The organism is Microcystis wesenbergii FACHB-1317 (genome assembly GCF_014696875.1).
Taxonomy (GTDB): Bacteria; Cyanobacteriota; Cyanobacteriia; order Cyanobacteriales; family Microcystaceae; genus Microcystis; species Microcystis wesenbergii_A.
The window spans coordinates 1-57,436 of the sequence record NZ_JACJQV010000242.1; the positions used below are offsets into that span (position 1 = coordinate 1).

Below are 57,436 nucleotides of genomic sequence, written 5' to 3' on the forward strand. Positions count from 1 at the left end.
GAAAACCACAAAAAAGAGGGAAAAATATTTCAATAATTAGTGCTATAAGCTTAGAAAAAGTTGTCGCATCAGTCAACATATACGGTGCAGTGGATGCGGTAACATTTGAAGGATTTATTCTAAAGGAAGTGCTGCCAAAAATTAAAGAAGGAGACTGTCTGCTCATGGATAACGCCAAGATTCATCTCGGAGAAATGGTCAGAGAAATAATCGAACAAGAAAAAGCTAGACTCATCTATTTACCTCCTTATTCTCCCGAATTCTCTCCTATTGAAAACTTTTGGTCAAAAGTGAAAGCGACGTTAAGAAAACTGAAGGCGAGAACTTACAAAGACTTAATAGAAGGGATTGAATTGGCTATGTTAGAAGTTACTCAAAAAGATATTCGCAATTGGTTTACTCACTGTTGCTACTGTACCTCATAAGTCAGAGAATTGCTATAAACTCTCTGCTACTCTAAAAGATGTTATTCAAACTAATTACAAAGCTTTTAGTAATATGTCAGAATATCGCAATACTATTCTCACCGATGAACAAATATTAAATGCCAACGCAAACCAGTTGAACAGTCAATTAGCAGGATTAAAAAGTCGCCTAAATAGCAAGGAGGCAGAACGAAGAACTATCATAGAAAGGCATAGCATACTGGTTGGAATTCTAGGATCTTTGGGCTGGGCATCAGAGGAGTTAGCAAATTTAATCGTGAGGCATAAAACAGTTGAACAAGACATCAGTGATCTAACTCAACAGTCTAACAGCCTTTCTAATCAGACGTTTCAGACAAATTATGCTCTCCAGACAATACAGCAACTTTCATCGACAATGAACACCCTTGAAAACTCTCTCCAAAATATAGTTAACTCACTGACTTTCACTGATAAATACATGGGACAAGCTATTCAGAGTTTGCAGTCAGCAAGTGGAGCAAATATGGAAGTTGTAGTAGAAGCATACCTGAACGCATTAGCAGAACAGATAACCCTTTTCAGCCAAAGCTAATGCGATCGCTTCTTCTTCTCGATTGGGTTGAAACAACGAAACCCAACAATAATAAAGGTGTGTTACTGCGGTGACATACCTTTTACTATCAGCAGCGATCACTTATATATCTCTCTATTGGTCAAACTTTGGCAAGACGCGATCGCACAGGAAAAATTGTTATTCCGCCATCAGGATATGCTACAATGCGGGATATTTCAGTTGGCAAAGTGGCAATGATTTGGAACTAGCATTTGAATAGGATAAACAGAAAGCAAAAATAAATCAAAGAAAACATAACATTTCTTTTGAAGAAGCATCCACCGTATTTGATGATCCCTTAGCTGTAAATTTCGATGATCCTGACCATTCTACAGGAGAGAATCGCTATCTTATAATAGGTTTATCAGATCAAAGTAAATTTCTATTTGTTTCTTATACGGATCGTGATCATAAAATTCGTTTAATTAGTGCAAGATTAGTTACACCCAAAGAAAGGAGATATTATGAACGAGAAAATCCAAGATGAATTAGAAGATGACTTGCGAGAAGAATATGATTTAAGTCAACTTAAAAATCCTGTTTGCGGAAAATATTACCAACAGTATCGGGAAGGTCATAGCGTTACTATTCATCATGAAGATGGAACAAAAACGGTTGAACATTTTCCAGCGCAAAATGATGTAATTATTCTTGATCCTGATGTTAAAAAGTATTTTCCTAATTCGGAATCCGTTAATGCGACCTTAAGAAGTTTAATTAAATTAATTCCTCAATAATAGTGCGATACCTACGGCACTGCATAGCAGCACGCCGCTCTTGTAGGTTGGGTTGAGGCAACGAAACCCAACAATATTTGATTTAAGGTGTTAGGACTTACCCAATAGCACTATAAATCTTGTCTAACCGTAGGGACAATTCATGAATTGCCCCTACGGGTAGCGTACCTGCGTCAGTCCTCTTTACTTAGATTCAGTGGGATGCCTACGGCACTGCATAGCAGCACGCCACTCGCTGAAAGCGCACCGAAGCTGATCTTGTAAATTGGGTTATCTTTAATTAAGTTTCTCCCTTACTTAAATTATGACAAAACAATTGAATGTCATTGATTATGGTTTGATAAGAATTAACAATTTGATGGGCGATGATTAAAACCTTTTCCTCATCTAATTGGCAAGAATAAGCACTTCTCACCGGGAGCAAGTCAGTTTTGTCAGAACATAAATACTATTCAATAGCTAAAGACTGTTATTTAGGTAAGCACAGCGGTGTTTAAGCACTTGAGGGATATTTTCTTCATTCCACTGGGCTCCAGAAATTTTCAGTGCGATCGCTGATCTTGTAGGTTGGGTTGAGGCAACGAAACCCAACAATATTTTATTTAAGGTGTGTTACTTTAGTGACAAGCCTTACAGCGTTGATGATTATTGTCATTTCAACTCAGTAGGGCAATGAGCGGCGATCGCAACTCTTTCGCTAACAACTTAGAAGCAGAAGTCAGAAAAATGGGACAACCAACTGCCGATCCCAAGACATTAGATGGAATCGTATCGTACATAATAGACCTCGACCTAATATAATCTCAAGACTAAAAGTCTTTCTAGTTAAGGAATCTACCCGAATAAAAATTATTTTAATTGCCTCATATTTTTTCAGCTAAATTGAATTAGCAACGATAAGTAGGTGGGTGGAATTAAATATAAAATGAACGTAGGTTGGGCTTCGGCCGTGAGCTCAGCGTTCGACCGAGCTCACGCCGAGGTCCGAACGGTTGAAGCATGAAACCCAACGCCCGCATGGGTTACGCTACCGCTAACCCATCCTACAAATAATTGTGCCTACCTACTTAGATATACATTACAGCTATCGAACTGTTTAGTTAGTACATAGAGCAAAAGCAAGCTGTGACTGGGTTATAATTTTTGGAGATGTCTAATGTAATGTCGTTGTCACTACATTATGTTAAAATAATTAAGTTTGGAATTACACACCCATCTTATGAGTAGTAAAACAAAAAGTAGGACTCCGCGTAATACCCTAAATTTGCGAATTAAGCCAGAAGAACGCAATTTGATCGATATGGCAGCCAAAGTGCAAGGTAAGAATAGAACTGATTTTATTTTGGAAGCCGCGCGGAATGCTGCGGAGGAAACTTTGCTCGAACGTACTATTTTTTTGGCTAGTCCAGAGGCTTATGCAGAATTTATCGCACTTCTAGATGCACCACCTCAACCTAATGAACGTTTACGCAAAACCATGCAGACGCTCGCACCTTGGGAGAAGGAATGAATTTGACACCACCTGAACCTCTGGCTAGTTATCACTCAATCACTGATTTTTCCTGCGGAATTACTTCTCTTGATGATTGGTTGAAGCGTCGAGCTTATGCTAATCAAGCCAGTGGTGCAACTAGAACTTTTGTTACCTGCGTTGACAATAGGGTAGTTGGGTATTACGCCCTTGCTTCCGGGGCGATTAGTATACAATCAGCTAATGGTAAATTTCGGCGGAATATGCCTAACCCAATTCCAGTGGTAATTTTGGCACGATTGGCAGTAGATACTTCTTCCCAAGGTCAAGGTTTAGGATGCGGTTTATTTCGTGATGGTGCGCTACGGGTTGTTAAAGCGGCTGATACCATTGGTATTCGGGGAATTATTGTTCATGCTATTTCAGAAGAAGCTAAGAATTTTTATTTGGCTTTAGGTTTTGATGTGTCTCCTCTTGAACCGATGACGTTGATGATTACTCTTAATGATTTACGCGCTTGTATTGCTTAGTGCGCTACAGGGGCAACACGGGGTCAACCACAGGGGGTTTGCCCCTACAGGTACGTTTAAGTCCAGAATAACTTTGCTTATGGCCTCATGAACAAGATGTTTGCCCTGATACACTTTACTTAGATTCAGTGCGATTACCAGTTATCTTTAATTAAGTTTTTCCCTTACTTAAATTATGACAAAACAATTGAATTTCATTGATTATGGTTTGATAAGAATTAACAATTTGATGGGGGATGATTAAAACCTTTTCCTCATCTAATTGGCAAGAATAAGCACTTCTCACCAGATGACGAAACCGCCTTAATTCATCCAAAATGAGCCTTGTTTCTTCTGTAATAACTGCTTTTCTCACCCTAGGTATATCAACAGACATTTGCTCTAATAAATCTCGATGCCATTTATCCCCCGTTGGGAATCTTTGATCAATTTTTTTAGCAATCACTTCAAATATACGCTCAATTCCAGTATAAACTCCATGCAAATTAAGCGCAATAGAATTAATTAATGCGTTTTGATACATGAAATCCGATTGATTAGATAATTCTCTTAAAAATATCTCTAACTGTTGTAGGGCTTGAAGAATTTTATTGAGTTCTTGATTAATTCTATCTTGAATTGATAAATTAGTCATAATTCGACCCCCTGAGCAATTGCCTCTAAAATATAAGGATGAGCCTTTTGAACTTCTACTAAATCCACCTCAAAATCCTGTCCATTATCTAACTCTGCTATCGCCTTAAAATAATCTTTCTCTGGTAAATCCCAAACCGCTAAATCAAGATCAGAATGGGGAGTTATTTCTTCATAATTTAACAATGAACCAAATAAAACAACTTTCGTGACTCCATACTTCTCTTTAAGGAGACTAGCACATTTTTGAGCAATTTTTAACCCTGCTTGTTGCCGTTGTTTCATCTCTAATAGAAATTGTTCACGGTTTGCTCTCGCTGCTAAAACTTCAGCAATAATCTCTTGTTTTCGTTCTTCAGTTAACTGTGTCATTATGATTACCCCTAAATCATTGAATATCAATAGTTTCTATGATAGCAATTTTTGTCATAAGCGATCGCCCCTTCTTCTAGATTAGGTTGAAACAACGAAAATCAACACTAATAAAGGTGTGTTACTGCGGTGACACACCTTTTACTATCAGCAGCGATCGCTTATATATCTCTCTATTAATCAAACTTTGGGAAGACGCGATCGCACAGGAAAAATTGTTATTCCGCCCTCAGGATATGCTACAATGCGGGATATTTCAGTTGGCAAAGTGGCAATGATTTGGAACTAGCATTTGAAGGGGATCACACGAAAACAAGAAGAGCCGAAGCGGTGGCGAAAAAGGCCCAAGATGGAATTATTAGGGTTTAGTTGTCAGTTGTTTGTGATCAGTCATTTGATCGCTCATCGTAGGATTAGTGCGATCGATTTTGTTTGGGGTATCTAGAATGATAAAATGGGTGACGTTCAAAGCATCATTCATTAGCTATGACCACAACCTACAAAGTAGAAATTTCTCATTTAGGAACAACACAAACGATCGAAGTTAGGGAAGATCAAACTATACTACAAGCGGCCTACGATGCGGGGATTGACTTACCCAGTTCTTGCAATGCGGGCGTATGTACTACCTGTGCCGCTCAACTTTCCCAGGGTAGCGTCGAACAAGGTGAGGGCATGGGATTATCCCCCGACCTGCAAAAAGAAGGCTATGCTTTGTTATGTGTGGCCTATCCTCGCTCCGATATTAAACTGGAATCTGGCAAGGAAGAAGTAGTTTATCAACGTCAATTCGGAAAACCCTAGGCCAAACTGGGGTTAAGATGACAAATTTTCGGGGGTTTACCCCCAAAAAAACCAGATTTAGAGCCAATCAGACCAGCAAACCCTAACTAATAGCCGAATGCTGACTACTCAGGGAGAACTTTTGCTCTGCACTCTTGAGGGCCGCTTTCATGAAACCAGAAAAGAGAGGATGAGCTTTATTGGGACGAGAGCGAAATTCGGGGTGAAATTGGGTAGCAATAAAGAAAGGATGTTTTGGTAGTTCGATAATTTCCACCAAACGACCATCGGGAGAAGTGCCACTCACCAGATAACCAGTCTCAAAAAAGAGACTACGATAGGCATTATTGAACTCGTAACGGTGACGATGGCGCTCATAGATAACCTCTTGACCGTAGAGGGAGAAAGCCAGACTATCGGGATTTAAACGGCAGGGATAGAGACCTAAGCGCATTGTTCCCCCTAAATCTACCACATCTGCCTGTTCTGGCAGTAAATTAATCACCGGATTCGGTGTATCCTCTTCAAATTCGGAACTATTGGCCCTTTCCAATCGGGCCACATTGCGACCCCATTCGATAATCGAACACTGCATCCCTAAACAGAGACCCAAGAAAGGAATATTATTGACCCTAGCATACTCGATCGCCTTAATTTTGCCATCCACACCCCTAATCCCAAAACCACCGGGTACCACAATACCGTCAACACCGCTTAAATGAGCTTCGGCCGAATCATTATCCACATCTTCGGCACTTACCCAACGCAATTCTATCTCGCTATTAAGGGCAATAGCAGCGTGTTTGAGGGCCTCCACCACCGAGAGATAAGCATCCCCCAACTGCACATATTTCCCGACGATAGCTATCTCTAATTTTTGACCGGGGGATTGCATCTGTCGGATGAGATTTTCCCACTCCTCCAGATGGGGGTATCGGGGACTGAGGTTGAATAATTCTAGGGTTTGTTGCGCTAATCCCTCTTTTTCCAGATTAAGAGGAACTTCGTAGATACTGCTGGCATCCTGAGCAGTAATCACCGATTCCACCGGCACATCACAGAAAGCTGAGAGTTTTTCTTTTAACCCCGGTTGTAGGGGTAGATGACAACGACAGACCAACACATCCGGTTGAATACCGATCGATCTTAATTCCTTGACCGAGTGTTGCGTCGGTTTAGTTTTCATCTCCTTAGCGGCCGGAATCCAAGGAATTAGGGTAACGTGCATATAAACCACGTTATTTCGACCTACATCCTTCCTAAATTGCCTAATTGCTTCTAAAAAAGGCAGAGATTCGATATCTCCCACCGTACCACCAATTTCTGTGATGACAATATCGGGGTTGGTATCCTTGGCTACCCGGAGAATCCTTTCCTTGATTTCGTTGGTAATATGGGGGATTACCTGCACAGTTCCCCCCATATAAGCACCACGGCGCTCTTTATTCAATACCGCTTGATAAATCGAGCCGGTAGTCACGCTATTGAGACGGGAGAGTTCCGTATCGGTAAAACGTTCGTAGTGGCCAAGGTCGAGGTCGGTTTCAGCCCCATCATCGGTGACAAATACCTCTCCGTGTTGAAAAGGACTCATCGTACCCGGATCCACGTTGATATAGGGGTCTAATTTCAGAATTGAGACGGAATAATCCCGACTTTTCAACAATCTTCCCAAACTAGCGGCGACAATTCCTTTCCCAATACTGGAGACGACTCCCCCGGTGACAAAGACAAATTTACTCATAAAATTTTTCCTGCGATCAATTATACCTAGCAAGGGGTGAGAGTTTTCGGGATGGGGCGGTGTCATTTTCCCAGATTTCATTATAACCGGAGGATCTATACCCCGATCCTCGTTTTAGCTCCCTCTCCAAAATCTATTGCACCACAGCTTTATCCCTCTTTAGTCACCTTCACCCCGATCATCTAAATTTTTCGCTACAATCGAGAGTACTAAGACTCAGGCAATTGTAAAGTAATATTAATGATAGATTTTAATACTCTCGCTGAATTTTCCCGCAACTATTGCGTCTCGATTTGTGCCTTTTTAGTACCCGCTAACTTAGTAACCACCCTTTTAACGGTTCTTTTTCTCTATTTCGGTCGTCCTACCAGTCAAATCTTCCCCATTGCTTCCCTAGCTTTGTTGTTCGCCATCACCATGTTTCTCCATGTCGCCACCTGGTTGATGATTGGTGTGGTTATGGCCCCCACTTTTATCCTCTTTGGACTAGGTTTAACCTGTTTTGTGATCAATTTTCAAGCTATCAGCGATCGCCAAAGTTTGGAACAGTTATTACACACTGGTGTTAGTCGTCTAGCCCGCTCTTTCAATCAAGGAAAAGCGCCAAGACTTCCCACTTCCCACTTCCCACATAGTTGAACCAAGAGGCTAATCTTGATGCGTCCAAGAGCGATGAGCCAGACGCAAACCCCAATCGAGCAGATAACCGATCGCGCCAATAACGAGAATCACCGCCATCAACTCTGAATAGGCGAGTCGATCGCGTGTATCGAGAATATAATAACCCAAACCCGCACTAACCCCCAGCATTTCCGCCGGGACAAGAACGATCCAGATAATACCGATAGCCAAACGGAAACCAGTTAAGAGATGGGAGAGGATCGCAGGCAGAATAATCTGGAAAACCGTTTCCCCTCGGGTAGCACAGAGACTGCGGGCTAAAGTCAACCAAGAGCGATCAACCGCATTAACCCCAGCAGCCGTATTGAGAAGGATCGGCCAGATGGCCGCCACTGTCAGCAAAAAATACACGGGTAGATCACCAATTCCCAAAACCATCACCGCTAAAGGCATCCAAGAAAGGGGCGAGATCATGCGTAGAAATTGAAATAGGGCCGACAAAGCCGATTCAAGGGAGCGATACAACCCGATTAATATCCCCAAAGGCACACCGATGGCACTAGCGAGAACTAAGCCCACAAGAACCCGGCGGCAACTGGTGAGGATATGGGGCATAATCTCCCCCCCAACAAAAAGCTGTAATAAAGCGACAAAAGAGCGCTCAGGGGAAAAATCATTTAAAATCGGGTTTGAGTGCCATAGAGGACTGGTAAATAGCCACCAGAGCAATAATCCAAAACCGATACCCCATAAGGGTAGTAAAGATATTGGCGGGGAGGTCAAAGATTGTGACTTCATGGGTTCGGATCTTTAAAATTTGATCGTCTCGATGCGGGAGAGATTATTCGGTAAGCCGAAAGCTTTCGGTCCGCCCACCTGTTGCAAGGCATTACGGACAAAAGAGTCATCCACGAGATCCCGCGCCACCTGTCGGGGTTGCAGTTTTTGGAGAAAATCCGTATTTCCTTCCACCTGAGTGGTTTTGAGTAAGCGTACCAGTTCCTCGGTATAGGAAGGGAAAGGATAGGGCTGGAAATCGATCCGGTTGACCTGCCAAGCTGGATTCTGGATTGCTCCGTCTTTTTTATAGAAATTGCGATCATAGTAAGTAAGCGCCCGTTGCAATACCGGCAGCGGGTGAGGCGTATATTTTCCGCCATCTTTAGAGAGAATCCGGGCCACTTCGGAGCGATTGCTCCGTGACCAGAGTTGAGCTTTAACGAGGGCGTTTACCACCCGCTGCGTCCATTGTTTCCGTTGCCTAATATCCTCCTCGTGAACAAAGACGACGCAACAGGCGTGATTCTTCCAGACATCGCCAGTGAAACGGAGAACCCTACCGGTTTTGAGATTTTCCGCCGCCGCGTTGAAAGGTTCAGCAACGATATAACCACCGATGCTCTTATTGGCGAGGGCTGATACCATATCCGGGGGCGGGAGAACCACTAGATTAACCTCGTTAGACGCGATCGGCGCGTCCTTGGCTTTGCGAACTATTTTCAGCCCGTTACGTTGTAAGAGTTGTTGCAAGACCAAATTATGAATCGAATACCAGAAAGGAACCGCGATCGTTTTGCCTCCCAATTCCCTGGGATTTTCAATATCGGGAAGGACGGTGAGGGCTGAACCGTTGGTATGGTTCCAAGCGACGATTTTAGCGGGGAAATTGCGCCCGTAACGAATCCAGATCGAGGTGGGAAAAAGAACGTGAATAACGTTCACCTGCCGAGCGAGAAAGGCTTCAACAATCTGCGCCCAAGAACGGAATAGGCGCGGTTGTTCGGCAGTTAAACCTTCCGCTTGATAAAGTTTTCGCGAGTGGGCTACCAATAGGGGGGCGGCATCCGTAATCGGTAGATAACCGATTTTCACAGGCTGATCTTTGGCATTGGCGTTAACGGGGAGATTCCAATTATCGGCGGCGATCGCTGCTCCGAAGGAACTGGTAAACAGTGCCGAAAGTTTCAGAAAATCTCGACGGCTCATGCCGCAACAAGCACAATTATCGTGTAGATTCATAGATTTACAGTGTCATGACAAGGGCTAATTCTTGAAAAATTGACTGGCGTAGATCACTCAACAGCTTCGCTGACTCGAAACGGGGTTTCGGCATCGAGATGGTCCATTCTCGGCGGATGCCCACCGGATGACGGCCCATGAGAAGAACTCGATCGGCCACTAATAGGGCTTCATCGATGTCGTGGGTAACGAGGAGAACCGTGCTGTGATAGAGAGCTATGACTTCTAGGAGGAGTTTTTGCATCTCGAAACGGGTAATCGCGTCGAGGGCGCTAAACGGCTCATCCAGGAGGAGGAGAGAGGGGCGGCGGGCAAGGACGCGGGCTAGAGAAACTCTCTGAGCCATACCGCCCGATAGTTGATGAGGATAGGCACGCTCGAAGCCCTCTAGTTTGACGCTTTTAACGGCGGTGTGAACCCTTTCCTGTAATTGCTGATGATCGAGGCGGGGCATCCGCTTTAATTTCAAACCAAAAGCCACGTTTTGCCAAACGGTTAACCAAGGTAAAAGGGCGGGGGATTGAAAGACGATCGAGCTGCGGATGTCTGGGGCTTGTAGGGGTCGTGAGTGCAATTGTATTTCTCCGCCATCGGCACTTTGCAAACCAGCGGCGGTAGCAAGGAGGGTAGATTTACCGCAACCACTGGCCCCAAGCAAACAAACCACCTCACCGGAGCGCACCTGTAGGTTAATATCCTCAAAAACGGTACGGTAGCCATGGCGGGTTTTATAGCGTTTGTGGAGATTTTTGAGGGTGAGGACGGGGTAATCAGTGGCGACGCTCATTCCCTCACCCCCGCTCGATCGAGTTCGCCCGTGAGAATTTTATCGGTAGCGGACTGACGTTGTAATTCTCTTTCTAGTTGAATCAGGCTCGGAGTTAACACAGGTAAAAAGGCGACCTCCCGCAGTCGTCGCGCCGTGTCGCTATTACGGAAATAGCCTTTTCCTCCCTTAATTTCCGCTTCTAACCCTACGGATTCCACCGCTAACCGGGTAATGTCCACTCTGAGGGTGAATAGTTGGCGTGTTCGTCCGAGATCGAAGCTTTCTATGGTGCTGAATTGCTCGATTGTCTTTTCTAGACGAGTCAGACGCTCCCGGGCGAAGAAATAACGATCGCTTGTTACCGCTGCCTTTCCCCCTAAATTTTTCTCCGTCTCCCCAAGGGATTTACGCGTAATGCCAAGGGCCAGTCCGCATTGTAACAGCAAGAAACAGGGGCGGACTGAGGGTAAAAATTTTGCTGCTTCCAAGCTGATCATCCAGTCGTGAGATAACTGAACTCGATCGAATTCAAGGGTACTGGTGCGGGAAGCCTGTAAACCCAATAATTGTAGGTCTTCACCCCGTTTTAACCCTTTTGCGAAGGAGGGAAGGGCGAGGATAAGAGTTTCTCCCGATGTAGTTTGAGCGGCAACGGCCACTATAAATTCTCCCTTAGAGTCGAGGTTAGAGGCCCAGGGCAGGAAGCCATTAACAGTGACGTTTTCCCCCTCGATCTTTGCTTGTAAACGCAGCTCCTCGATACCGCCGAGGTACTTCATGGCGTTGGAGAGTCCTGTGGCTCCGGCTATCTCTCCCTTGAGAACAGCAGGTAGAATTTTGTTTTGTAGGTAAGTGTTATTACTGGCGGCCAGATATTGAATAAAGACGCGCTGACACCAGAAAACAAAACCAGTGGTTAGGCAGCATTGGGACACAGCGGAGATCGCCTCTACTGCCTGTAGTAAGGAGCCACCCTGGCCTCCTAAGCTTTCAGGTATAGCATAGCCGAACCAGCCCGATTCTCCTAGCTTGGTTAGGGCCGAACCGACGTTGAGATTAGCTGTACCGTTGTTGAGGTCAGTGGCTCTTTCTTCCAGAAAAGAAAGGATTTCGGAGCCTCGATCGAGCATAATTGTTCTCTCCTAGGGGTGAATATTTTCAATCGAGGTCAAACTATCTATAGGTGCGCCGACCACTTCTCTGGCTCTTTTTACCGCCGCTTCATCGGGACTATCGTAGAAACAGAGACATTTACTCAAGTCTTCGCAAACATAGGTCCGCTCGAAACTGACTTCCGGCACTTGAGCATAAAGGGGGGTTTTCTCCGCTTTTCGTTGCAGGTAAGTTTCCATCGTTAGCCCCGGAGGTAAATTCCACTGTACTAGATAGTTGGCTTTGTCTTTGCGCTCTCGCACAGTGGCTAAGTCCTGCCCAATCAAGCGCATTTCTTTGATTAGTTGCCAACCTAGCCCAGCGTTTTCTAGTACTTGTTCGAGGGAGGCGCGATCGATCGCTTTGATAATCAGGAATAACCGCCCCTCTGTTCCACCGATTAGGGCTTCGATTAACTCTGCCTGGGATTTTGATGCGACTGTGGCAATGCGCGACCATATCTCGCTCACCTCTTCTTTTGTCCTTTCTTGTCGATCATCCTCTACTAGATATAGAGTCATAATTCATCTGAAATACATTTACAATACATTTGAGTTTAATGTCTTTGGGAAAAAAAAGCAATATTTTCAAGCACCTCAAAACGCCGCGGCCAGAACCCTTGCCTTGGCTGATATGCGTGACCCGATTGATAACCGCCCTTATCTGGCTGAATTTTTTTCGGCCAAAGACTTGACAAACTCCAAAATTTCTGCTAACCTTGTAGTAGAATGGGAATCCGTGTCAGCATACGAACCCTCTTTTTAAATCTTTCTTAAGAATAAAAATTTTAACCCGAATTGCAGGTAGTAGCTAAACTAAGAGCAGTACCACGGGAAACAGTAACTATGGAAGTTATTTGCACGCGTCCCCATTGTCCGAAACCGCGTAATCAGTGCCTAGACCTAGACGATAGCAATCGCTTAACCTCGATCGAGCAGAAATATTGTATTACTTGCGGGATGCCATTAATTTTGGGGGGACGTTATTTACCGGAACGTCTATTAGGACAAGGGGGATTTGGGGCAGCATTTTTAGCAGTAGATCGTTATAGTCCCAAAAAAGCTAAATGTGTACTCAAACAATTTCAACCTTCCGGTAATTTAAGTCCGCAAGCTTTAGAAAAAGCGAAAAACTTATTTTTTCAAGAAGCGCACGTTTTAGAAGATTTAGGACGAGAACATCCCCAAATCCCCGATCTCTATGCTTTTTTCCCTTTAACAGTCAAGAATCAATTAACGGGAGAAGAAGAGCAATTTTTCTATCTGGCCCAGGAATATATCGACGGTAAAAACTTAGAAGAAATTCTCCAACAGCAACAAAAACCCTTTCAAGAAAGTGAAGTTAAAAACATTCTCAAAGAATTACTTCTTATCCTCAAATTTATTCATGAAAATGGTTCCATTCACCGGGATATAAAACCATCTAACATCATGATATCCAAAAATGGCCGCCTCTATTTACTCGATTTTGGGGCAGTAAAACAGGCGACTAATAACCCTAGTAATACACAAGAGAAATCCACAACAATTTATTCAGCCGGATTTGCTCCTCCCGAACAACAATTAGGCAATCAGGTATCGGCATCCACAGATTTATATGCCCTAGCAGCTACCTGTGTTATACTCTTAACTAATCGCGATCCTGATGATCTATACGATCCGCAAAAACAGGTCTGGAATTGGCAAAATTATGCCCCCAACATCAGTGCAGATTTAGCCCAAGTATTCAATAAAATGTTACTAGCAAATACCCGGGATAGATTTCAATCCTGTGGAGAAGTTTTAACCGCTTTAAATCCTCCTCCCCCATCTCCTCCACCTTCTCCAATTCCCCCATCTTCCCCATCTCCTCCACCTTCTCCAATTCCCCCATCTCCTCCACCCTCTCCAATTCCCCCATCTTCTCCGGTGATTAGAAAAACTTCCCGCTTTTCTCTTGGGGAAACCTTCGCTAATGCTGCCTTTACAGGATTTGAAGGGACATTATTAGTAATTGCCTTAAATAGTTTAGTTCCCTCGGTAGGAATTGTCATCGCCTTTATGATCTTAGGTGGCTTAGTTTTGGCATTATTTAAAAAAGTGATTGAAGGGAAAGATTTACCGATTCTAGCAGCAATTACCCTCGTTTTCCTGTTAATTCCGCAACTGCAAGGAACTCTAAGTTTTCCTGAAATTGCTATCATTGCCGTGATGGCAGCCATCGGGGCAATTGCTATTACTGCCTTTTTCCGGTTAATATATCAGATAATTTTGCGATTATTTTAAAACCCTGAAAGTTGCCAAATTATCATCACTACCGCCGGTAATCGTGCCACCGAGGTCTAAAATAGTTTGCAGATAGTCGAGGACTTCCTGAGAAATTAACTCTCCCGGCATCAAAACGGGAATACCGGGGGGATAGGGACAGATAACATCAGCACTAAGACGATCGAGGGCATTTTTCCGGGATACTATCTCTGTAGGGGCAAAAAAAGCCTTTCTAGGAGAAATAGCCAAATTTCCCGTGACTGGGGGAGGAGTGGGGGGTAAACTGGTAGAGGAAGGGGATTTAAGGCATTGAAAAGCAGTAATTAGGCGATTAATGTGTTCGCGATGGTTGCCGATGGAGATAATAAAAGTAAGTTGGCTGAAAGTCGGTAATTCTGCGGTGACGGCGTATTTTTCTCGCAAAATATCGTCTATTTCGTAACCAGTTAAGCCAAAATCTTTGACAATTACCGTTAAACGAGTGCGATCGAACCAGTGACAACCCGGGATAGAATGGGGAAAGTCCAAAACAGAGATATTAGGAATTTTATCGAGTTCTTTTCGGGCAGTAGCGGCTAAATCGAGGGTTTTGGTCAGTAAATCTAGTCCCTGCGTCGCCATTTGCTTTCTAGCACTATCAAGGGAGGCGAGAAGCAAATAACTAGGGCTAGTGGTTTGAACTAATTGTAAGGCTCGATCGACTTTTTCGGAACTAATGCGATCGCTTTTTAAGTGTAACATCGATGCTTGAGTTAAGGCCCCCAAAACCTTATGGGTGGACTGAATAGCCATATCAGCGCCGAGAGACAGGGCAGCCGGAGGTAAATCGGGATGAAAGGCAAAATGCGCCCCGTGAGCCTCATCAACGAGCAGCGGGATGGAATAATGATTGGTAATCTGGGCGATAGTTTTTAAGTCACAGCAAACCCCTTGATAGGTGGGAGAGACTACCATCACCGCTTTGGCGTCGGGATGAAGTTTCAGGGCATTTGCGAGGGATTGGGGGGTTATATTTAAATTTAGATCGATAGTGGGATTATATTCGGGATTGATAAAGATAGGCTGCGCCCCAGAGAGAATTAAGCCCGAAATTGCCGATTTATGAATATTTCTCGCCAAAATAATTTTATCTCCCTCGCCGCAAGTGGCTAAAATCGCCGCAATAATGCCACAACTGGAACCATTGACTAAAAACCAGCTTTTATCTGCCCCAAATGTCTCGGCTGCTAAAATTTGCGCTTCTTTAATCACTCCCGTCGGGGCAAACAAATTATCAAGGTCGGGTAATTCGGGTAAATCGGCTTTAAAGACGCTTTTTCCCAGTAAATTACTTAAATCTTCCCCGATTCCTTCCCCCTGCTTATGCCCTGGTGCATAAAATGGTACATCTAAACTATTGACTTTTTTTTGCAGTTGTGATAACAATGGAGCGGATTCTGGTGAAGGCATTTTTGGAAGGGAGTGGGGGATTTGTCAGTTATCAGTAATCAGTAAACAGTTATCAGTAAACAGTAATTAGTGAAGATTGATCGGTGAATATAGCGTTTTTCAGTCTGCTGAGGTACAAAAGTTATGGGTTTTAGGCACTCATGCAAGAGGCAAAAGGCAAAAGGGAAGAAAAATAGGTGTACCTCACTAGCTTAGGAAACGCTATAATATCATTTAAAACTTAAAACTTATCACTTTAAACTGATCACTGATAACTGATAACTGTTAACTGATCACTGATCACTGTTAACTATCTGTGCCTAACATTTGCAGTTTATATAAACTAGCGTAGAGACCGTCTTTAGTTAATAAATCTTCATGGGTTCCCGATTCGACTAATTCCCCGCGTTTAAGGACAAGAATTCGATCGACATCGCGAATAGTAGAGAGACGATGGGCGATAATAATAGCAGTACGATCAACTAAAATCTGTTCTAAAGCTTCTTGAATTAATACTTCTGTCCCCACGTCTAAACTAGCGGTAGCTTCATCTAAAACTAGAATTTCGGGGTTACGAATAGCGACTCTTGCAAAAGCGAGTAATTGTTTTTGTCCTCCCGATAAATTTGCGCCCCGTTCGCGTAAAAGGGTATGATAACCATCGGGTAACTCCTCGATCAAGTGATCGATATTAGTTAATTTAGCCGCTGCCTTAACTTGGTCAAAATCATAAGTTTCTCCTAAAGTAATATTGCGAGTAACATCTCCAGCAAAGAGAAAAGTTTCTTGGAGAATGACACCGATATAACGTCTTAATTCCGCTTGGGGAAGATAACGGATATCGATACCATCCACTAGAATTCTGCCCTTACTCGGTTCGTAAAGACGACAGAGAAGACGAATAATCGAACTTTTTCCCGCACCAGTGGGACCGACTAAAGCGACTTTTTCCCCGGGATGAATGGTAAAATTGAGACCTTTGATAATATATTCATCGGGTTTATAACCAAACCAAACATTTTTAAAAATAATCTCGCCAGTTTGACGTTTTTCTGGAAAATAAAGCTCTTTAGAACTGTTAGTATCGGCGATTTCAATGGGAATACTAATTAATTCCCCAATGCGTTCGATAGCAGTAAAACCCGATTGAAACATGGTAAATTTTTCGGCAAACTGACGCAGGGGATTAAAGAGACGTTGGGAGAATAAAATAAAAGCCGATAAAACCCCAAAATCAATGGTTTTCTGGAGAATCAAAATCCCGCCTAACCATAATACTCCTCCCACGGCAATTAATCCGATCCATTCCAAAGTGGCCGACACAGCCGAATCGTAAAAAATTGTTTTATCTAGGGATTGACGATAGTGAGTATTGATAGAGCGAAACATTTCAGCGTTAAAGCGTTCGCGGCGAAATAATTGAACAATATTAACTCCGACTACATTTTCCTGTAATTGGGCATTAAGTTTTGATAATTCCTCGCGTACTTGATAGTTAGCGGTGCGGTATTGTTTTTGAAAAAAGATAATTAAAGCAGTGACGGGAAATAACATCAACACCAACAATAGAGCTAATTGCCATTGCAGGGTAAACATGGTGAGGATAATAACTAAAATATTGACCAGATCACTGACAACTCCGATCGCCCCACTAGCAAAAACTTCTCCTAATGCTTCCACATCGCTGGTTAAACGAGTGACTAAACGTCCCACGGGAGAGCGATCAAAAAAACTGGAGGAAAGGGAAGTAACATGGGTAAATAAATCTTCCCGGACATTAGCAGTAATTGACTGACCGACTTTCTGCACTAGATAACCTTGTGTTGTCCCTAAAATCAGTCGTAAAATAATCGAAACCGACAGGATAATAATTAGGGTATTGATGGCTGCCGTTAAGGGCATTCGAGCCAAAAAACCCCAAGTTTGTTCCTTTTGCAAAAGGGAGACCGCTTGACCGATAATTAAGGGTTGGATCGCCCCCGTGAGAGATAGGGGAAAAAGAAGTATTAATGACCAAAATAGTAGGGCTTTTTGCTTTTTCGCGTAGGGAAGTAGTCTTAATAATAATCTCCAGTCATTTTCTTTGACCGGAGGGGACACAGGGGGGGATGATGGAGCCATATTCTCGGCAGCTGGGGAGAAATTACGCCCCTATTGTTAACTTTTCTAACAGGCGATCGATCTGAAAATGTTCCTCCATTAATTCTCGAATACAAGCAACTTTTACCTGTTCCTGTAAGCGAATCTTCCCGAAGGCCTGATCGACGATTTCCACGGTGGTGAGAGTATCTAAATTTACCGAGAGAATTGGTACTTCTAAATCCTCGGCCCGGCCGAGAATCAGGGGATCTGGAGAGATGGAACCGGTTAAGATTAAACAGGTAGTGGAAGTTTCTAGGGCAGCCAACTGTAGATCAGTGCGATCGCCACCCGTAATCACGGCCATATTTTCCCCCTTGCGAAAATATTCTAAAGCGGCGTTGACATTCATCGCCCCGATCGCTAAACTTTCTACCATCCAATCCAAACGATCGGGCCGACATAATACTTTGGCCTCTAAAAGATGGACAATTTCCCGAACACTAATACTGCGCAGCAGTTTACTAGCGGGTAACAGTCCTAAAACTTCCACACCTTGGCCAGCGAGATAGGGTTTAAGGAGAGATTGTACTTCATCCCAATCATCGGCGGGGATATCGCTAATTACTACCCCCAGCAGCTGATTATTTAATTCCTGTTGCGCTTTCAGCAGACTATCGGCAATCAGGGGAGAACTATAGCGGGCCACCAATAGGATCGGAGTCTGGAGAATTTTGGCCATCTCCCCCATGGATAGCTGAAAAATGCTCCCTTCCCAGAGGGTCCCCGGTCCTTCGAGAAGGGTAATATCACTGTTAACTCGATCGAGATAGCCGGCAAGAACATTGCCGTAGTCCTGTTTATCTGTACCTTGTAAACGTTTAGCAACGGAATCCACATCTGTATAGATCAGGGGTAAGCGCAGCTGTTCGGGGGATAATTCTAATAATTGCCGAATAAATTCTACATCCTCATCGACCAATTGCCCATCGACGTAGCCCGGACAATTGCCCACTGGTTTGCCGTAACTTATCTCTAGTCCTTTTTGCCGCAAGAGATGCGCTAAACCGACGATAGTTCCCGATTTACCACTAAGGGGTTCTAGGGAAGAGATAAGTATAGATTTGGCTGATTTGGCCACGATTTGCTCCTTTTAACCCGTAAAATCCCGACTTTTATCCTTCAAATCGCAGCAGTTTCCGATAAAATCCCTGCGAAAAGTCGGCCGAACCTAGCTGCTTAAAGGTTTTAATCGCATCGATGAGATATTCGATCAACTCGGAGTTAATAATCGTCATCTCATAGCTTAGGTCGGCCTGTCCTTCAAATTGTAAACGACAACGGGTCAATTCCGAGGGCAATTTTGATACATACCAAGAGGCCACAAAGGGAATCCCTTCACTGTTTTCTATGCGACGATGACCTTCTAAAGATCCTCCTTGATACAAAGTGATCGCATAGGGCAGCATACTATGTTTGTCCCTGGCATAGTAGGGCATATATACTAGGACATCGGCCTTATTAGCGGGTTCCAATTGTTCGATAGTCGCCATAATTAGTTAATTCTTTGCTTCACAGCCAATTTACCAGTGACACTGATATTTTCGATATATTTTAACCGATCGATCGGGGAATCTCACTATCGGGAAAATAGGCAGAATTTACGACCAGATCATTTTCCTATACTGAGGTGATCATCGGCTATAACCGGCATACTAACCCGAAAAACCGTGCCGGGGTAGAGGGAACTTGTTGGCTCGGGATTGGGACTGATAAATTCAATCTTCCCCCCCATGCTGGTAATTAATTCTTTGGCGATCGCTAAACCTAATCCTGTACCCGGTATATCTCCCCCTGCTTGCACTCCCCGGTAGTGACGTTGAAAAATTCTTTCTTGATCGCTCGTCGGAATACCATAACCCGTGTCTTTAAAAACAATTTCTACACTATTCTTAACATTTTTTACCTCGACGGTGACTTTTCCGCCAGCAGGAGTATATTTGAGGGCATTATCAATTAAATTACTGAATACTTCCCGCAAACCAGGGATATTGGCCCGAATAAGTGGTATATCTTCCCCGTGAATCGTTTCTAGACTGAGATTTCTCTCTTTGGCTACCGCTTGGGCCGAAAGGAGCAGCGGATCGAGAAGATCATGGAGATCGATCGGCGTTAGTTGGCCGCTGCCAGCAGGTAAGAGAAAGGCGGTGGGGGAAGATTGCGCTTGCAGGAGAGGAATATCGACGGTGGGGTAATTTTCGCTTTCTTGCTGAATTTGTCCCTCAAATTCGGCAATTAAGTCGCGAACTCGATCGCTTTCTCTCAGGATACCAGTAATGGCGGGATCGTTACCCTCTTCGGCTAAAAGCCTTTTGAGCAGAAGTTTACCAAAGGTTTTTAAAGCGGTGAGGGGATTGCGGATTTGATGGAGAAAGGTATCGAGGCGCTGACTTTGCCATTGTCGATAATAACGTTCTTCTGCCAATTGGCGATCGAGTACACAGGCTAAAGCGAGGGTTTGGGTGATTTTTTCCATCTGGGTTAATTCCCAACTTTGCCAAGGTCGTTTTTCTCTGGTTGTCACCAATAATCCGATCATGCCCTCTTCATACATTAAGGGTAAAAACAAGCGATGACCGCTGACGGTCTCCTGATTACTCCAGAGGTGGGATAAATCTTCTAACTTAACCGCAGTTAACAAGTCTGCCGCCGGTTGCTCTGGTTGTAAGGAAAGCCGCTTTTTTTGGGGAGAAGGGGGATTAAAAGGGGGATAAACAACGACTGGGATTAAATTACTCGATAAAGGTTCAGTTAAATAAACCGCACTTCTGTCAGCTTCCATTTGCTCCCGCAAAAGTTCCATCTGTGCCTGACAGAGGGCAATAAAATCATCACTAAGGGGAGTCCGGGAGGGGGAGGAGAAGGCCATACCAAGAAAGTAAAAAGTAAAAAGTCAGAAAACCCAGATAAAGCTAGGGTTGCGAGTTTTGTTTCCCAGTTTACACAGGAGAGAAAGGCGATTCTCTTGGGTCGAGGGCAGCCAGTAAAAAGCAATTAGGACAAGGGTTTGGTCACTATTTTCGGGGTGGATCACGGTATATATTAAAAAAAGTTTAATAATAATAAGTTTTGTATCGGGATTTGGGGCTGTGTTTTTGTCAGAAAAACTTAAACATAGTCCCAGTCTAGCTTCTAGTCAAACTTGTCTGTAATTGGCTTTGGTGAGAGACACTTGATTTCTTGGTCTAGAAGGGATATAATCGCTACGGCTTTTGTAACTATCATTACAACGATTAGCCAAAACAGGAGGTAATTGGGTTGGCCAGAAAACGGAAACGTAAGAGTCGCCGTCGTCAAGAAGGACGTAAGATACTTGAACTTGTACCCCAGTATAGTATTGAAAGTGGCGAAGATAAACCCGTAACTGCGGCGCGTAAGTATATTCAAGCTATAGGCATTAGCCCACCAGCTTTATTGATTGTTAAGCGTAACGAGCATACAACCGATCGCTATTTCTGGGCTGAAAAAGGACTGTTTGGAGCGCAATATGTGGAGGAAAACCACTTCCTCTTCCCAAGTTTGCGCGACCTGCAGCCCCAGCCCGTCAAAGCACCGGTAGCAGTTGCCAAATAACTCAAAGGACTATTAATCGTATCATGGAAAGTGAATTCGTTTACGCAAAAGTAAACGAGTTTTTTTTGTCTGAGGCCTAGGAATCAGCCATCAGCTTTTCGCTGATGGCTGAAGGTAAGCAATCTGAGGCCGAAAAACAGCTAAGTTTTAGGCAACATTACCTGCTGTGGTCGTAATAATTTGACGTACTTGAGCATCGGTCAGATTCGGATTGGCACTCAACATTAAGGCCACCACTCCAGCTACATGAGGTGTTGCCATAGAGGTTCCACTCAAGAAACCATAGCCACCATTAGGGAGAGTAGAATACACTTGCACGCCTGGGGCGGTGACATAGCTCATCGAAGAATTGGAACCAGCACGATTGGAGAAGGAAGCCATCTGGTTAGAACTATCAACGGCACCTACGGCAAGACCCCAAGAGGTGGCACTGGAAGCGGGATAACCGGGTTGAGCTGCCCCCTCATTACCAGCGGCCATAACCACGATAACACCGCGACTGCTGGCATACTGGAGGGCTGATTGAACCGCGCTGTCAGTGCTACCACCCCCCAAACTCATATTAATCACATCAGCACCGTTGTCCACAGCGTAGCGAATTCCTTGGGCAACGCCACTATAGGTGCCACTACCGGAATCGCTCAAAACTTTCACTGGCATAATTCTGGAATTGTAGGCCACACCAGTGGCCCCGAAACCATTATTAGCAGCAGCAATGGTTCCCGCCACATGAGTACCATGGCTGTTGCCATCTAAAGTGTTATTATTGCCATTGGCAAAGTTCCAGCCATAAACGTCATCAACATAACCGTTGCTATCGTTATCAAGACCATCATTGGCAATTTCGCCCGCATTCGTCCAAATATTGCCCGCTAAGTCGGCATGATTGCGGTCAACTCCTGTATCTAGTACAGCAACGACGATTCCTTGTCCTGTATAACCGCTTGCCCAAGCTTCCGGAGCATTAACTAAGTTAACCCCCCAGTCATTAGCACCACCAAAAGTGGGAACATCGGCAAAAGGAGTTTGATTCAAGGCTCCAGCGACGGCTTTCGCGGCATTAACTAAACCGTATCCTGAAATGGCACTATATCCGGGTGTGACTGTGGCTGTGGTAGCCGACAGGCTTAAGTTATAGTTAGTGCTGCCACTGTAGGGATAAACCCGGACATAGTAAGTACCCGCACTGAGTTGACGAGTAATACTCTCACTGCTGGTACTGCCATTAGTGGAGCTAGTAATCACACTGCCATTACTATCTAATAAGGACACATCGGCATCGGCACTTAATCCCGTTAAATTCAGGCTAAAGTCGCTAGTAGTTCCTAAACTAAAACGATAGTAATCATTAGTGTCTGTGGTACCAACAAAATCACTGTAGCTGGTGGGAGTTGCTCCAATGGTGATATCACGGGCCGTTGCTAAGGTATTACCGGCATCAGGAGCGGCAGCTAAACTTAAGTTATAGTTAGTGCTGCCACTGTAGGGATAAACCCGGACAAAGTAAGTACCCGCATTCAGTTGACGAGTAATACTATCATTGCTGGTACTGCCATTAGTGGAGCTAGTAATCACACTGCCATTACTATCTAATAAGGACACATCAGCATCGGCACTTAATCCCGTTAAATTGAGGCTAAAGTTGCTACTGGTTCCTAAACTAAAACGATAGTAATCATTAGTGTCTGTGGTACCAACAAAATCGCTGTAGGTGGTGGGAGTCGCTCCAATGGTGATATCACGCGCCGTGGCTAAGGTATTGCCAGCTAGGTCAACAGAACTGGAAACACCCACAAAACTACTTGGACCCGTTAAAAAATCACCGCCGTTACGCCAAGAGGAAAGGGATTGGGATGATTGCCCGGGATTTTCCAGTCCTAGCTGGTATTCTTCCACAGAATTGCTTAAAAAGCCAGAATCCATGCCCTGGAGACTTTTGCGGAAAACAGGGGTAATCAAGTCGGAGCGTCCTAAACCTGATTCCTCGACAAGGGTTGGTAAATGGAAGATATCATCTAAAACATTACTGTCTGATAGGTTGAAACGTTCGTCAAGCATATTTTTTCTCCTTAAGTGCTTCAGATGTGAGGTCAGGGGTTGGTTCCTAACTGTCGATACTTATTTCTGGGGAGTTGGGGATTATTTCGATCTCCGCCCTCCCTTTACCGTCGTATAGTATATAAGTCAGGTGAAAACTTTGACTGAATATATACTGGGGGTGCGATCTAATCCTATGCAGTTAGTGGCTATGGGGAGAAAAATTGATGAGTTATTCTCCGCTAAAAATTTCTCAAAACCTGGGGAATCTAGACCATCTATATAGTTATAGATGTCGTTGGCGGCAAAGTTATCTATCATGGTGTTCTGGTCTTTTTTTAGTGGTTAGATGGCTGAGATAACAATCAAGAATATCTGATCAGACAGACAATACCTGTCAGCTTTTGGGTAAGTCCCACAAAGAGTAGGCCAATTCAAATCTGAATTGCATTACTGGGCGAGTTTATACGCCAATTCAAACCTGGATTTCACCACAATCTGATCCTATTTCATACAATAACTTGAATGGGATTCGATAGTCAAGACGTTTTTGGGGACGTATGAATTACAAATTATGAATTATGAAGTCGGGAGTGGGGTCATGGAATTATGAATTATGAATTATGAATTATGAATGATAAATTATGAATTATGAATGATAAATTATGAATTATGAATGATAAATTATGAATTATGAAGTGGGGAGACCACTTCGTGCGCGTTGCGGGGGGTGATGGGGTGATGGGGTGATGGCAGCAGGGAGAAAAAAGCTGACAGCTAACGAATGTTACGATTGTTACAACATCTTGACATTAATTCTGATACCCTGACAATGTGTCAATCTGTGCAGTAATGGGGCAGAAACTCAAGTGGTATCGATCCATATTTCTATTGTTGAGGGCAACCCGCACTTGCGATCGCTATTAGCTTGGCATCTGCAACAGGCCGGTTATTTGGTCAATCAATCGGCAAACCTGCAAAGTGCGCGTCAAGCTTTCCTTCATCGTCAACCAACCTTAGCAATTATCGATTCCGACTTGCCAGATGGGGATGGAATCGAACTCTGCCGTTGGCTTTATCAACAAAAACAGTCTTTAATACTGATTCTCTCGGCCCGCAATGGCGAAAAAGATGTGGTCAATGGTTTAAAAGCCGGGGCCGACGACTACCTGAAAAAGCCCTTTGGAATGCAAGAATTTATGGCTAGGGTAGAAGTGTTAACCCGTCGTTTAGGCAGTAGGGCTGCTCCCCTACACTTGGATTATGGGCAATTAAAAATAGATTTAGCCCAACGACGGGTACAATTTCGCGGGGAGTATATCGAATTAACCCCCCAAGAATTTAGCCTACTCTACGTTTTAGCCCAAGCGGAGGGAACACCCCTATCAAGAGCCGATTTACTGCGTCGCGCTTGGCCCGAGGAAATCGATAATCCCCGGACAATTGATACTCATGTTCTCTCTCTGCGGAAAAAAATCGAAACCGATCCCAGGCAACCTAATTTAATTCAAACCGTCCGCAACGTCGGCTATCGTTTCAATCTAGAAATGTTGGCCGAGATCAATTCAGCTTTAGAAGCTAATATTATTGCTTCCACCAAAGGCAATCATAACGGTCATTCCATGAGTAAAATTCCTGCTCACAATGTTAGTCGTTAATTCTGGCTTTGTCCGACTGATTAGCCGATTTTTTGCCGAAATCGTCTCCTAACCGCTGAATGAAGCAAGGAGACGAAGAGCAAATTAAACCATCGTCACCATTGACCGATCCGCTTGTTGCTGAAATTCCGTCAATAAACGCCGGAATTCGTCGCCGTCGATGGTTTCCTGTTCAATCAGTATATCCACCAAGCGATCAATCGCCACACGATTGTCAAGGATAATTTTTGTTGCTAAATCGTGGCATTGCTTGACAAGTTCCCGCACTTGTGCATCAATTTTCGCCATCATCGCAAAAGAATGGTCGGCATGATAACCAGCACCAGCACCACCGAGATAGGAATTACCATCCTCCTCTAGGGCAATCAATCCCAATTCCGACATTCCCAGACGCGTTACCATCTGTCGGGCCAGATAGGTGATTTTTTCAATATCATTACCGGCCCCGGTAGTCACTTCATCCTCACCGAAGACACATTCCTCCGCCACCCGTCCCCCTAATAATCCCGCAATTCGGGCTAATAACTGGGAACGACTGGTTAAACCCTGTTCTTCATCAGGAGTGAACCAAGTTAACCCCTGGGCTTGCCCCCGGGGAATCAGGGTGACTTTTTCCACTTGATCGTGACCGGGACAGAGAGTACCGACAATCGCATGGCCGACCTCATGATAGGCGATCAAACGCTTGGCTTTACTATCCACTAAAGCGCGCCCTTCCATACCGGCCACAATCCGATCGATCGCATCGTTGACTTCCGCCATGGTAATCGCCTCTTTCCGTCTTCTAGCGGTAAAAATCGCCGCTTCGTTGAGCATATTCGCCAAATCTGCCCCAGTAAAACCGGGGGTGCGCCTGGCGATCGCCTCCAGAGTAACATCGGCAGCAACCTTTTTATCGCGAGAATGGACCTCCAAAATGGCCAAACGTCCCTTAAAATCTGGATAATCCACCACTACCTGTCGATCAAAACGACCCGGACGCAGCAGGGCCGAATCCAAAACATCGGGGCGGTTGGTGGCGGCAATGACGATAATGCCAGTATTTCCCTCAAAACCGTCCATTTCCGTCAATAATTGGTTCAGGGTTTGTTCCCGTTCATCATTACCTCCCCCATAACCGATCCCTCGTTGACGACCAACGGCATCAATTTCATCGATAAAAACCAAACAAGGGGCATTTTCCTGGGCTTTTCGGAACAAATCTCGCACTCGCGACGCACCAACCCCGACGAACATCTCCACGAATTCCGACCCGGAGATGCTGAAAAAAGGTACTCCTGCCTCTCCTGCGATCGCTTTAGCCAGCAAAGTTTTCCCCGTCCCCGGTGGCCCGATTAACAGGACTCCTTTGGGGATTTTTGCACCAATAGCCGTAAATTTTTCCGGTTGTTTGAGGAATGTCACCACTTCCTCTAGATCTTCCTTGGCCTCATCCACACCGGCCACATCATTAAATTCTATGCCAGTTTTCGCCTCCATCTGAAACCGCGCCCTTGATTTACCGAAGTTCATCGCTTGACCGGAAGCATTAGCGGAACGACGGATAATAAACACCAATAATCCCAAGACGATTATAATGACTAACAGGTTAGTGAGAACATTGATCAGGGCCGAATTGTCAGTGCGAGGGAGAATACCGTACTCAATTTTTTTAGCATCGAGTCTCTTGATTAATTCGGGATTTTGGTCAAATAAATTGACTTCTACTTCTACTTCTTTCGGGGGATCCTTGTCCGTTTGATCGACGAGGGTAACTGCTGCCTGCTGCAAAGAAGGATTGATTTCGACCTTTTTTACCTCTCCTTGCTCGATTTTCTTTAACAATTCACCGTAGGTGAGGGTATTTGGGGTTTTTTGACTCCAAGCAGCAGTGACATGGCCAAAGGTTTGCAGAATCATCCAAGTGGTGACAATCCCTTTCCATACTGGCCGATGACCACGATTCTTAGCTGACTTGGCTCTAACTACGGTGAGCGGAGATTTTTGATCCATAATTGACTCTATATCTAGTTACCCTGTATTCATTGTGACAGATCGACTCGATCGTGACCACTGTTCTGTTTTTCCCCAGCCACGACCCTGAGGGCAAATAGTGATGACGGTTTTTTGCTATATTGTATTTAGCTAGGTGGTCTAACCACTGCCTATCCCAATCACTAACAGTTTAGGGAAGTGGGTTTCGCCCGCTTTTTTTATTGTCTAAATCATGACCCATCCGCTCATCCCCGACCTGCTGCACCTAGCCACCCCTATCGCTGAAAACTTGGGGCTAGAAGTGGTCGATATCGTTTTCCAAACCAATAAAAGGCCTCCCGTCCTGCGCGTCGATATTCGCAATCTTGCGGGAGATACTGGTTTAGAGGACTGTGAGCAGATGAGTCGGTCTTTAGAAACCGCCCTCGACAGTCAAGAAATCTTACCCGGGGCCTACGTTTTGGAAATATCTAGCCCCGGCATTTCTCGACAACTGAGCAGCGAACGCGAATTTCAGTCTTTTAAAGGTTTTCCCGTCATCGTTACCGGCCAGGATAGCCAGGGAAAACCAAAAGAATGGCGCGGAAAACTGCAAGGTAGAGATGAGCAATCTATTTATCTTAACCAAAAGGGTCGCTCCCTGACCATCGATCGCACTACTGTCATCAGCGTCCGTTTAGATGAGCAGCGCAGTAATCAGTAATCAGTAATCAGTAAACAGTAAACAGTAAACAGTAAACAGTAAACAGGGATAAGGATGAAGATAAATAACTAACTAACTGATTAACTTAAAACTTACATCTGATAACTGATAACTGATAACTGATAACTGATAACTGATAACTGATAACTGATAACTGATACAAGGCTAATAGCTAAAAAACTAATCACTCAAAAGTAAGGAGAAAAAAATAATTATGGCTACTGTTAATTTGCCCGGTTTAAAAATAATGCTCGAAGAAATTAGCCAACGACATAATTTGCCCAAAAATGCCGTACAGGAGGCTTTGCGTGAGGCACTTATCAAGGGTTACGAACGTTATCGCCGCGCCCAAAGTTTAGAAAAAGCCGCTCAATTTCATGAAGATTATTTCAATAACTTTGATGTGGAATTAGACGTAGAAGAAGAAGGGTTTCGCATCCTTTCGACTAAAACTATTGTCGAAGAAGTGACCAATCCCGACCATCACATCGGTCTCAAAGAAGTGCAAGAAGTGGCCGATGAGGCCCAATTAGGGGATGAAGTAGTTCTTGATGTCACCCCCGACCAAAGAGAATTTGGTCGCATGGCGGCGATTCAAACTAAACAGGTTTTACTGCAAAAACTGCGGGATAACCAACGCAAAATGATTCAAGAGGAGTTCCAAGATCTGGAAGGAACCGTTTTACAGGCCCGGGTCGTCCGTTTTGAAAGACAGGCCGCTATTGTCATGGTACAAAGTACCTACGGTCAACCGGAAGTGGAAGCAGAACTACCCAAACGGGAACAGCTGCCCAACGATAACTATCGCGCCAACGCCACCTTTAAAGTTCTGCTCAAAAAAGTCTTGGAAGGTTCTCAACGCGGCCCGCAATTAATTGTTTCCAGAGCAGCGGCAGGTTTGGTAGTATATCTGTTCGCCAACGAAGTTCCCGAAATCGAGGAGGAAATCGTGCGTATTGTCGCCGTCGCTCGGGAAGCTAATCCCCCCTCCCGTCACGTTGGTTCGCGGACAAAAATCGCCGTCGATACCTTAGAGAGAGACGTGGATCCGGTTGGGGCCTGTATTGGGGCCAGAGGTTCGCGGATTCAAGCCGTGGTGAACGAATTGCGGGGCGAAAAAATCGACGTGATTCGCTGGTCTCCAGATCCGGCCACCTACATCGCCAATGCCCTTAGTCCCGCTCGTATTGACCAAGTTTTGTTCACTAATGCCGAAGAAAGACAAGCATTGGTACTGGTGGCCCAGGATCAATTAAGTTTAGCGATTGGCAAAGAAGGGCAGAACGTGCGTCTAGCCGCTCGTCTGACGGGCTGGAAAATCGATATTAAGGATATAGTCCTCTATAAAGGCGAACAAGAGGTAAAAACCGATGAAACCGACCCAGAAGCGCAGGATTTAGACCAAGAATGAACCCCTTCGTCAATTATCGACGCTGTATTAGCTGCCGTCTCTTCGCCCCGAAAGAATCCTTTTGGCGAATTGTCCGACTACACCCATCCGGACAGATAGAATTGGATCAAGGAATGGGAAGAGCTGCCTATATCTGTCCGCAACCTAACTGCCTGCAATTAGCTCGGCAAAAAAATCGTCTCGGACGCGCCCTAAAGGCCAATATTCCCGAAACGCTCTATGAATCCTTGCAAGAGCGCCTCGGTACTGCCAAACAAGGGGGTCCAAATCAGGATTAAAATTGACGATCATAGCCACAAAATCGTTACCATGGAAAGGGGGCAGTCCTGACAGGATCAAAAAATCAGCCAAATCATAGGATCACTAACACTTTAGCCGGGGGATAATGGATGAGTAACGCGAAAGTCAGAATTTACGATTTATCAAAAGAATTGAATCTAGACAACAAAGACATTTTGGATATCTGTGACCAGTTGAACATCGAGTACAAGAGCCACAGTAGCACGATCAGCGAAGAGGATGCCCAACGCATCAAAGCAATCGCTGCGAAGGGATTTGTTTCGAGTGCCAGTAAAAATAGCACGGGTCAGCGAGAATCGGCTAGTCCTGCCGAGGAAAAAAAACAAAAGATTTTAGCCCTGCATAAACACAACCGCCCCGAAACTGGCGAAGAAGGGGAAATCTATCCCGGACCTGCCGGTTCCTCAGCTAAACCGACTTTAATCAGTCCTCCTCGTCCCCCAGTTAAACCCCTCGTTGCTCCCCCAGGGCGCGACGGTGCGGCCGAAAAAACTCCCCCCACTGCTGCAGAGATGCCATCTCAGTCCACCAGTGTTAAAGAAACCCCCACCGAAACCCCGCTAGTGCCAGAAATATCCCCCACCTTAATCGCCCCACCTAATCGACCTTCCCTCACCCCGAAACCACGCCCGGGCAGCGCCTCGGGCCGGCCAGAACCCCGACCTAAAAATGCCCCCGGCAGTAACGACAGGCCGCGGGGAGAAAAACACGAGCGCGGTGAGAGCGAAAACGCCCCTAGTCCTGAGCGCAGGACTGGCTTGGCTAAACCAGAAAAACCGACCCTCCACCGCAAACCCGACGGAAAAAGCCCGAAACTGGCGGAACCAGCTAGAGAAGTGCGGGAGACGGTGGAATTGAAGCGCCCGGTTCGCCCTGGTATGCCCGCTAAAATCTCGGCTACCGGCGAGGAAGAAACCGACACCACCAAGAAATCCGGTGTTGATGGCACAGAAATCGATACAGATACCGGATTGCTCGGAGCAGACGGGCCCAAAAAACTCAAACGACCGACCATGCCCCTTCGCATGGCCAAAAAATCTAGCTGGGAAGAAGAGGAAGAAGAAGAGAAAAAAGCGGCCAAAACCGCCAAAACTGCTGGCAAAAACAAACGCCGCACCCAAGCCCTCTTTGAAGATGACGATGATCTAGAATCGGAACTATCCGGGTTAATCAATAGCCCCAGTTTTACCCTTTCCACCGCTCGTCCCCCCAAACCGCCCAGCGCTAAAGCAACCACCCCTAGCACTCCCACAGCAGTCAAAGTTAAGCGGCCCAGTAAACCAACCGCCCACACCGGCAGCCCGAAAAGCGAGCGCCAAGAACCCCAAGAGGAAAAACGCCCGGAAAGCATCGTCATCACCGGCAGTCTCACCGTGCGCGACCTCTCGGAATTGATGAAAGTCCCGGAAACCGAGATCATCAGAACCCTATTTTTTAAAGGGATGGCGGTTAATATCACCCAAACTCTCGACGTGGACACGATCGAAATGATCGCCAGGGACTTCGAGATGACCGTGGAAACCCCCAGCACCCAGTCGGCGGCAATCAAAACCACGGAGATGATCGATGTCTCCGACTGGGAAAGTCTCCAGCGTCGTCCCCCCGTCGTCACCATTATGGGTCACGTTGACCACGGTAAAACCACCCTCCTCGACTCGATCCGCAAAACCAAAGTCGCCCAGGGGGAAGCCGGCGGCATCACCCAGCACATCGGTGCTTACCACGTCGATGTGGAACATAACGGCAAACCGGAACAGATTGTCTTTTTGGATACCCCCGGCCACGAAGCTTTTACCGCCATGCGGGCCCGTGGGGCGAGAGTCACCGATATAGCGGTGCTGGTGGTGGCCGCCGATGATGGCGTGCAACCCCAAACGAAAGAGGCAATTAGTCACGCCAGGGCAGCCGTTGTCCCCATCGTGGTGGCGATTAACAAAGTCGATAAACCTTCGGCTAACCCCGACCGAATTAAACAGGAATTGACCGAACAGGGACTGGTGGCCGAAGATTGGGGCGGTGAGACGATTATGGTTCCCGTTAGCGCCCTGCGGGGTGAAAATCTCGATAATCTGCTGGAAATGATCCTCTTGGTGGCAGAAGTAGAGGAACTGGTTGCTAACCCCGATCGCTTGGCTAAGGGAACCGTCATCGAAGCTAACCTCGATCGCACCAAAGGTCCCGTGGCCACCCTGCTCGTCCAGAATGGCACTCTCCGCGTCGGTGATAGCATCGTCGCTGGTTCCGTTTTCGGCAAAATTCGGGCGATGATCGATGATCGCGGTCAAAAAGTCGAAGCGGCCACCCCCTCCTTCGCCGTGGAAATCCTCGGTCTTAGTGATGTTCCAGCCGCCGGCGATGAGTTCGATGTCTATGAAAGTGAGAAAGAGGCCCGCTCGATCGCTGATCAACGGGCGATCGAACGACGCAACACCCGTTTACAACAGGCCCTCTCCTCCCGTCGCGTTAGCCTTAGCACCCTCTCTATCCAAGCTCAAGAAGGACAACTCAAGGAACTTAATCTCATCCTCAAGGCAGATGTGCAAGGTTCCGTCGAGGCCATCCTCGGAGCGCTCAAACAGTTACCCCAAAACGAAGTGCAGATTCGGGTTCTCCTCGCCTCTCCGGGGGAAATCACCGAAACCGATGTGGATCTGGCCGCCGCTAGTGGTGCGGTAGTGGTGGGTTTTAATACCACCCTGGCCAGTGGTGCGCGCGCATCCGCCGATCGGGAAGGGGTCGATATCCGCGATTACAATATCATCTACAAGCTTCTCGATGATATTCAAGGGGCGATGGAAGGTCTTCTCGACCCCGAAGAAGTGGAAGAACACCTCGGTTTTGCCGAAGTGCGTGCCGTCTTCACCGTCGGTCGTGGGGCCGTGGCGGGCTGTTATGTCCAATCTGGTAAACTGGTGCGGAACCGCTTCCTGCGCGTGCGTCGCGGCAAGGAAATTGTTTATCAGGGAGTTCTCGATTCCCTCAAACGGATGAAGGAAGATGCCCGGGAAGTGGCCACCGGTTTCGAGTGCGGTGTCGGTGTTTCTAAATTCAATGACTGGAAAGAAGGCGACATTATCGAAGCCTACGAAATGGTCATGAAACGCCGCACTTTATCCAGTTAATTAGACGGTCACCGTCGGGAGTCGGGAGTCAGTTATCAGTTATCAGTTATCAGTTATCAGTTATCAGTTATCAGTTATCAGTTATCAGTTATCAGTTATCAGTTATCAGTTATCAGTTATCAGTTATCAGTCATAATTCATAATTCATAATTCCCCCATCTCCCCACTTCCCTCTATGAAATCAGAACCTTTTTTGTGGATTCATCTGGCAGGGTTAGCGGCTGTGCCAATCTTTTTACAAATCGCTTGGATTGGTTTAGCTGTGGGCGATCCCTTGCCTTTTCTTTGGCTAGAATGGCTATTTCTGGGAGCGATCGCTATCTTACCCGTCTTTTGGATGCAGTGGACAAAACCTTTTGATATCTTTAGTCTTTTGTTGGTTGCCCTGAAACCGAGTCAACTCACCCCCGAACAGTTAAAAATTCTCTCTCTTTTTAAACGTCCTCGCCATCGTCTTCTTACTCTTTTGGGAGTCGTCCTCCTAATTCTCATCGCTTGGCCCATCTATAATTTTGCCCCTCTAGCGGCTGCCGTGGCCGCCTATCTCCCCCAATGGCGGCTTTTAGGTTTAGTCATTGCTGCGATCGCTCTCCTCTTAAGTCACCTGTTTTTACAGGTTCCTCTGAGTGTTATTGGGGTTTTAGCCACGAAGGAAAGTGACTGGACAGCGACCGAAGCTTTAGTTATTGAGCGCATTCCTGAGTTATTTACTATTGTTGGCCTAAAAGTTAATAAAATTATCTAAATTAGCCAAAATGCCGACAATTTCGGCTAGGAATGCAGGATCGAGCGCCCGTTTAAGGGTTGAATATTCCTGGCATTACGGGGAAAAATCGCAGCCAATTGTTGCAGTTGTTGGAGAGAAATTTTGATCGCATTTTGCCAGACTAACCAGAGAACATCCTCGCTACAGGGAGGAGTGGACAAAGACCCCCGATATTCATAGAAACCGCTATTTTCAGGCAGTAAAAGCCCGGCATTGACCCAAGTATCGGGGATAATCATTTCAGGAGAAGGTTCTTGGGGCAAATAATCCCAAATGGTTTGTAAATAGGGATTAAAAGTGCCAATTTCGGCTAAGATGCCCACAACTGCTAAATTTCCCTTCCCATTTCGATGCACTAAATGAATTTCTAGAGGGAAAGACTGGCCTTTAATCTGATGTTCGCTGGGGTGATGAAAATGGAACTGCAATAAATCCCAGTTTTCCTCGTGAAAACTCATGGTTCCACCTTTTTCGGTCTGAACCAAGATTGTACGACCGTTATGGCGAATTTTTAGGGGTACAGGACGATAATTAAAGGTGGGGTGGTATAGCTCTTTTTCAGTCACTATACTCAGATCGATCGGTGTTTGTTGCTTTCCCGTGGTGCAGAGACGATAATTCCTTGATAATTCGCCCCAATGGTCAATATTTTGATAATTCCAAGTAAATTCTGGATTAATAGCCCCAAAAAGAGCATGAGAGCCAATAAATTGCAGTAATTCTCGTCTATACATGGGATTAAATTCAGCAATCATCGGATAATTAGCAATTTTCTTGGGGATTTATGCCCAATTCCCGCAGTTTAGCCGCTAATTTTGCGGATTTCTGCCTTTCCTGTTGGACTTGATTTTCTGCTTCTACAGCCCGATTTTCTGCCTGTTGTGCCGCTTCTGCGGGAGTGGGTACTAATTCCCCTTCGGGGGTAAAATAGCGCAATTTATTGGCGGATAAACCCAAATATAAGCCTAATTGTTGACTCCAGAGCCATCCCTGAGCATTGGGGGTAATCGGTTGATATTGACCGCTAATTAGGGTAAATCCTTGAAATTCTAGGCTTTCTGGGTCAAACCAAAAATAATCGGGAGTGCGAAATATATCTTGATAAATTTGTTTTTTCTCCTCTCGGTCAACTTTGGCGGTACTATCGGAGAGAATTTCGATAATTAAATTGGGATATTTGCCCTCTTCTTGCCAAATTACCCAACTTCTGCGGTTGGGATTGGGATTTGTCCCCAAAACCACGAAAAAATCAGGACCACGGCAGAATTCTGACTTTTTCTGGTTGGGACTGTAATAAATGGTTAAATTGCCAGCGGCAAAATAATCTTCTCGCTCGCGCCACCACCATTCTAAACACTGAATTAATAGAATAATTTGTTGTAGATGTAAGTTACTTTCCAAGGGTGGTTCATCACTCCAAAATTCGCCTTCTGGGAAGATTATCTCAGGGTTTACATGAGACTCGACTAGGGGTAAGCTTGGAGCGATAGTCATGGTTTGTCCAACAGAGATAGGTTGATAATTAATTATAAACTATCGATAACTTTTTGTCGGCAATGATTAAGTTATTAAACAAAATCCGAGGATAAAATTCCCTGTTTAAGAATAGTTAATTTATTATCTAATTTTTCTGAATGATCCGCTAATCTCTCAATTAATTCGTCTAAAATAACGTTTAACTGCTTCAGTGTTTTTGCTTGAAATGTTTTATCAATATCTCGTCCTAACAAATAAATACTCGCATCAGTCAAAGCAATATCTTCCTTAGCAAGCTCGTCACTCAGTTCAGCAAAAACTCGTTCATAATCTTCATATTTTGAGAGAATAAAGTCTATATCATCTAAATCTTTTTTATCTCGCCGATCTGACCAAGCAAAAAGCTTAAGAACAATAAAGGCTGCGATATTAATTGCCCTGATCTCAAAATTTCCAATATTAATTGTTTCAGCAGACGATAAAGCTTCTGCCAATCCTAAAACGTTCATGGACTTTTCACTATCAGGCCAAGTAATTTTTTCCTCTGGTTTAGCAATTTTGCCAAAAGGTATAATATCAATCTCAATTTGAGTCTCGATATGTATAAATTTGTGTGAAGTCTTAGTTGCTTGAAAAAGAGGTGTATTTCCCTCAATCAGAGCTGCTTGCAACTGTCGATAAATTTCCCAACTATCGACTGATATAGCCACATCCCAATCCTTGGTTCCTCGTCCTTCTCCAAATTTTTGATCAAAGATTAATATCCTCGCACCACCACCAACTAAAACTATCGGTAAATCGAAGGTGCTAATAATAGTAAAGAGATCAGATAAAGCTTGTTTTTCTTGAGAACCAATCATTTTTTTCTGCTACTTCTTTAATATATTGATTATAGAGCAATTGAGCGGTTTCTTTTAAGCGACTATTGCCTGTCCATAATAATTCAGCATGGATGAGTAATGGATGGGCAAAATTATCGAGTTTTTCCCGATCATTATCAAAGCATTTGAGAAAAAAGATAGTTCCTTCCTGATCAGGTTTTAACTTCATTTTGATGGCTATTTTAATCAGATTACTATCATCCTTAAGATGCAGAGTTGCCCCGAGAGGACGCAGATAATTTATCATAATTGACGCAGCTAGTTCACCACCAATTAAATAATTGAACTCTTGAGCGTTTTTTTGTAATTCTATGGCTAGATCTGAGAAATTTTTTTTATCCACTGAGCTAAAGTTTCCCAGCAGAAGTTTTGCTCTTAATGTTTCATTATATCCTAACTCCCAACGCTCCATTAACCTGAGATAGTCTATAATTTCGTATCTTTTCTTTTGTTGTCTAATATATCCTAATTTTTCGAGTTTCCTGAGACTATTTTTTACAGTTTTAGTAGTGATATTGGCAAGATTAGCAATGGTATCCTCAAAATTATCTGTGACTAACATAAGTTGAGGATATTTGAGCAAAATATACATAACTTGTAACGTGGCTACAGTAATATCTAAGGATGTATAGTCCTTGTTTTTAGTAACTGGCCGACGCACCACTACATAAAGCTCTGGACTATTTAGATAAATGCTACCATCCACATCAATAAATTCAAGATTACTTGCTATAAATTGCTCAACAATTAAGCTAGATAAACCCTGGGTAATTAGTAAAGGTCTTTGATTTTCTGGTAATCGTTGACCCAAGTTGACAAAATATTCTATCACCGATTCAACTAGATCATGATTTAATCCTGTTTTAATTTCGCAAACATAATTAATGGTAGCATGATCGGTCTGAATAATTAACTTTCCGTCAGCCAAGAATTTACCAGATATATAGGGTTCATCTTGAATAGTTGCCTGAAAATTAGGCAGGGATTCCAGACAGGTCAAACATTTATTAAATAGGGGATGTTTGGGATACATAAGCAATAGAAAGTTACTTTTTCTCTAAAATTAGTAAATATTCGGATTTCATGCCATCAGGATTTTTATTCTTGCGAGATTTGAATAATTGTCTGGTTTTAATTCTATCCTCAAAGACGGTATCAAAAATAAAGCCATTTTCCTGAAAATATTCCTGTAATATTCGCCAAGTTTCTACTTCCACTCCATCCACTTTCGGATTACCGACAAAAATACAAGCTTTCCCAGCTTGTTTTAATTTTCTGGTGGCATTTTCTAAAGCGTTGATGGTGTGACAAAAATAGGAATCGAGTATTTTATGTAAATTCTCTTTCTCTAAACTCAATCTCACTTGATTTAAGGTTTCGGTTTCGATTAATCTGGTAGCCTGTCGGTAGGGAATTTCTAGCTTAGAGATTTTTTGTACTTCTTTTTCTGTATATCCTAACCAATATAAATCTAGTTTTGCTGTTCTGATATATTCCTGTGCTTGCAGATAGGGGGGGGAACTAATTAAACAATCTAACTCTAGATTTTGCTCGATCTCAAAAGTGGCACTATCTACTCCCCCATAAAAAAGCACCTGATTATAATTACGCCAAGTTACGGTAATATATTGATTAACACTGGTTAAAGTTTCAAAACTCATCTCTTTAATCGTTCGTTTTAATTCCTCTTGCCAATTTCTTTGTAATAGTTCCTGTATATCTGATTTTTTGTATTTCGATTGAAATAATTTAGGTTTGGTATGTTCTGCATAGGAAAACTGTTTACTAACTTTCACTAAAACCGCTTGAATGATCTGGGAATACAAATCAGGTTCTAGACTTTTTTGACCGGCCCAAAGTTTCTGTAAAACTGCTAAAATATCCTCTGGATACCAATAGTTTAAATTTGACCACTGAGGGATAAATTTATCCTTGCTGGCAAAAACTTCTAAGATTTTTTTATCTAACTCTGAGTAACTCAATCGTTCTTGGTGTTCTGTGATCTTAATCGGTATAATATGGTTTAAAAGATAATTCAGGTCAGTTAAAACCGCATTTCTTTGACAAAGTTTAGCCTCTAAACCCACCGTACCCGAACCAGCAAAAGGATCAATAATCCAATCATACTTTTTGGTGTAATTATCAAGACAAAATCTAACTACTTGGGGAATAAATTTGGCAGGATAATAATAGATGCTGTGGGTTAGATAACTGGTGCTGGTGATTTCTGGTACTAAATCTCGAAAGGAAACTAATCGCGGGGTTCCCCGATTAAATTCTTCGAGATGATTAAAAGTAAAAAGTTCTAGCTGCATGATTCGGCTATCAATTCTGCCTAGGGTGGATCGGCCAATTAAAATAAAGGTTCAAACCGTAGTTGATCAATATTCTAACTTATCGTCCCCCCAACCTAACCGACAACTCAGGTTTTTTACTTTTTACTTTTTACTTAACGTGATATACTGCCAAAGGAAAAAATGACGTTTTAATTAGTCTGCGTGAATAGCCAATCCTCGACGATCATAGAACAGGTTAGAGTCCTTGACCCCCTGACACAAACCGATCGCATTGCCGATGTCTGGATTGAGGAGGGGGTGATTAAAGCGATCGAATCTCAGCTTCCCCCACGAGAAAATAGTAACTATATTTCTGGTCAAAACTGTATTTTTGCTCCCGGATTAGTCGATCTCTACAGTCATTCCGGGGAACCCGGCCACGAGGACCGAGAAACCCTCGCATCTTTGCTCAAAGCGGCCACGGCCGGAGGCTGCACCAGGGTGGCAATTCTCCCCAATACTCTCCCCCCCCTCGATCACCCCGCACTTATTAGCACATTACAGCAAAAAAGTCAAGGGTTTTTTGACTCAAAATCGACTCGTCTGCATTTTTGGGCAAGTCTCACCCTAGGAAGACAAGGGCAAAAAATGACGGAATTAGCCGATTTAATGCCTGTAGCGGTGGGTTTTACCGATAATCGCAGTCTGGAAGATTTGGGACTGTTGCGGCACTTATTGGAATACCTAAAACCCTTCGGTAAAAATATCGCCCTTTCCCCGGTAAATCAGCAATTAAAGGGTAATGGAGTCATGCGCGAGGGAGAAACCTCGATTCGCTTCGGTTTACCCGGGGATCCTGCTATTTCCGAAACCACTGCTTTAGCCACAATTTTAGAAATCGTCGGCGAAATTAATACACCTGTTCACCTAATGCGAATTTCTACCCGTCGAGGAGTGGAATTAATTCGCGAGGCAAAAATGCGGGGATTGCCGATAACCGCTAGTGTGACGTGGTTGCATCTCCTCTTAAATACAGGATCGATCGCCAGCTACCATCCCAGTTTACACCTCGCTCCACCCTTGGGCAACGAAAGCGATCGCAAGGCGTTAATTGCGGCAATTAAAGAGGGAATTATCGATGCAATCGCGATCGATCATCGTCCTTATACCTACGAAGAAAAAACCGTCTCTTTTGCAGAAGCACCCCCCGGCGCGATCGGGTTAGAATTAGCTTTACCGCTACTCTGGGAAAAATTAGTAATAACCGGGCAATTATCAGCTTTACAATTATGGCAAGCACTTAGTCTTAATCCCTGTCATTGTTTACAACAAAAACCGGCATCTCTCAAACCCGGAAATCCCGCGGAAGCAATTCTTTTTCATCCCCAAGCAAGCTGGAAAGTAACGGCAAGTAACCTTAACTCCCTCAGTCATAATACTTTCTGGTTAAATCAAACAATTACGGGAAAAGTGTTAGAAATGTGGAATTTTTAAAGGTGTAGGATAGTGGGAAGTGGGTTTTTAAAGTTGGCATAATTTCTTTTGATTCGATCAATCAATGAGCGAGGTAAACACCATGACAGCTAGTAAAAGTCACGCTTATTTTACTCCCAAAGACTATCTAGAAATAGAGAAAATTAGTTCCATTAAACATGAATATATACAAGGGCAAATCTTGGCGATGGCCGGGGCTAGTAAAGCCCATGTTATCATCACAGGTAATCTTTCAGCCCAGTTAATTAATCACTTACGAGGTAGTGGTTGTCTTGCCTACGCTACCGATATGAAAGTGCGTCTCCCTAGCTTAAATATCTTCTATTATCCCGATTTTGCCATTACTTGTGACCAACGGGATCGAGTTTCCGAGGAAGATTTTATTCTGCATCCGCGAGTGATTATCGAAGTTTTATCCGACTCCACGGCAGCCTTTGATAGAGGCGATAAATTTGCCGATTATCAAACTATCCCCGAATTAGAGGAATATCTATTGATCGAGCAAAAACAAGTCCTAATCGAACAATATCAACGTCAATCTAATAACCTCTGGATTCCCCATATTTATCAAGCGGGAGATTTAATCACTATTAACTGTATTAACTTTTCTTGTCCGATAGAAATTCTTTATCAAAACCTAGAAATTCTTAGCTAGAATCTTGACCGTAAAAATAGTAAAATGGGGCTAGGTAATAGGATAAATTTACCCTATTTCCTAACCCCCTAACAACTTAAGATAATTAACCCCTTTGTCGAGTATTAATCACCTCACCGGCTGCATTAACTAACTCTAGCTGTAGCGGCATTTGTCCCATAGCGTGAGTGGAACAACTTAAACAGGGATCATAGCAACGAATACCCGCTTCCACTCGGTTTAACATCGCTTCAGGAATTTCGTTACCATGAATATAATGTTGGGCGATTTGTTTCACCGTTTGATTCATGGCCAAATTATTATTACCCGTGGCAATAATTAAATTCACCGTTTCAATCAAACCATTTTCATCCACTTTATAATCATGGAATAAAGTACCCCGGGGCGCTTCACTAACCCCCACCCCTTGCAGATTATTAATTCCTGCTTCGGCGCGGCAGCGTGGAGAAACTATATCGGGATCGTCGATTAAAAGTTCGATACGCTCTAAACAAGCCAAAATCTCCACTAAACGAGCATAATGATAGTAAAAAGAAGAGGTGGCTACACCACCGACTCGATGGCGATATTCGCGTAACTCGATATCCGCCCCCTCCGTGCCAAAATGGGAACAAACATTTAACCGTGCCAACGGACCCACTCGATAGATACCATTGGGATAACCGAGGGGTTTATAGTAGGGAAACTTTAAATAAGACCATTTTTCTACTGATTCGCCGATATAATCGCGATAATTGTCTTCGCTGAGGTTATCGGCCACGATATTGCCTTGACTATCGGTAAAACGAATATGACCACCGTAGTGTTCCCACTCGTCCCGTTTACCGACCAATCCCATAAACAGGGAAGGGAAATTACCAAAAGCGGCGATTTCTGTGGTTAAATTGTCCAGAAGTCTTTTAAACAGGTTTAAAGCCGTGTAAAGAGTCGCTTTAGACTCCGGCAGTCGTTCTTTAATCCATTGTCGCCCTTCTTCGCTCAAAGGGGAACGCACACCTCCCGGTACGGACCAAGCGGGGTGAATTTTTTTTGCTCCCAAAAGTTCAATAACTTTCTGTCCAAATTGACGTAAACGGATGCCTGCTCGCGCTAGGTCGGGATCGGCGGCGATTAAACCGAAAATATTCCGTTTAGCGGGGTCACTTTCCCAACCAAGCAGAAAATCGGGACTGCTAAGATGGAAAAAGCTTAAAGCATGGGATTGGGTTAATTGTCCCAAATTCATCAAGCGCCGCAGTTTTTCCCCCGCGGGAGGGATTTGCACCGCTAGAATTTTATCGCCGGTTTTGGCGGCACAAAGTAGGTGACTAACGGGGCAAATGCCGCAAATCCGGGCAGTAATTCCCGCCATTTCCCACATCGGCCGTCCCTCGCAGAATTTCTCAAAACCGCGATACTCGACCACATGAAAACGCACGTCATCCACCTCCCCCCCATCGTCAAGGAAAATCGAGATCTTGGCATGGCCTTCGATCCGGGTGACGGGATCGATAACGACGGTTTTAGTCATAGATAAGTCCTCATTGTTCAGGAGTTCCACAGAACGGCATTGTGGAGAGTGCGATCGAGCTTGGTTTCAACGATAATTTATCCCGATCTCCGCCCTGCTGTTTCTATGATAGTTATTACTCCCCTAGCAATCCTAATTTCCATAACAATTTTTCCCGATTCTCAATCGCAGCTAATTTGGCATTTTGTAGCAAATACTACAGAAAATAGTTCGGGAATCCGCAATGATTGTGTCTCTCTTTGCTGGTGTTGATCGGTCATCATATATATAGGAGTCGGTTCTCGGCTGTCAGTTTCCCTCTCAAGGCTGAGGGCGAAAGGGTCGGAAGTCAGCTAGATTGTTGACGGCTAATCGGGAAAATCACCTTTTTGTCTTGTAATCTTACCTAACAATATCAGCGGCACTGCCGAGGATTCAGGGAAAGGCGACCCAAAAACAAGCGATTGTAGTTGATAGCCCTTTGGTATAGTAGTTTTGTTCTAGATGTTGAAAAAAGAGGATAAACTTAACATCATACCAGAGAATGAATTAACTTTGAACCTTTAGGGGATTGCCCGCGTCTAAAAGCGCAGGATACAATCAAAGAAATTCCGAATCAAACTCATACCGACTTCAGATAAGCTAGACTCACCCGCGAGTCGGAATAGTAACAGACTTTTTCTGTGTCAAGGAGTCACCACCAAACCAATGCCCACCGCAAAAACCAACCAAACTCAACCACAGCCCACCCTCAATGCCGATATGGTGCGTACCTATCTGCACGAAATTGGGCGAGTTCCCCTCCTAACTCACGAACAAGAAATTATTTACGGCAAACAAGTCCAACGGATGATGAGCCTGTTAGAAGCGAAAGAAGCACTATCGAAGCAATTAGGACGGGAACCAGATCGCTTGGATTGGGCGGATTCGGTGAATTTAAGCGAAAATGAACTGGATCGGGCCTTGAAGACTGGCGATCGAGCTAAACGGAAAATGATTGAAGCTAACCTCCGCTTGGTGGTTGCGATCGCAAAGAAATATCAAAAGCGGAACATGGAATTCCTAGATCTAATTCAAGAGGGTAGTCTGGGATTAGAAAGAGGTGTAGAGAAATTTGATCCCACCAAAGGTTATAAATTTTCTACCTATGCCTACTGGTGGATTCGACAAGCGATTACCCGTGCGATCGCTCAACAGGCCCGCACCATTCGTTTACCCATCCATATCACCGAAAAACTGAACAAAATTAAAAGAACCCAGCGCGAACTCGCCCAAAAACTGGGGAGAAGTGCCACTCCCGCCGAGATTGCCCTGGAATTACAGCTAGAACCCGCTCAAATCCGCGAATATCTCAGTATGGCTCGTCAACCCATCTCCCTTGATGTGCGGGTCGGCGATAACCAAGATACGGAATTGTCGGAACTATTAGAAGATAGCGGAGTTTCTCCCGATACCTTCATCACCCAAGAGTTATTACGGCAAGACTTAGCCAATCTCCTGGCCGAATTAACCCCCCAACAACGGGAAGTGATTACTCTCCGTTTCGGTTTAACCGATGGCAAGGAGTTATCCCTAGCCAAAATCGGTCAGAGAATGAACATCAGTCGGGAACGAGTGCGACAATTAGAACACCAGGCCCTGGCTCATTTGCGCCGTCGCCGGGCTAACGTCAAGGAATATATTGTCGCTAGTTAGTAAAATTAGCAAATAACCAAAAAGGAGAGCTTGCGCTCTCTTTTTTTTCGGGTTTATTACTGAACTTCCCCCGTATGAATATACTAGCTAAGCTGTCAAGCATTTCAATTGCTTGTTGAGACGAGGCACTCATGCAAGAGGCAAGACCCCCCCCAACCCTAGGGCTGATTCATTCTCTAGTTTGATTCCTTGTTTGTCTGTCTTCAATCGCTTACGGGGCAAGCAAAGCAAGGCATTTTAAAAATTTTTCAGATATTTGTTCTGAGAAATTGACTGAAAACCTTGCCAGATAAGGATTTGATTGAATGACATTTGCGAGAATGAAACGACCCTAGGGGCAAGGGGGGGTCAGCTAATCTAAGGATAGGCGGTTAAGATGCGTCTTAGCTTATGGCTAAAAGTCTTACAGAGCCTGAGTTAAAGCAATACAATACCAATGAACTACTGGGTACAAACTCCTGAAATCTTTACGCAGATAGGGTTTGAAGCAAAAAATTTCCAATTTGACCATTATAGCTTGTTTCGGGGCAGAAAACCATCAAAAACATGGCTACAGAGGGAATCGCTTACTCTAGAGATTAATGACATCATCTGTGATCATCAGGTTAGCGATCACTATACAACCAACTCTACGGAATCGCTCTACTCTAGATACAGTCAACGGTACAGCGGCTCGACGGCTCGACTGAGCTTCGCCGAACGTCTGAGCATCGCCGAACGTCCATTTTCCAGGGGAAAATGTCCCCAGTGGCGGCTTGTCAATTTTTTCTGAGAAGCTCCAGGCAGTAAGGATTTTGTCAATTTTTTAGTATTTCTGTGTGGGGGAAGTTCAGTTATTGCTAAGTAGTCGTGCAAAATTAATTTCCTAGTGAAGATAGGCAAGAGGCAAGAGGCAAGAGGCAAGAGGTGGTTAGATATGTGTAATTAATTTTGCTTAGGTACTTAAAGTTTTGTAACCCACTTTCCGCACTTCTTAACATTCAATTGATAATTTTTACTAATATATTGCTGACAACCCTTTGCCAGTAAGGACTATAGCTACAATGATGGATTTTTATCAAGGTGAAGAATTGTAATTTTTTTTTTAGAAAAAATCAATTATTGAAAATGTTCTTAATAGTAGTTTCTACAATGAAGGTTTTTCGTCAAAACATCTTGGAGAATGTAAAAATATATAAAAGTATATGAAGATGTGCGAAATGTTGTTTGGAACTAATCTTAACAAAAAAGGGGAGATTTTCTGCGTTTCCTTGACGACAAGATTGAGAAGATATTCTGTTGACTATCTAAATTATTTCTTAAGATTGTCTATGAGTGCCGGAGCAGGGAGAGGCAGTTTGAGTACTTGTGCTAAAATTCTCAATTTTCAGTGATTTTAAGCGATTTTTAGCCATTTTTTTTGATCAAATCTCCCCAAAAAAAGATTTAACCTTCACCAAAAAAACACATAAAACGGCTTGACTTTTCAAATTGCAGTGTCTAGACTTAGGGTTAGGTCAAGAATTATTTTGTAGGGCAGAACAAGTCCGCAAATATTTTTCTTTAACCGTTGAAATAAATTGAATTTGAACTTGGTAAGTTATGAAGAATTCAACCCCAATCAAAAGATTGTCACTAATCGCTTCTGGAGTGGCTCTTTCCACCTGTGTTTTAGCCGTTGATAGAGCTAATGCCCAGCCAATCGTTCTTGATTTTGAGGGATTGCAAAATTTCGAGGAAATTCTTGACTTTTACAACAATGGTACGGGGAGCCTCGGTTCTTCCGGTACTAACTACGGTGTCAGCTTCAGTGCTAATTCTTTAGCAATTATTGAAAATGTTGCGGGTGGTTCGGGTAATATTGGAGGTTTACCTAGCCCGGTGACGGCCGCCTTTTTCCTGAGTGGAGCCGCAAATACCATGAATGTTGCAGGTGGGTTTGAGACTGGGCTTTCTTTTTTCTACTCTGCCGTCAATAACCCCGGTTTTGTCACTATATACGACGGACTAGATGGTACAGGAAACGTGCTGGCTACAATTAATCTACCCACGACTCCTAATGGTGGGGGGGACCCCGCTTGTAACTTCAATAATTTCTGTCCTTTCGTCCCTGTGGGGGTGACATTTAATGGAATTGCTAAATCCGTTGACTTCGGTGGTTCTGTCAATCAAATTGGCTTCGATAACATTGAAATTACCCTAGTTTCCAGAACTACGGTTCCCGAACCTGCGTCAGTCTTAGGCTTACTTGCCATCGGTGCTTTGGGTGCAGGTTCGGCTTTGACGCGCAAATTATTAAAGTAGGAATCCGACTGAGAAAATCACTACTTAAACATCGATCACTAAAAGCGATCGCACTCAATCAATGCAGTGCGATCTTTTTGAGCGTCAGTCCTCAGCCTTGAGAGACTTTGTACCTCACCAGTCTGAAAATTGTATAATATAGAATCCCGATTAGTTTTTCCCTGTGGCAGTTCCGTTATGACTAGAGCGACAGAAACAGCGACCCCAACACTATACGAAGCAGATTTTTATCTCTGGCTAAAAACCACGGCAGAACAATTAAAAAAAGGCCAGTTTGCCGAGGTGGATTTAGACAACTTAATTGAGGAGATTGAATCGATGGGGAGAAGTGAAAGACACGCGCTCAAAAGCCTTTTAACTCGTCTCCTAGAACATTTACTCAAATTAACTTACTGGCAATCGGAAAGAGACCGGAATGGCAATCATTGGAATGGAGAAATCAATAATTTTCGGGCAGAAATTCAAGATTTACTGGAGGATAGCCCTAGTTTAAAGCCCTATCTTCGGGAGATTTTTGAGCCATCCTACCATACAGCTTTAGAGGCCGTCCGGAAAAAAATGGGTTTATCCCCCGGCGGTTTACCTAGTCAGATAATTTTTAATCTCGAACAGGTTTTAGATCATCAATGGCTGCCAATCGATTGGCAATAAACTATTGACTATCTAAATCACTCCTTAAGACTGGGCTAGAGTTGGGAGAAAAGAGCTTTTTGCCGTGATCGCATCAGTGAACTGAAAACTCAAATCTGATAACTGATAACTGGTAACTGATAACTGATAACTGATAACTGATCTGGTTTTATTCAAGCAATTTCTTCAGTAGGGCATCCACTTCCTTCAGGCCGGATTGATTATTTTTCAGCACATAAACCGCTCGCGCTTGCTTAAAAGCTTCCTCCGCCTCTCTTTTTCGTCCCCGGCCCGCGTAGGCCCGACCGAGATTAAGATAGACATCGGCGTTATTGGGGGCGATTTCGGCCAAATCTTGATAGGCGATAATTGCTGCAAGATAATCTTTTCTGGCCAGATGGATGCGACCGATTCCCGCTTGTGCTTCCAAAGATTGGGGCTGCAGGAAAACAGCCCGACGATAAAAGGGGAGAGCCTCGTCAAAACGCTCTTGTTTTTCGAGTAAAATCCCTATTTTTAGCTGAATTAAAAAATTTCCTGCATTTTGTCGCTCTATTTCTTTTAAAATTTGGGTTCCACCATTTAAATCGCCCTGTTTGAGCAAAAGGCTGGCCAGTTGCAATCTTAATTCACTATTGTTAGGGAATCTTTGCAGGGATTTTTGGAGAAAATCGAGGGCTTCGCTGCTTTTATTCTGTTCGATCAAGGCTTTACCCATGATTTCGTGGGCTTGCTGATTATTGGGGTCGAGAGCTAAAACCCATTGGTAAACTTCGCCCGCTTTAGCATAGTTTTTTTGGCGTAATAATACCACCCCTAAACCGAGGTAGTGTTGGACGTTTTTCGGTTCTATTTGAATAGCGTAGTAGTAAGCGGTGGCTGCATTGTCATAATCACCGATATTAGCCAAACTATAACCGAGAGCATGGAAAAAGTCGGGATTACTCGGATCGAGACTTAAAGCTTTTTGGTATGCTTGGGCGGCGGCGTTATAATCCCCTTGCCGCGTTTGTAAAAAGCCAATTCCAGAGAAAATTCTGGCATTATTGCCATCAAGGGCGGCAGCCCGCTCGTAAATGGCTATAGCTTCCCCATAATTGCCATTTTTGACCAATTGCCGCGCTTGACGCAGTAGTTCGTTAACCTGTGAATCCTTGCTCACGATTGCCCCCCCCGGATTATCGGCGATCGCAATTGAGGCAGAGAAACAGCCCCCCGCGAGAAGACCGATGAGCAAGATTAAACGGGTAAATTGTTTCATCGCTTTACCTTTGTTAACGATTCTTAATTAAAGTTTATTGTAAATAGTATTGACAAAAATCAACTATTCTGCATCACCCTTGTACGAGATTATTGCGGGCCTCTTGGGCGACTTGGGCGCTTTTGTCGCCGGTTAACTGGGTCAAAACAGCGATCGCATCTTGCCCCCCTAAGCGACCTAAAGCTTGAGCGAGACGATAGCGCAGTTGCCAGTCATCATCACTAGCCAAGGGAACAAGTAAAGAGACGGCGCGAGGGTCGCCTAGTTCCCCAAAAGCGCTAACGGCGGCCGTTTTTACCAATTCATTATCGGAGTTAAGGGCGATTTCGAGCAGTTCAAAGCCCCGGGGTTCCCCCAATTCGCCCAAAGCGGCCACAATGCTAAATTGAATTAACCAGTCGGAGGATTGTTGATAGACAGCCACCAGATCATCGTAGGCTGCCGTTAATTTTAACCCCCCGATCGCATCGGCCGCGGCTGCTTTCACGTCTGCTTCGGGATCATGCAACAAGCGATCGCGCAGAATAGTTAAGGCCAGATCAGGATTCTGACGACCGAGGATATCTAGCTGACTTACCGCCGAATAACGCACTCTAGCGTTACTATCGTTAATTAAAGGCTGTAACATCTCGAAGGCGATTTCTGGGGCTAAATAACGCAGTTGATTAACTCCCGATAAGCGATCGCCATAATCCTTGGAATCGAGCAGCCGTTGCACGGATTCGGGGGAATAATTCATAATTTGATGACACCCTTAACAATTGGACTGATATTAATTGTCCCATGAATAGTTATCGACTCCTGACTATCTCGATCATCTTTAGTTCCCCGGTTTTTTGGGGCTGTAGTCCTCCCTCTCCTATTAAAAAAGAACCTACGGCCGAGATGATCGCTTCTCCTTCTCCCAGTCCGATTATTTCCGCATCAGACATTAAGGCCGCTAATCGTTATCGTCAATTGGGATTACAGTATCGTCAACAGGGAGATTTTATCAAAAGTATTGAGGCTTTAAAAAAATCTGTACAGTTAAATCCCAATCATCCAGACGGGAGAGTAATTTTAGGCTGGACACAACACCTAGCTAAACAACCTTTAGCGGCACAAACAACCCTAGAGGAAACGATTAAAATTGCCCCCGATCATGTGGCTGCCTATAATGCTTTGGGAATCGTTTATCTTGTCGGTGGTCATCTTGAAAAAGCCGTATTCACTCATACTAAAGCCGCTAATTTAAAACCCGATAATGAAATCGCCTACTATAATTTATCCCTCGCCTATCATCGCCTAAAAGATTTTGATTCAGCTATTACTAACGCTAAAAAAGCAGTTAAATTAGAGCCAAATAATCCCCATCCTCTTGTGGCTTTGGCAATGATTTATTTAGATCAAGGTGATAGTAAAAAAGCGCAGGATACCTACAAAAAGGCTAGGGATTTAGACGGTCGTTATCGACAAAAATGGTTTCTGGCACATCTGAAGGAAGCTGGTTTTAGTCAGGAGCAAATTAAATTAGTCGAAAAGTTACTATCCGAGATTTAAAATTATTATTTCCCCTTAGGATGCCTGTCGATGTCCCAGTTTTAGGAAAATAGTTTCTAAATCTTCGCGGCAAGTATAAAACTCGCTTAAGGTCAGACCAGAAACCACTAAAGATTTCAACAATTCGGCACTATCTTCTAGGTTTCCTGTAAATTTAACTCGGAGAGTATTAGTATTAATAATTCTTTGCCAACTTTCCACAAAAACACATTGTTTAAGAGCGGTTTCTAAGGCTTCTAAATTGCCTAGAGTCGTAATCTGCAAGTATTGACCAGCTAGACGTTGATTTAATTCCTCTAAAGAGGTACTTTCCACTAGATAACCTAATTCCATGATGCCCACAGAACTACAAAGTTCGGCTAAATCACTAAGGACATGGGAGGAAATTAAAATAGTCATACCTGCCGATTGTAATACTTTAATAATCTCACGAAATTGTAGGCGAGCGATCGGGTCTAATCCGGAAACCGGTTCATCGAGAAGTAAAATTAAAGGTTCATGGATAATCGTGCGGGCTAAACTTAAACGTTGTTTCATACCCCGGGACAAAGTAGCGATCGAATTATGGCTTTTACTGGTTAATTGTACCAGTTCTAGAACCTCATAAATGCGGCGATGACGTTGGGAGCGAGGAATATGATAAAGACGGGCAAAATAATCCAGATAATTCCAGACATTTAGGTCATCGTAGAGGGGAAAATTATCGGGTAGATAACCTAAATTTCTTTTCAGACGGGGATTACTCTCATCTCTTAAAAGACGTTCTCCGTGCAGATATATTTCTCCGGTTGTCGGTTCTTCCGCTGCCGCTAACATCCTAATTAAAGTGGTTTTTCCCGCTCCATTTGGACCGATTAACCCGTAAACTTCCCCCGCTGCAATCTGTAAATCCACTTGATTAACGGCCCCATGGCGGTCAAATTGTTTGGTTAAACCAACGGTAGCAATGGCTAATTCTGGTGTGTTCATAAAGTTTTTTAGTTAGGTTCTCACGGTGACTCGCTAGTAAAAACAATATAATCGTTGATTTTTGCCCATTCCATTATGTCATGATCTGGAGCGCAAGGATCGCCTACCATTGACCAATGAACTGCTTGAATATCGTATTTTGCCAACACCGTTACCCACTCAGGGGTGAGATTCATATCAATGATAATTTTCATGGCAAAGATAGGGGAATTTCCACTTCTTCTACTCGCCAAGCAGCATAGGTAAGCGCTTCATCAATATCAGCTAATTCTAGATAGGGATAAGCGTTAATAATCTCCTCTTTGGAGTAACCAGCAGCGATTAATCCCACTAGGGTTCCCACAGTGACTCGCAAACCACGAATACAGGGTTTACCTCCCATGACTTCCGGATTAAAAGTGATACGCGTCAGAGTTTCCATGATTGTTGTTAAATTGTTTGAGCCTTCATATCTTCTCAGTATATTCTCATCTAATAATTTTCGGTGAAAACACTTAAAAATAAATCTTTTCTGCCGGGGGTGATAGTTTTGCCGAGCGCTTGGGTATCTTAGGGGTGTAGAGTAATAACATGGTAGTATTTTCCCTGAGATTATGACGGATACAATCATCGAGGTGGAAAATTTGGGTAAGCGCTATGTTCTCGACCATCAACAGGAACGAGAGAAGTACACTGCTTTGCGCGATGTGATTGCCCAGGGGGTAAAATCGGCGTTAAAGGGTTTCGGAGGCAAAAAAACCGAGACTAAGGAGGAATTTTGGGCGCTGAAGGATGTCTCTTTTCAAGTCAAGCGCGGCGAAGTGGTGGGAATTATTGGCCGCAATGGTGCGGGAAAATCGACTCTTTTAAAGATTCTCAGCCGGATTACGGAACCAACCACCGGACGAGTCCGCTTAAAGGGACGGGTAGCGAGTTTATGGGAGGTGGGAACCGGTTTTCATCCGGAGTTGACGGGGAGGGAAAATATCTATCTCAATGGTGCGGTGTTGGGGATGATGCGGCAAGAAATCGATCGCAAGTTCGATGAGATAGTGGCGTTTGCCGAGGTGGAAAAGTTCCTCGATACTCCCGTTAAGCGCTATTCTTCGGGGATGTATGTCCGTTTGGCTTTTGCGGTGGCGGCACACCTGGAACCGGAGATTTTAGTAGTAGATGAAGTCTTAGCGGTGGGTGATGCGGCTTTTCAAAAAAAGTGTTTAGGCAAGATGGGTGATGTGGCCAGTAAGGAGGGGAGAACGGTTTTATTTGTTAGTCATGATATGGCGGCAGTTCGTCAGCTTACAAAAAAAAGCTTACTTTTGTATCAAGGTCAAATAGATAGTTTAGGAGAAACCGAGTATGTTATCGATAAATATTTGATTTCATCTCTGGATTATTCAACGACAGTTTATGATGTTGCTAACATTCATCGCTCTCACTCTAACTTGTCAATGCGAGTAAAATTTTTAACTCTAGAGATAGAAAACTATTATACTAAACAGATTCCAGCTAATTCCAATATTAACTTAAAAATAAAAGTTATCTGTAATCAATCGGTTAATACATTCCGTTTTAGTATGACTATATATGCGGCTAGTGGCATCCCTGTAGGTAGCCTATTCACTTCTGAGAAATATTCTTTGCAAACAGGAGAATTAGCCACATTTATAGTAATACTTGAAAATTTGAGTCTATCGCCAGGAATTTATTATTTAGGTATAGCAACTGGAAAGGGAAATCATCTAACGGGACATTCTGATTTCGATATTGTCAATAATGTATTGCACTTTGAAATTATTCCCCCTGAAGGCATAGATGGAACCAAATCTTATTGGTATTCTGGATGGGGCAATATTCGTTTTAGAGAACCATTACTTAAAAGAGTTGCTTAGGGCAAAGTATGAATAATCAAGATACTGACTATACTCGACATTATTTAAAATGGCATTCAGATAAAAATGAACATATTGAATCAATGATATCTTTTTATCAAAGAATGTTATTACCATATTTACCCGCCAATCGAGATAGCAATATTTTAGACGTTGGTTGCGGAATGGGGTTCGCTCTTTTATCTCTACAAAAGATTGGGTACACCCATATTCAAGGAATTGAGCTAGATTCGGGACAAGTCAACTCTTGTTTGAAGAAAAATCTGCCCGTTGAACTGGTTACTGACACTATACATTATTTAAATAATCAACCAGATAAATATGATGTAATTATATGTCTAGACGTGATAGAGCATATCCCTCATCAAGAACAATTATATTTTGTAAAGGCTATTAATATAGCTCTGAAAAAAGCAGGGAAGTTAATTTGTACAGTACCTAATGCTAACTCAACTTTGGCCAGTCGCTGGAGATACATTGATTGGACTCATCACATTAGTTTTACCGAAGATAGTCTGGACTTTTTGTTATTCAATACTGGTTTTGACAATATAAATGTATTTGAAACAGAATTTTTTAACCGACCTCAGATATCTTTATTGTCTGCAATTGTTAAAAAGTCTATGTGGAAGGTTTATCTACATTGGTGGTTATTTCGTGCTGTTCGTAGCTTGAGAAGATTAGAAATGATTGCCGAACTCGGTTGGGAACAAGGTTACAAAATTCCTCTTTCACTAAATATACTAGCTACTGCTAATAAATCGTCATGAATAATCGAATTTATGCCTTTGATATTTTTGATACAGTAATTACTAGACTTTCTGCTCATCCTACCGATTTATTTATTGATCTAGGAAAAATATTAATCATAGATAATTTGATTAATATTTCGGCAGAAGATTGGCAGCAACTAAGAATTAAAGCAGAAAAAAAAGCTAGAGATAATAGCCAGACAAATGAAGTAACTATTCACGACATATATCGGCAACTAGCCCCCATATTTAATTGGTCTTCTCTAAACGTAGAAAAAGCTATCCAAAAAGAAATTGATCTAGAAAGAGTTAACTTATTCGTAATCCCTGAAACTGGAAATAAAATTCGAGAATTACATCAAAATGATCAATCAGTTATCTATCTATCAGATATGTATTTACCCGCTGAAACCATCCAGTCTTTTTTAAGAGATAATGACCTTTGGAAACAGGGAGATAAATTATACGTTTCAGGAGAAATTGGCATCAACAAAGCGTCAGGTAAATTATTTAACTACTGCCTAGCGAAAGAAGGTGTTCAACCTCAAAATTTACATCATTGTGGGGATAATATTATGGCTGATTTTAAAATTCCCAAAAAGCTAGGAATTCAAAGCACTTTGTTTGCTAAAGCTCACTTAAATCGCTATGAACAGCTAATCACTCAATCTCAAAATTTACCCAAAGATTTTAGTTCTCTTTTAGCTGGCATTAGTCGATTATCTCGTTTACAATTTTACGAAGATAACTCAGATAAAGAGGTGATTTGGGACACATCGGTTAATGTTACCGCCCCCCTATTATTTGGATTTGTTTATTGGTGTTTGACTGAAGCAAATAAACAAAATATCAAGAGATTATATTTTGTTGCTAGAGACGGTCAGATTTTATTAAAGATTGCCCAAATTATCTGTAAAAATTTAAATATTAATATAGAATGTCGTTATCTGTATGGATCACGGCAAGCGTGGCACTTCCCTGCCATTCAGCAAATTGGAGAAAAAGAATTAGATTGGATATTTGATTCTACAGAATTTTTATCTATTGAGTCAGTGTTGAAACGAGTTAATTTAGAGTTATCGGAAGTTAGAGATTTATTAGAAAAACATAATTGGAATCAATCCTTATGGTCTAAAGATTTAGAACCATCTGAAAGAAATGAATTTAAAAAACTTTTTCAACATAAAGAAATGAGTCAAATAATCATTAACAATGCATCTGAATATAGAAAAAAAATCATTGGTTATTTTCAACAAGAAGGTTTATGTGAAAACGTAAAGTTTGCTATAGTTGACATAGGTTGGAATGGAAGGCTACAGCGATCATTAAGTGAAATCCTTTTGCAAGAAGACTTATATCCAGAACATGGTATTTATGGTTACTACTTTGGATTATTACAACGTTTAAAAGCTTCAGAATTTGATCAACTATATGCTTATTTTTCCGATCCAGAAAGTGATTTTAAGCGTGAAAGCTTATGTCATCGAGCTTTGATTGAATTATTTGTGTCTGCGGATCATGGGAGTACAATTAGTTTTGACACAAAAAATAATCAATATGTACCTGTACTTCGTTCAACAAAAAATACTACCGCTATTCGGTGGGGATTGTATCATCAACAACAGGCTATAATAGAATTTTCACAGCAGATTACTCAACAGATAAGACATCAGAATATTAATTACTTACAAGATTACTTACTAATAGCTTCTGAAATCTTATTATCTGAATTTATTCATAATCCTAGTCTAGAAGAAGCGAAAGTTTTCGGAACTTTTTCTTTTGCCGAAGATCAGAATGAATCTAAAATGTATCAATTAGCACCTGAATACGATATCTATGATACTATTCAGTATTTTTTAACCAAGAAGCATAAACACAATAATGTGTGGTATCAAGCAGTAGTAAAGCGGAATAAAATAATAAATTTATCATTTAAACTAAGAAAGTTCTTAAGAACTATTATGGTAGCTATTAAAAGCTTAAATCACAATAGTCAAGCTTTTTAAAAAATTAACTGAGATTAACAACAAACGGTTAATTAGTTTAGTCCTTGACAAATGAACAATATTGCTAACTAAACAACCTGATGTGATAAGTATAAAAAATCATGATGTGGGATATAATGCAGACTATCAAAACTTACTTAGCTAGTGTAGATAAAAAAATAGTTTAAACTTATGAGATATCTAAATTTAGGTTGTGGTTCTCGCTTTCATCCCAAATGGATTAACTTAGATTTTATAGCTAGTGATGTGACTATAATCACCTACGATTTAAATAAAGGTATTCCCTATCCTGACCATTCTATTGATATGGTTTATCATTCGCACGTTTTAGAACACTTTACCCAAAAACAAGGAGAGTTTTTTTTACAAGAATGTTATCGAGTTTTAAAACCGCAAGGAATTATTAGAGTAGTTGTACCTGATCTGGAAAAAATAGCTAGAAGCTATCTAGAAGCCCTAGAAAAAGTTTTAACAGGCGATCAAGAATGGGAATCTCGTTATTATTGGATATTATTGGAAATGTACGATCAAGTATCGAGAAATATTTCTGGCGGTTCAATGTTAGAATATTTGTTAAAAACCCAGCTTCCTGATGAAAACTTTATTATAGATCGCTGTGGACTTGAAATTAAACAATTAATTGAGTTAAGCAAGCAAGAAAATATCCAAGAGAAAATTGATGATATTAACATATTCAAAAAGATAATTTTGAAATTTAATCGTATTCCTAATTACCTACGAGAGAAAACGATTAAGTTATTATTGGGAAGAGAATATCAAGCATTACAAATTGGGCGTTTTCGTCAAAGTGGAGAAATTCATCAATGGATGTATGATCGCTATTCTCTCAGTTCTCTCTTGCAAAAGTGCGGATTCACTCAAATTATTCAACGTACTGCCCAAGAAAGCTATCTAACAAACTGGACACAATTTAACCTAGATACCGAACCTGATCACAGCATTTATAAACCTGACTCTATTTATATTGAAGCTATTAAATAAATTCTAGTAGAATATAAGAATAACCCTTCGCTTTCTCAAAACTATGGTTGCTAACACCTCCCCCCAAACCCAAGCAGAAAATCCTCTCAGCGATATTCTCATCGAAAAAATCGGCCAACTTTCCCCCTCCCAACAACAGGAAGTCCTCAACTTTGTCGAATTTCTCCAGTACAAAAAACAACCTAAAAAGACTATTTGGGACAAAATTGCCGAACGAGTCGCTCAACTACCCCCCGAAGTTATCGAGCAACTCCCCACTGATTCCTCAGAAAACCTCGATCATTATCTATACGGAGCGCCCAAAAAGTGAAATTAATTTTTGTCGATACTTTGTACTGGGTAGCCTTAGCTAACTCAAGGGATCAATGGCACGAAAGAGCAATTGAGTTACAAAAAACTGTATCCAATCGCCGCTTAATCACCACAGAAGCAGTTTTAATTGAATTTCTCAACTATTTTTCTTCCTTTGGTTCTTTCATGCGTCAAACTGTAGCAGGAATTACCCATGATATTCTTGATGATCCCGATATAGAGGTGCTGCCCATAAATTCATCGCTGTTTTTATCGGGATTAAACCTATACGAACAAAGACTAGATAAAGGTTATAGTATGGTCGATTGTATCTCGATGATGGCCATGAAAAATCGAGATATAAGCGAAGTTCTTACCCACGATAAACACTTTATTCAAGAGGGTTTTAATATCCTTCTTTGAAATCTCATGAAAGTTGTTCATCTTAACTTTTCTGATTTAATTGGTGGTGCTGCGATTGCTTCCTATCGACTCCATCAAGGATTAATAGCTCAAAATATTGACTCAAAAATGCTAGTAGAATTACAAAAAAGTTCTAGTTACAGAGTTGATACTATACCCAGAAAACGCAACATTGAGAACTTAATTTCTCGTTTTGCTTGGCGATTAGGATTAAATAATCTAAATCTTATTAGTACATTTAATATTCCTAATCATCCTTTTTATCAAGAAGCGGATATTCTTAACTTTCATAATCTTCACGGTGATTACTTCAATTATCTAGCAATTCCTAAACTAACCGACAATAAACCTGCCGTTTGGACACTCCATGATATGTGGAGTTTCACCGGACATTGTGCCTATAGCTATGATTGTGATCGCTGGAAAATTGGCTGCGGTAATTGCCCTTATCTTGATACAGTTCCCAGCACAGGACGAGACAACACTCGCTTAGAATGGAAGTTAAAAAATTGGGCTTATCATCACTCTAAATTAACTATTATTACTCTGAGTAAATGGTTAACAGAATTAGCCAAACAAAGTCTTTTAAAAGACCTACCAATCTATCATATTCCTAATGGTATTGACACCCTAGCTTATCAGCCGCTTGATCCTCAACAATGTCGTGCAGTTTTAGGTATTTCTCCAGAAAAAAAAGTTTTAATGTTTGTTGCTCAAGGACTGGATGATCCCCGTAAAGGTGGACATAAACTACTGCAACTATTAGATGAATTGCCCGTGACTTTAAAAAAAGAATTAGTTTTAATTACCCTAGGAGATGGTGGAGAAAATCAAGCAGAAATAGCAGGAATATCCAATCTAAATCTAGGTTATGTAGGTGGCGATCGCTTAAAAAGCATTGCCTATTCCGCTGCCGATTTATTCATTTTTCCTACCCGTGCTGATAATTTACCTCTAGTTCTACAAGAAAGTATGGCTTGTGGTACGCCGATGATTTCTTTTAATATTGGTGGTGTTCCCGATCTAGTTCGTCCAGAAATTACAGGCTATCTTGCTGAACCTGATGACTGGCAAGCTTTTCGTCATCAAATACTGCAATTACTAGAAGACAAAAATCAGCAGCAAAAAATGTCAAAACTCTGCCGAGAAATCGCCATAAAAGAATACTCAATTGAACTCCAAGCACAGAAATATAAAGAAATTTATCAGCAACTGACTTGAGGTGTAATTTT

The 57,436-nt window shown here is 43.0% G+C and carries 57 protein-coding genes and 1 pseudogene; 30 read left to right on the top strand and 28 right to left on the bottom strand.

Annotation, left to right across the window (positions count from 1 at the left end):
- From H6F92_RS24785 to H6F92_RS24800, 4 genes and pseudogenes are all read left to right on the top strand, one after another.
- A pseudogene (locus H6F92_RS24785) lies at positions 1-425 on the top strand (IS630-like element ISMae26 family transposase); the annotation flags it as partial.
- A 73-nt stretch (positions 426-498) separates the two neighbouring features.
- The gene (locus H6F92_RS24790) at positions 499-999 is read left to right on the top strand and encodes a hypothetical protein (protein ID WP_190359865.1); all 501 of its coding nucleotides are present in this window, start codon (positions 499-501) and stop codon (positions 997-999) included.
- A gap of 259 nt (positions 1,000-1,258) precedes the next feature.
- On the top strand, positions 1,259-1,507 hold the full coding sequence (locus H6F92_RS24795; RefSeq protein ID WP_190359921.1) for a BrnT family toxin: 249 nt from the start codon (positions 1,259-1,261) through the stop codon (positions 1,505-1,507).
- On the top strand, positions 1,485-1,757 hold the full coding sequence (locus H6F92_RS24800) for a hypothetical protein (protein ID WP_012266237.1): 273 nt from the start codon (positions 1,485-1,487) through the stop codon (positions 1,755-1,757). Before H6F92_RS24795 ends, H6F92_RS24800 begins: the two co-directional genes overlap by 23 nt.
- Before the next feature lie 656 nt (positions 1,758-2,413).
- Here the strand turns inward: H6F92_RS24800 and H6F92_RS26650 are convergent.
- Entirely contained in the window at positions 2,414-2,536 is a 123-nt protein-coding gene (locus H6F92_RS26650; RefSeq protein WP_265795352.1) for a hypothetical protein, read from the bottom strand.
- Positions 2,537-2,976: 440 nt separating this feature from the next.
- On the opposite strand from H6F92_RS26650, the gene H6F92_RS24805 reads away from it, so the two are divergent.
- Both H6F92_RS24805 and H6F92_RS24810 read left to right on the top strand, forming a co-directional pair.
- A complete protein-coding gene (locus tag H6F92_RS24805) occupies positions 2,977-3,267 on the top strand; it encodes a type II toxin-antitoxin system TacA family antitoxin (protein ID WP_190359866.1) in 291 nt (96 codons plus the stop codon).
- Positions 3,264-3,758, top strand: a complete 495-nt coding sequence (locus tag H6F92_RS24810; RefSeq protein WP_052276780.1) for a GNAT family N-acetyltransferase — start codon at positions 3,264-3,266, stop codon at positions 3,756-3,758. The genes H6F92_RS24805 and H6F92_RS24810 overlap by 4 nt, the downstream gene beginning before the upstream one ends.
- Before the next feature lie 151 nt (positions 3,759-3,909).
- Here the strand turns inward: H6F92_RS24810 and H6F92_RS24815 are convergent, their stop codons facing one another.
- The 3 genes from H6F92_RS24815 to H6F92_RS26655 form a co-directional block, all read right to left on the bottom strand.
- Complete coding sequence (locus H6F92_RS24815) at positions 3,910-4,392, bottom strand: ribonuclease toxin HepT-like protein (RefSeq protein WP_190359867.1); 483 nt, start codon at positions 4,390-4,392, stop codon at positions 3,910-3,912.
- Positions 4,389-4,763, bottom strand: coding sequence for a nucleotidyltransferase family protein (locus H6F92_RS24820; protein ID WP_002757633.1), 375 nt, complete (start codon positions 4,761-4,763; stop codon positions 4,389-4,391). Before H6F92_RS24820 ends, H6F92_RS24815 begins: the two co-directional genes overlap by 4 nt.
- Positions 4,764-5,121: 358 nt before the next feature.
- The gene (locus tag H6F92_RS26655; protein ID WP_274518326.1) at positions 5,122-5,244 is read right to left on the bottom strand and encodes a hypothetical protein; all 123 of its coding nucleotides are present in this window, start codon (positions 5,242-5,244) and stop codon (positions 5,122-5,124) included.
- A 5-nt stretch (positions 5,245-5,249) separates the two neighbouring features.
- Between H6F92_RS26655 and H6F92_RS24825 the strand changes: the two genes are divergently transcribed.
- Positions 5,250-5,567: a 2Fe-2S iron-sulfur cluster-binding protein gene (locus tag H6F92_RS24825; protein ID WP_002768334.1), complete on the top strand. Its 318-nt coding sequence runs from the start codon at positions 5,250-5,252 to the stop codon at positions 5,565-5,567.
- Positions 5,568-5,649: 82 nt separating this feature from the next.
- Here H6F92_RS24825 and H6F92_RS24830 read toward each other — a convergent pair whose 3' ends face one another.
- On the bottom strand, positions 5,650-7,290 hold the full coding sequence (locus H6F92_RS24830; RefSeq protein WP_190359868.1) for a CTP synthase: 1,641 nt from the start codon (positions 7,288-7,290) through the stop codon (positions 5,650-5,652).
- A gap of 240 nt (positions 7,291-7,530) precedes the next feature.
- On the opposite strand from H6F92_RS24830, the gene H6F92_RS24835 reads away from it, so the two are divergent.
- A complete protein-coding gene (locus H6F92_RS24835; RefSeq protein WP_190359869.1) occupies positions 7,531-7,929 on the top strand; it encodes a hypothetical protein in 399 nt (132 codons plus the stop codon).
- A 9-nt stretch (positions 7,930-7,938) separates the two neighbouring features.
- Here H6F92_RS24835 and H6F92_RS24840 read toward each other — a convergent pair whose 3' ends face one another.
- From H6F92_RS24840 to H6F92_RS24860, 5 genes are read right to left on the bottom strand one after another with little or no spacing between them, the layout of a single operon-like run.
- Complete coding sequence (locus tag H6F92_RS24840) at positions 7,939-8,709, bottom strand: ABC transporter permease (protein WP_190359870.1); 771 nt, start codon at positions 8,707-8,709, stop codon at positions 7,939-7,941.
- A 12-nt stretch (positions 8,710-8,721) separates the two neighbouring features.
- A complete protein-coding gene (locus H6F92_RS24845) occupies positions 8,722-9,930 on the bottom strand; it encodes an ABC transporter substrate-binding protein (protein ID WP_190359871.1) in 1,209 nt (402 codons plus the stop codon).
- Between the two features lie 4 nt (positions 9,931-9,934).
- Entirely contained in the window at positions 9,935-10,717 is a 783-nt protein-coding gene (locus tag H6F92_RS24850; RefSeq protein WP_190359872.1) for an ABC transporter ATP-binding protein, read from the bottom strand.
- Entirely contained in the window at positions 10,714-11,829 is a 1,116-nt protein-coding gene (locus H6F92_RS24855; RefSeq protein ID WP_190359873.1) for an acyl-CoA dehydrogenase family protein, read from the bottom strand. Before H6F92_RS24855 ends, H6F92_RS24850 begins: the two co-directional genes overlap by 4 nt.
- Before the next feature lie 12 nt (positions 11,830-11,841).
- Entirely contained in the window at positions 11,842-12,372 is a 531-nt protein-coding gene (locus H6F92_RS24860; RefSeq protein ID WP_190359874.1) for a DUF4242 domain-containing protein, read from the bottom strand.
- Positions 12,373-12,696: 324 nt separating this feature from the next.
- On the opposite strand from H6F92_RS24860, the gene H6F92_RS24865 reads away from it, so the two are divergent.
- Positions 12,697-14,115, top strand: coding sequence for a serine/threonine-protein kinase (locus H6F92_RS24865; RefSeq protein WP_190359875.1), 1,419 nt, complete (start codon positions 12,697-12,699; stop codon positions 14,113-14,115).
- On the opposite strand, the gene H6F92_RS24870 is transcribed toward H6F92_RS24865, so the two are convergent.
- The 5 genes from H6F92_RS24870 to H6F92_RS24890 all read right to left on the bottom strand — a co-directional run bounded on the left by H6F92_RS24870 (position 14,107) and on the right by H6F92_RS24890 (position 20,533).
- A complete protein-coding gene (locus H6F92_RS24870) occupies positions 14,107-15,546 on the bottom strand; it encodes an aminotransferase class I/II-fold pyridoxal phosphate-dependent enzyme (RefSeq protein ID WP_190359876.1) in 1,440 nt (479 codons plus the stop codon). The two genes, H6F92_RS24865 and H6F92_RS24870, sit on opposite strands and share 9 nt — an antisense overlap.
- A gap of 285 nt (positions 15,547-15,831) precedes the next feature.
- On the bottom strand, positions 15,832-17,646 hold the full coding sequence (locus tag H6F92_RS24875; RefSeq protein ID WP_190359877.1) for an ABC transporter ATP-binding protein: 1,815 nt from the start codon (positions 17,644-17,646) through the stop codon (positions 15,832-15,834).
- 22 nt (positions 17,647-17,668) lie between these two features.
- Positions 17,669-18,745: a phosphotransacetylase family protein gene (locus tag H6F92_RS24880; RefSeq protein WP_190359878.1), complete on the bottom strand. Its 1,077-nt coding sequence runs from the start codon at positions 18,743-18,745 to the stop codon at positions 17,669-17,671.
- Positions 18,746-18,779: 34 nt separating this feature from the next.
- A complete protein-coding gene (gene ebsA, locus H6F92_RS24885) occupies positions 18,780-19,157 on the bottom strand; it encodes a type IV pilus biogenesis protein EbsA (protein WP_190359879.1) in 378 nt (125 codons plus the stop codon).
- Between the two features lie 119 nt (positions 19,158-19,276).
- Positions 19,277-20,533 (bottom strand): GAF domain-containing sensor histidine kinase, encoded by a 1,257-nt coding sequence (locus H6F92_RS24890; protein WP_190359880.1) that lies wholly within the window; start codon positions 20,531-20,533, stop codon positions 19,277-19,279.
- Between the two features lie 389 nt (positions 20,534-20,922).
- On the opposite strand from H6F92_RS24890, the gene H6F92_RS24895 reads away from it, so the two are divergent.
- A complete protein-coding gene (locus tag H6F92_RS24895) occupies positions 20,923-21,237 on the top strand; it encodes a DUF3155 domain-containing protein (protein WP_004268081.1) in 315 nt (104 codons plus the stop codon).
- Between the two features lie 147 nt (positions 21,238-21,384).
- Here the strand turns inward: H6F92_RS24895 and H6F92_RS24900 are convergent, their stop codons facing one another.
- Positions 21,385-23,295, bottom strand: a complete 1,911-nt coding sequence (locus H6F92_RS24900; RefSeq protein WP_190359881.1) for a S8 family serine peptidase — start codon at positions 23,293-23,295, stop codon at positions 21,385-21,387.
- Positions 23,296-24,143: 848 nt separating this feature from the next.
- On the opposite strand from H6F92_RS24900, the gene H6F92_RS24905 reads away from it, so the two are divergent.
- Positions 24,144-24,932 carry a response regulator transcription factor gene (locus H6F92_RS24905; protein WP_190359882.1) on the top strand — a complete coding sequence of 263 codons (789 nt, stop codon included), beginning with the start codon at positions 24,144-24,146 and terminating at the stop codon, positions 24,930-24,932.
- Between the two features lie 84 nt (positions 24,933-25,016).
- Here H6F92_RS24905 and ftsH read toward each other — a convergent pair whose 3' ends face one another.
- Positions 25,017-26,924, bottom strand: coding sequence for an ATP-dependent zinc metalloprotease FtsH (ftsH, locus tag H6F92_RS24910; protein WP_190359883.1), 1,908 nt, complete (start codon positions 26,922-26,924; stop codon positions 25,017-25,019).
- 214 nt (positions 26,925-27,138) lie between these two features.
- On the opposite strand from ftsH, the gene rimP reads away from it, so the two are divergent.
- The 5 genes from rimP (at position 27,139) to H6F92_RS24935 (ending at position 33,187) form a co-directional block, all read left to right on the top strand.
- A complete protein-coding gene (rimP, locus tag H6F92_RS24915; protein WP_002789389.1) occupies positions 27,139-27,609 on the top strand; it encodes a ribosome maturation factor RimP in 471 nt (156 codons plus the stop codon).
- Between the two features lie 214 nt (positions 27,610-27,823).
- Complete coding sequence (nusA, locus tag H6F92_RS24920; protein ID WP_190359884.1) at positions 27,824-29,020, top strand: transcription termination factor NusA; 1,197 nt, start codon at positions 27,824-27,826, stop codon at positions 29,018-29,020.
- Positions 29,017-29,298, top strand: a complete 282-nt coding sequence (locus H6F92_RS24925; RefSeq protein WP_190359885.1) for a YlxR family protein — start codon at positions 29,017-29,019, stop codon at positions 29,296-29,298. The genes nusA and H6F92_RS24925 overlap by 4 nt, the downstream gene beginning before the upstream one ends.
- 111 nt (positions 29,299-29,409) lie before the next feature.
- Entirely contained in the window at positions 29,410-32,442 is a 3,033-nt protein-coding gene (gene infB / locus H6F92_RS24930; protein ID WP_190359886.1) for a translation initiation factor IF-2, read from the top strand.
- Positions 32,443-32,617: 175 nt separating this feature from the next.
- On the top strand, positions 32,618-33,187 hold the full coding sequence (locus tag H6F92_RS24935) for a low-complexity tail membrane protein (RefSeq protein WP_190359887.1): 570 nt from the start codon (positions 32,618-32,620) through the stop codon (positions 33,185-33,187).
- A gap of 26 nt (positions 33,188-33,213) precedes the next feature.
- Here the strand turns inward: H6F92_RS24935 and H6F92_RS24940 are convergent, their stop codons facing one another.
- The 5 genes from H6F92_RS24940 to H6F92_RS24960 form a co-directional block, all read right to left on the bottom strand.
- Positions 33,214-33,942, bottom strand: a complete 729-nt coding sequence (locus tag H6F92_RS24940; protein ID WP_190359922.1) for a carbonic anhydrase — start codon at positions 33,940-33,942, stop codon at positions 33,214-33,216.
- A 28-nt stretch (positions 33,943-33,970) separates the two neighbouring features.
- Positions 33,971-34,702: a Uma2 family endonuclease gene (locus H6F92_RS24945; protein ID WP_190359888.1), complete on the bottom strand. Its 732-nt coding sequence runs from the start codon at positions 34,700-34,702 to the stop codon at positions 33,971-33,973.
- Between the two features lie 74 nt (positions 34,703-34,776).
- Positions 34,777-35,544 (bottom strand): nucleotidyl transferase AbiEii/AbiGii toxin family protein, encoded by a 768-nt coding sequence (locus H6F92_RS24950; RefSeq protein ID WP_190359889.1) that lies wholly within the window; start codon positions 35,542-35,544, stop codon positions 34,777-34,779.
- Positions 35,510-36,598, bottom strand: a complete 1,089-nt coding sequence (locus H6F92_RS24955) for a type IV toxin-antitoxin system AbiEi family antitoxin (protein WP_190359890.1) — start codon at positions 36,596-36,598, stop codon at positions 35,510-35,512. Before H6F92_RS24955 ends, H6F92_RS24950 begins: the two co-directional genes overlap by 35 nt.
- Positions 36,599-36,611: 13 nt before the next feature.
- The gene (locus H6F92_RS24960; RefSeq protein ID WP_190359891.1) at positions 36,612-37,880 is read right to left on the bottom strand and encodes a DNA methyltransferase; all 1,269 of its coding nucleotides are present in this window, start codon (positions 37,878-37,880) and stop codon (positions 36,612-36,614) included.
- A gap of 183 nt (positions 37,881-38,063) precedes the next feature.
- On the opposite strand from H6F92_RS24960, the gene H6F92_RS24965 reads away from it, so the two are divergent.
- Both H6F92_RS24965 and H6F92_RS24970 read left to right on the top strand, forming a co-directional pair.
- Positions 38,064-39,335, top strand: a complete 1,272-nt coding sequence (locus H6F92_RS24965) for a dihydroorotase (RefSeq protein WP_190359892.1) — start codon at positions 38,064-38,066, stop codon at positions 39,333-39,335.
- A gap of 82 nt (positions 39,336-39,417) precedes the next feature.
- Positions 39,418-39,990 carry a Uma2 family endonuclease gene (locus tag H6F92_RS24970; RefSeq protein WP_190359893.1) on the top strand — a complete coding sequence of 191 codons (573 nt, stop codon included), beginning with the start codon at positions 39,418-39,420 and terminating at the stop codon, positions 39,988-39,990.
- A gap of 85 nt (positions 39,991-40,075) precedes the next feature.
- Here H6F92_RS24970 and H6F92_RS24975 read toward each other — a convergent pair whose 3' ends face one another.
- Positions 40,076-41,500, bottom strand: a complete 1,425-nt coding sequence (locus H6F92_RS24975; protein ID WP_190359894.1) for a Ni/Fe hydrogenase subunit alpha — start codon at positions 41,498-41,500, stop codon at positions 40,076-40,078.
- 687 nt (positions 41,501-42,187) lie between these two features.
- Here H6F92_RS24975 and H6F92_RS24980 point away from each other — a divergent pair.
- The 4 genes from H6F92_RS24980 (at position 42,188) to H6F92_RS24995 (ending at position 46,108) form a co-directional block, all read left to right on the top strand.
- Positions 42,188-43,174 carry an RNA polymerase sigma factor, RpoD/SigA family gene (locus H6F92_RS24980; RefSeq protein ID WP_190359895.1) on the top strand — a complete coding sequence of 329 codons (987 nt, stop codon included), beginning with the start codon at positions 42,188-42,190 and terminating at the stop codon, positions 43,172-43,174.
- A gap of 436 nt (positions 43,175-43,610) precedes the next feature.
- A complete protein-coding gene (locus tag H6F92_RS24985) occupies positions 43,611-43,946 on the top strand; it encodes a hypothetical protein (RefSeq protein ID WP_242030271.1) in 336 nt (111 codons plus the stop codon).
- A gap of 809 nt (positions 43,947-44,755) precedes the next feature.
- Positions 44,756-45,457, top strand: a complete 702-nt coding sequence (locus H6F92_RS26395) for a PEP-CTERM sorting domain-containing protein (protein ID WP_242030272.1) — start codon at positions 44,756-44,758, stop codon at positions 45,455-45,457.
- A gap of 177 nt (positions 45,458-45,634) precedes the next feature.
- Complete coding sequence (locus H6F92_RS24995) at positions 45,635-46,108, top strand: DUF29 domain-containing protein (RefSeq protein ID WP_190359897.1); 474 nt, start codon at positions 45,635-45,637, stop codon at positions 46,106-46,108.
- A 148-nt stretch (positions 46,109-46,256) separates the two neighbouring features.
- Here the strand turns inward: H6F92_RS24995 and H6F92_RS25000 are convergent, their stop codons facing one another.
- Together H6F92_RS25000 and nblB are read right to left on the bottom strand one after the other, a co-directional pair.
- On the bottom strand, positions 46,257-47,348 hold the full coding sequence (locus H6F92_RS25000) for a tetratricopeptide repeat protein (RefSeq protein WP_190359899.1): 1,092 nt from the start codon (positions 47,346-47,348) through the stop codon (positions 46,257-46,259).
- 73 nt (positions 47,349-47,421) lie between these two features.
- A complete protein-coding gene (nblB, locus tag H6F92_RS25005; protein ID WP_190359900.1) occupies positions 47,422-48,087 on the bottom strand; it encodes a phycobilisome degradation protein NblB in 666 nt (221 codons plus the stop codon).
- 44 nt (positions 48,088-48,131) lie between these two features.
- Here nblB and H6F92_RS25010 point away from each other — a divergent pair, with 44 nt between their 5' ends.
- A complete protein-coding gene (locus H6F92_RS25010; RefSeq protein WP_190359903.1) occupies positions 48,132-48,887 on the top strand; it encodes a tetratricopeptide repeat protein in 756 nt (251 codons plus the stop codon).
- A gap of 15 nt (positions 48,888-48,902) precedes the next feature.
- Here H6F92_RS25010 and H6F92_RS25015 read toward each other — a convergent pair whose 3' ends face one another.
- Genes H6F92_RS25015 through H6F92_RS25025 form a run of 3 tightly spaced genes read right to left on the bottom strand, consistent with a single transcriptional unit; the run spans position 48,903 to position 50,277 of the window.
- Entirely contained in the window at positions 48,903-49,856 is a 954-nt protein-coding gene (locus H6F92_RS25015) for an ABC transporter ATP-binding protein (protein ID WP_190359905.1), read from the bottom strand.
- 20 nt (positions 49,857-49,876) lie between these two features.
- Positions 49,877-50,050, bottom strand: coding sequence for a DUF5615 family PIN-like protein (locus tag H6F92_RS25020; RefSeq protein WP_190359907.1), 174 nt, complete (start codon positions 50,048-50,050; stop codon positions 49,877-49,879).
- A complete protein-coding gene (locus H6F92_RS25025; protein WP_045358026.1) occupies positions 50,047-50,277 on the bottom strand; it encodes a DUF433 domain-containing protein in 231 nt (76 codons plus the stop codon). Before H6F92_RS25025 ends, H6F92_RS25020 begins: the two co-directional genes overlap by 4 nt.
- 172 nt (positions 50,278-50,449) lie before the next feature.
- Between H6F92_RS25025 and H6F92_RS25030 the strand changes: the two genes are divergently transcribed.
- From H6F92_RS25030 to H6F92_RS25060, 7 genes are all read left to right on the top strand, one after another.
- The gene (locus H6F92_RS25030) at positions 50,450-51,727 is read left to right on the top strand and encodes an ABC transporter ATP-binding protein (protein ID WP_190359909.1); all 1,278 of its coding nucleotides are present in this window, start codon (positions 50,450-50,452) and stop codon (positions 51,725-51,727) included.
- Between the two features lie 8 nt (positions 51,728-51,735).
- Complete coding sequence (locus H6F92_RS25035; RefSeq protein WP_190359911.1) at positions 51,736-52,497, top strand: class I SAM-dependent methyltransferase; 762 nt, start codon at positions 51,736-51,738, stop codon at positions 52,495-52,497.
- Positions 52,494-54,488, top strand: a complete 1,995-nt coding sequence (locus H6F92_RS25040) for an HAD family hydrolase (RefSeq protein ID WP_190359913.1) — start codon at positions 52,494-52,496, stop codon at positions 54,486-54,488. The genes H6F92_RS25035 and H6F92_RS25040 overlap by 4 nt, the downstream gene beginning before the upstream one ends.
- 171 nt (positions 54,489-54,659) lie before the next feature.
- Positions 54,660-55,490 carry a class I SAM-dependent methyltransferase gene (locus H6F92_RS25045; RefSeq protein WP_190359915.1) on the top strand — a complete coding sequence of 277 codons (831 nt, stop codon included), beginning with the start codon at positions 54,660-54,662 and terminating at the stop codon, positions 55,488-55,490.
- 43 nt (positions 55,491-55,533) lie between these two features.
- Positions 55,534-55,800, top strand: a complete 267-nt coding sequence (locus tag H6F92_RS25050; RefSeq protein ID WP_190359916.1) for a DUF2281 domain-containing protein — start codon at positions 55,534-55,536, stop codon at positions 55,798-55,800.
- On the top strand, positions 55,797-56,204 hold the full coding sequence (locus H6F92_RS25055) for a type II toxin-antitoxin system VapC family toxin (protein ID WP_190359917.1): 408 nt from the start codon (positions 55,797-55,799) through the stop codon (positions 56,202-56,204). The genes H6F92_RS25050 and H6F92_RS25055 overlap by 4 nt, the downstream gene beginning before the upstream one ends.
- A 6-nt stretch (positions 56,205-56,210) precedes the next feature.
- Positions 56,211-57,425: a glycosyltransferase family 4 protein gene (locus H6F92_RS25060; protein ID WP_190359919.1), complete on the top strand. Its 1,215-nt coding sequence runs from the start codon at positions 56,211-56,213 to the stop codon at positions 57,423-57,425.
- Positions 57,426-57,436: the final 11 nt, after the last annotated feature.

Excerpts from the sequence above, each read along its gene's own strand:
- nblB (WP_190359900.1), bottom strand. The coding sequence starts at position 48,087 with ATGAATTATTCCCCCGAATCCGTGCAACGGCTGCTCGATTCCAAGGAT.
- H6F92_RS26650 (WP_265795352.1), bottom strand. The coding sequence starts at position 2,536 with ATGTACGATACGATTCCATCTAATGTCTTGGGATCGGCAGTTGGTTGT.
- H6F92_RS24955 (WP_190359890.1), bottom strand. The coding sequence starts at position 36,598 with ATGTATCCCAAACATCCCCTATTTAATAAATGTTTGACCTGTCTGGAA.
- H6F92_RS24935 (WP_190359887.1), top strand. The coding sequence starts at position 32,618 with ATGAAATCAGAACCTTTTTTGTGGATTCATCTGGCAGGGTTAGCGGCT.
- infB (WP_190359886.1), top strand. The coding sequence starts at position 29,410 with ATGAGTAACGCGAAAGTCAGAATTTACGATTTATCAAAAGAATTGAAT.
- H6F92_RS25000 (WP_190359899.1), bottom strand. The coding sequence starts at position 47,348 with ATGAAACAATTTACCCGTTTAATCTTGCTCATCGGTCTTCTCGCGGGG.
- H6F92_RS25045 (WP_190359915.1), top strand. The coding sequence starts at position 54,660 with ATGAGATATCTAAATTTAGGTTGTGGTTCTCGCTTTCATCCCAAATGG.
- ebsA (WP_190359879.1), bottom strand. The coding sequence starts at position 19,157 with ATGGCGACTATCGAACAATTGGAACCCGCTAATAAGGCCGATGTCCTA.
- H6F92_RS24840 (WP_190359870.1), bottom strand. The coding sequence starts at position 8,709 with ATGAAGTCACAATCTTTGACCTCCCCGCCAATATCTTTACTACCCTTA.
- H6F92_RS24960 (WP_190359891.1), bottom strand. The coding sequence starts at position 37,880 with ATGCAGCTAGAACTTTTTACTTTTAATCATCTCGAAGAATTTAATCGG.
- H6F92_RS24845 (WP_190359871.1), bottom strand. The coding sequence starts at position 9,930 with ATGAATCTACACGATAATTGTGCTTGTTGCGGCATGAGCCGTCGAGAT.
- H6F92_RS24825 (WP_002768334.1), top strand. The coding sequence starts at position 5,250 with ATGACCACAACCTACAAAGTAGAAATTTCTCATTTAGGAACAACACAA.
- H6F92_RS24970 (WP_190359893.1), top strand. The coding sequence starts at position 39,418 with ATGACAGCTAGTAAAAGTCACGCTTATTTTACTCCCAAAGACTATCTA.
- H6F92_RS26395 (WP_242030272.1), top strand. The coding sequence starts at position 44,756 with ATGAAGAATTCAACCCCAATCAAAAGATTGTCACTAATCGCTTCTGGA.
- rimP (WP_002789389.1), top strand. The coding sequence starts at position 27,139 with ATGACCCATCCGCTCATCCCCGACCTGCTGCACCTAGCCACCCCTATC.
- H6F92_RS24925 (WP_190359885.1), top strand. The coding sequence starts at position 29,017 with ATGAACCCCTTCGTCAATTATCGACGCTGTATTAGCTGCCGTCTCTTC.
- ftsH (WP_190359883.1), bottom strand. The coding sequence starts at position 26,924 with ATGGATCAAAAATCTCCGCTCACCGTAGTTAGAGCCAAGTCAGCTAAG.
- H6F92_RS25040 (WP_190359913.1), top strand. The coding sequence starts at position 52,494 with ATGAATAATCGAATTTATGCCTTTGATATTTTTGATACAGTAATTACT.
- H6F92_RS24870 (WP_190359876.1), bottom strand. The coding sequence starts at position 15,546 with ATGCCTTCACCAGAATCCGCTCCATTGTTATCACAACTGCAAAAAAAA.
- nusA (WP_190359884.1), top strand. The coding sequence starts at position 27,824 with ATGGCTACTGTTAATTTGCCCGGTTTAAAAATAATGCTCGAAGAAATT.
- H6F92_RS24940 (WP_190359922.1), bottom strand. The coding sequence starts at position 33,942 with ATGTATAGACGAGAATTACTGCAATTTATTGGCTCTCATGCTCTTTTT.
- H6F92_RS25020 (WP_190359907.1), bottom strand. The coding sequence starts at position 50,050 with ATGAAAATTATCATTGATATGAATCTCACCCCTGAGTGGGTAACGGTG.
- H6F92_RS25035 (WP_190359911.1), top strand. The coding sequence starts at position 51,736 with ATGAATAATCAAGATACTGACTATACTCGACATTATTTAAAATGGCAT.
- H6F92_RS25015 (WP_190359905.1), bottom strand. The coding sequence starts at position 49,856 with ATGAACACACCAGAATTAGCCATTGCTACCGTTGGTTTAACCAAACAA.
- H6F92_RS24855 (WP_190359873.1), bottom strand. The coding sequence starts at position 11,829 with ATGCTCGATCGAGGCTCCGAAATCCTTTCTTTTCTGGAAGAAAGAGCC.
- H6F92_RS24945 (WP_190359888.1), bottom strand. The coding sequence starts at position 34,702 with ATGACTATCGCTCCAAGCTTACCCCTAGTCGAGTCTCATGTAAACCCT.
- H6F92_RS24835 (WP_190359869.1), top strand. The coding sequence starts at position 7,531 with ATGATAGATTTTAATACTCTCGCTGAATTTTCCCGCAACTATTGCGTC.
- H6F92_RS24850 (WP_190359872.1), bottom strand. The coding sequence starts at position 10,717 with ATGAGCGTCGCCACTGATTACCCCGTCCTCACCCTCAAAAATCTCCAC.
- H6F92_RS24830 (WP_190359868.1), bottom strand. The coding sequence starts at position 7,290 with ATGAGTAAATTTGTCTTTGTCACCGGGGGAGTCGTCTCCAGTATTGGG.
- H6F92_RS24995 (WP_190359897.1), top strand. The coding sequence starts at position 45,635 with ATGACTAGAGCGACAGAAACAGCGACCCCAACACTATACGAAGCAGAT.
- H6F92_RS24975 (WP_190359894.1), bottom strand. The coding sequence starts at position 41,500 with ATGACTAAAACCGTCGTTATCGATCCCGTCACCCGGATCGAAGGCCAT.
- H6F92_RS24805 (WP_190359866.1), top strand. The coding sequence starts at position 2,977 with ATGAGTAGTAAAACAAAAAGTAGGACTCCGCGTAATACCCTAAATTTG.
- H6F92_RS24890 (WP_190359880.1), bottom strand. The coding sequence starts at position 20,533 with ATGGCCTTCTCCTCCCCCTCCCGGACTCCCCTTAGTGATGATTTTATT.
- H6F92_RS24860 (WP_190359874.1), bottom strand. The coding sequence starts at position 12,372 with ATGACTCTATATCTAGTAGAGGATGATCGACAAGAAAGGACAAAAGAA.
- H6F92_RS24810 (WP_052276780.1), top strand. The coding sequence starts at position 3,264 with ATGAATTTGACACCACCTGAACCTCTGGCTAGTTATCACTCAATCACT.
- H6F92_RS24980 (WP_190359895.1), top strand. The coding sequence starts at position 42,188 with ATGCCCACCGCAAAAACCAACCAAACTCAACCACAGCCCACCCTCAAT.
- H6F92_RS25050 (WP_190359916.1), top strand. The coding sequence starts at position 55,534 with ATGGTTGCTAACACCTCCCCCCAAACCCAAGCAGAAAATCCTCTCAGC.
- H6F92_RS24875 (WP_190359877.1), bottom strand. The coding sequence starts at position 17,646 with ATGGCTCCATCATCCCCCCCTGTGTCCCCTCCGGTCAAAGAAAATGAC.
- H6F92_RS25030 (WP_190359909.1), top strand. The coding sequence starts at position 50,450 with ATGACGGATACAATCATCGAGGTGGAAAATTTGGGTAAGCGCTATGTT.
- H6F92_RS24900 (WP_190359881.1), bottom strand. The coding sequence starts at position 23,295 with ATGCTTGACGAACGTTTCAACCTATCAGACAGTAATGTTTTAGATGAT.
- H6F92_RS24820 (WP_002757633.1), bottom strand. The coding sequence starts at position 4,763 with ATGACACAGTTAACTGAAGAACGAAAACAAGAGATTATTGCTGAAGTT.
- H6F92_RS24790 (WP_190359865.1), top strand. The coding sequence starts at position 499 with ATGTCAGAATATCGCAATACTATTCTCACCGATGAACAAATATTAAAT.
- H6F92_RS24985 (WP_242030271.1), top strand. The coding sequence starts at position 43,611 with ATGAACTACTGGGTACAAACTCCTGAAATCTTTACGCAGATAGGGTTT.
- H6F92_RS26655 (WP_274518326.1), bottom strand. The coding sequence starts at position 5,244 with ATGAATGATGCTTTGAACGTCACCCATTTTATCATTCTAGATACCCCA.
- H6F92_RS25010 (WP_190359903.1), top strand. The coding sequence starts at position 48,132 with ATGAATAGTTATCGACTCCTGACTATCTCGATCATCTTTAGTTCCCCG.
- H6F92_RS25025 (WP_045358026.1), bottom strand. The coding sequence starts at position 50,277 with ATGGAAACTCTGACGCGTATCACTTTTAATCCGGAAGTCATGGGAGGT.
- H6F92_RS24800 (WP_012266237.1), top strand. The coding sequence starts at position 1,485 with ATGAACGAGAAAATCCAAGATGAATTAGAAGATGACTTGCGAGAAGAA.
- H6F92_RS24865 (WP_190359875.1), top strand. The coding sequence starts at position 12,697 with ATGGAAGTTATTTGCACGCGTCCCCATTGTCCGAAACCGCGTAATCAG.
- H6F92_RS24950 (WP_190359889.1), bottom strand. The coding sequence starts at position 35,544 with ATGATTGGTTCTCAAGAAAAACAAGCTTTATCTGATCTCTTTACTATT.
- H6F92_RS24815 (WP_190359867.1), bottom strand. The coding sequence starts at position 4,392 with ATGACTAATTTATCAATTCAAGATAGAATTAATCAAGAACTCAATAAA.
- H6F92_RS25060 (WP_190359919.1), top strand. The coding sequence starts at position 56,211 with ATGAAAGTTGTTCATCTTAACTTTTCTGATTTAATTGGTGGTGCTGCG.